This is a genomic window from Glaciibacter sp. 2TAF33 (assembly GCF_052114945.1).
GTDB lineage: Bacteria > Actinomycetota > Actinomycetes > Actinomycetales > Microbacteriaceae > Cryobacterium.
Map to the genome: position 1 here is coordinate 284,122 of NZ_JBFRFS010000005.1, position 57,084 is coordinate 341,205.

Consider the following 57,084-nt stretch of genomic DNA (forward strand, 5'->3'; position numbering starts at 1 on the left):
ACGTCAACCGGACGGAGCTTGGCTGAGTCCTGAATGGGGATCAACGCGCCGATACCGCGACCGAGGCCTGTTCTCTTCGCCATTATTGTTGTTCTCCTGTCTGTGGGGCACCGCGTTTGGCGATTTCTGCCGCTGCTTCGAGGTAGGACAGCGATCCTGCCGAGTTGAGGTCGTAACTGATCACGCTTTGACCGTAGCTGGGCGCCTCAGAAACGCGCACAGAACGCGGAATGAGCGTTTCGAGCACCTGATTGGGGAAGTGGTCGCGCACCTCCTGGGCCACCTGGTTGGCCAGATTGGTGCGGCCGTCATACATCGTGAGGAGGATTGTGGAAACCGAGAGGTCGGGGTTGAGGTGTTTCTCGATGAGCTCGATGTTCTTGAGAAGTTGGCTGAGGCCCTCGAGTGCGTAGTACTCGCACTGGATCGGAATCAAGACTTCCCGTGCAGCCACGAACGCGTTGATGGTCAATAAGCCCAACGAGGGCGGGCAATCAATGAAGACGTAGTCGTATGGATCTTCCATATCGCGCAGGTGCAGATCGAGGGCACGGCGCAGGCGTTGTTCGCGGGCGACGAGTGAGACGAGCTCAATCTCGGCGCCGGCCAGGTGAATCGTGGCCGGCACACAGTACAGCGCCCCGAATTCAGGGCTTTTCTGGACAACGTCGGCCAGGGGCATGTCGTTGATGATGACGTCGTACACGCTCACCGTCTCGGCACGATGCTCGACACCGAGCGCTGTCGATGCGTTTCCTTGAGGGTCGAGGTCGATGACCAGCACCCGAGCCCCACGTCGGGCAAGCGCCGCGGCCAGGTTCACCGCCGTCGTGGTCTTGCCGACCCCACCCTTCTGGTTGGAGATCGTGAGGACACGGGTGCGACCAGGCTTGGGCAACTCGTCCGAGGCGATCGCTTGGCGGCGGCGAGTGAGATCTGCAATCTCGCGCGCCAACGGGGTTGTTCCATCAAATCCTGGCGCTGTGTTGGCCAGTTGCTGGTCTTCGCCAGGACGTTTCACGTGAAACCTTCGCCTTACGGATCTCGATGTGCGGGTCGATGTGCCACCCGGAAGTGGACCTCGGTGTGACTCCAACCGGTGGTCGTCGCCTCGTTCCGTGGACTAATCCACTGTAGCCCGGATAACGCGTGTCACATCCTGCAGCACGCCAGTGCCGAGCTCGATTACTTCAACATTCGTGAGGTGGAACCTGCGAATGGCCTTGGCCGCCGCTTCCACCTCGGCCGGCGCCCCGGCTCCCTTCATCAGGACGAGCTCTCCGCCCGGTCGGAGCAGGGGAGCGGTCAACGGGATCAGCGACTTGAATGCACTGACTGCGCGCGCCGTGACCTGGTCGAGTTGTTCCTGGAGCTTGGCGTCCTCGGCTCGTGCCCGGAGGACAGTGACATTGGGCAGAGAGAGGGCAGACACCTGGTCATTCAGCCACGCCACCCTCCGTTCCATCGGCTCGATGAGGATGAATGAGACGTCAGGCCGGGCAATCGCCAGGACCAGGCCAGGCAGCCCGGCACCGGAACCGACATCACCGACCACCCCGGGTCGCATCAGCGGAGCCACAATTGCGCAGTTCAGAATGTGGCGGCTCCACAACCGGGGGAGTTCCAGCGGGCCGATCAGACCCAGTTCCTCGCCCTGTCGAGCCAGGTTGCGCGTGAACGCACGTGCGACGTCGATCTGCGCGCCGAAGAGGCCCGCGGCCGCCGCCGGTTCAGCTTCCAGGTTGTCGCTCAACGTTTCACGTGAAACTACGGGGCCGTGATGACGGTGTGGCGGTCGCGGCCTTCGCCCTCGGACTCGGAGACATACCCGCGTTCGGAGACAATGTCGTGCACGAGCTTGCGCTCGTAGGAGGACATCGCCGGCAGGGCCGCTTCCGCGGCTCCGGCTTCAATCCGTTCGATCGCGCGGGCAACCAGGGTGGTGAGCTCGACCTGGCGAGCATCCCGGGAACCGCCGATATCGAGGATGAGGCGCGAAAAGGACCCGGTCTGGTTCTGCACGGCCAGCCTGGTCAGTTCCTGCAGGGCCGTGACCGTTTCCGGTTTCGACAAGACGCGAAGGTTGGCTCCGTCGGAAGCGTTGACGGACAGGTAGGCTCGGCCGTTGCGCGCATCAATGTCGATGTCACCATCGAGATCGCAGATGTCGAGAAACTCCTCGATGTAGTCGGCGGCGATATCACCCTCCCGCTCCAGCTGGTCGAGCGTAGGGGAGTGGTCGCTCACGGCATCCGCTGCCGAGGGCAGCATCGACTCACCCGAGGCGGCCACGGGCACGGCGTGGACAACGGATGCTTCACGATCGCCGTCGAGGTTGTCAGTGAGGGTGTTGTCAGTCACGATGGTATATTCCGTCTCTACTTCTTCGGGCCGGATTGCTTCTTCGCGCGGTTCTTGCCGACCGGCTGCTGGCGTTGGGTGGGTGCCTTCTTCGGCTCATCCACCACGATGATGTCACCGTCACTGGCGATGAGTTTGCCCTTGCGCGCAAGTCGCTCCTCGCGGGCCTTGGCTGCCTCACTGCCGGGCGTCGGCATGTTGCGGATGACCAGGAACTGCTGGCCCATGGTCCAGATGTTCGAGGTGAGCCAGTAGAACATCACGCCGAGCGGGAAGGCAACGCCGGAGAAGGCGAACACCAGGGGGAGCAGATACAACATGATCCGCTGCTGCCGGAACATCGGGCTGGCCTTGGTCTCCGGTGACATGTTCTTCGAGACGATCTGGAGCTGGGTGATGAACTGGGAAGCGGTCATCAGCACCACCATGGTGGCAGCGATGATCATCACCGACGCACTGAATGGCAGGCCAGCGTTCATGTTCGTCCACTGCGAGGCGAATGAATCGTGCAGGGGAGCGCCGAACAGTTTGGCGCTGCCGAAGCTCTTGGCCAGTTCCACGTTGAGCGGGCCGACACCGGGCTTGTTGTGCTGGGCGTCGTTCAGTACCGAGAACAGGGAGAAGAAGATCGGCATCTGGAGCAGAAGCGGCAGACAGGAACTCAGCGGATTGGTGCCGGTGCGCTTGTAGAGCTCCATGGTCTCGCGTGACATCGCCTCGCGCGAGAACTGGTCTTTCTTGCCCTTGTACTTGTCCTGGATCTTCTTCAGGTGCGGGGCCACCTCCAGCATCTTGCGCTGGCTCCGGATCTGCCGGACGAAGATAGGGATGAGGGCCGCTCGCACAACCAGGACCAGGCCCACGATAGACAAAACCCAGGTCAGGCCGTCATTAGCGTCCATACCGATGTTGGTGAACAACCAGTGGAACGCTACGAGGAGCAGCTCCACAACCCATTTGAGTGGCCAGAGGATCGTACCTATGAGGTCCATACTTCTTCGGTCAGCCCTTTCCATGGCTTGGTGCGACAACAAAACCAAATCGCGTCACGGAATATCGACGCATGCGCTTCAACGGAACATCATCGACGCCGCCTTCGGCCCAGGGATGGCACCGGGCCAGTCGCCTCGCCGCCAACGCTGAGCCAATGACGAGGCCATGTTCCTGCACTGCTCCCAGCGCGTAGGCGGAACACGACGGGTAATACCGGCAAACGTCGCCGTATAAAGGAGAAACAAACGCACGATAGGCCCGAAGCAGGATTACGCCGATGTTCCGGGGCAGCAGGATGAGGTTGCTGATGACCGTCTTCATTTGCGTGTCCTGCCCGCACCCGACAAACCGCGGCTGAGTGATGCCGATATCTCTGCCTGCAGAGTAGACCACTCTGCCCGAGCGGATGCTGGTAGAGCCCGGATCACGACGTCCGTCCCGGGTTCTACCGACAAAACCAGCTCGTAGCTCGCCGCCTTCATTCGGCGCCGTATCCGGTTGCGCGTGACAGCGCCCCCGACATTCTTGGCAACGATGAAACCAAATCGCACAGGAGCAGCCGCCTGGCTGCTCCTGAGGTACATCACGGTGTGGGGTCCGACCACTCGGAATCCACGACGAACGACTGCTTTATAGTCGCTCCCGCTGGTGATGCGATTGGTTTTGGCGAGCACCGGGGTGCTTACGCGGAGAGTTCGGTGCGTCCCTTACGACGACGAGCACCGAGGATCGCGCGGCCGGCGCGAGTGCGCATGCGCAGTCGGAAACCGTGCACCTTGGCGCGACGGCGGTTGTTCGGCTGGAAGGTTCTCTTGCTCATTATTCAGTCTCCACGTGTTGGATCTCCGCAGGCCAAACAGAGCGGCCGGGAAAGAATTGAGTAGCCCATCGGGCTCAGGTCAACTGATTAAAACTACGGCCTTGCAGAGCCCCGGTCAAACTCGAACACCCAAAAGCGGCGATTCTCCACAATAATGTCACGCGAACCGGTATTGACACGCGGATACGGGGTAGACGAATTTGGACTGATTGGCTCTAATTGGCTACCGTGGGCAAGTTATCCACAGGCTGGCCGGCAGAAACCTGAGAGTTTGGCCTTATTTACACACAGGCGGTGGATAACTTTGTGAATAGTTTTCGCCGACCCGGCGTTCACCGCCGAGCGCATCATCGGGTCGGCATCGAAACCGACAGAGAGAATGTGGCGTATCAATGGCAGACGGGGAAACACCCATCGATCAGACCTGGCAATCGGTTCTCACCTCCCTGGAATCCGACGCCAGTATCACGCCGATGCTCTACGGCTTCCTGAACCTGGTGGAACCGAAGGGGATCGCCGCAGGAACCTTCTACCTGGAAGTTCCGAACGAATTCACCGCCAGCATGCTCAACCAGCGGATGCGCGTGCCGTTGCTCACCGCCATGGGGCGGTTGGACGAAGCGACTGCCGTATCCAGTTTCTATGTCGTCGTGAATCCCGAGCTGGAACAGGAATCCCTCCGTCCCATGCATGAACCGGTCCACCAGGACGTCGAGACACCGGCCGCACCGCAGTCGGTCTTCGAAAGCCCGGTGACCGAGAATCCCCACGACACCCGGCTCAACCCTAAATACAGTTTCGACAATTTCGTCATCGGCCAGTCCAACCGGTTCGCGCACGCCGCGGCGGTGGCTGTGGCGGAGGCTCCCGCCAAGGCATACAACCCGCTCTTCGTCTATGGGGAGTCCGGGCTGGGTAAGACCCACTTGCTCCACGCGATCGGGCACTACGCCATGAGCCTCTATCCGGGCATCCGCGTTCGTTACGTCAGCTCCGAAGAATTCACCAACGACTTCATCAACTCCATCGCCAACAACCGAGGTTCTCTGTTCCAGCAGCGCTACCGGAACGTCGACATCCTGATGATCGACGACATCCAGTTCCTGCAGGGCAAGGCGGAAACCCAGGAAGCCTTCTTCCACACGTTCAATACGCTGCACGACCACAACAAGCAAGTGGTCATCACCAGCGACCTGCCGCCCAAGCACCTCACGGGATTTGAAGACCGGATGCGTTCGCGCTTTGAGTGGGGACTGATCACGGATGTCCAGGCCCCCGACCTCGAGACCCGTATCGCCATTCTCCGCAAGAAGGCACAGAGCGAAAAATTGCAAGTCCCCGACGACATCCTTGAGTTCATGGCGTCCAAGGTCTCGTCGAACATCCGGGAACTTGAGGGGACCCTGATCCGGGTCACCGCATTCGCCAGCCTCAACCGCACCCCGGTGGATATGGCGTTGGTTCAAACGGTCCTCAAAGACCTGATCACCCTGGACGAAGACAACGTCATCGCACCGGTGGACATCATCACCAACACGGCTGACTACTTCAAACTCACCGTCGATGATCTCTACGGTTCCTCACGATCGCAGGCCGTGGCCACCGCGCGCCAGATTGCAATGTACCTCTGCCGCGAGCTCACAAATCTCTCGCTCCCTAAGATCGGCCAACTTTTCGGCAATCGTGACCACACGACGGTCATGTACGCGAACAAGAAGATCAGTGAGCTCATGAAGGAGCGTCGCTCCATCTACAACCAGGTGACTGAACTCACCAACCGGATCAAGCAGAACCATCGCTACAAATAGCAGAAAAAAGCTTGATATCCACACTGTGGATAACCCTGTGGAAACTCGACGCACAACTCGCTCGAAGCTGTAGAGAACTTCGCTCGGCCTGTGGGGGGCGCCCCGCAGGGCGCGTAGTCCCGCCACCCGGTGCGGGATTAACGCTCACAGCCCGCCAACAACTCACACCGATGTAGTTCCCAATGATTGACCGGGACGCAGAAAGTTATCCACAGATTCCACAGCGGTTAAGACCATTAACAAATACTTTCTTCTCTCTCCGTCCGACAACCTTTACTGCCGGACCGTGCCCCGCCAAGCGGGGCGATTCTTCACAAAAAAAGACGACTAGCATTGAGGCCAGCATCAATCGCCTCCCATCGACAGGAGTGACTTCGTGAGATTTCAGGCCAATCGGGATGTCTTCAGCGAAGCTGTTTCGTTCGCGGTGAAGCTCCTACCCCAGCGCACCACCTTGCCCATTTTGAGCGGTGTGCTGATCGAGGCGACCGACACCGGCCTGATTCTGTCGTCATTCGACTATGAAGTCTCGGCCCAAACCGAGATCGCGGCCGACGTCGAAGAAACCGGTACCGTCCTGGTGTCTGGCCGGCTGCTGGCCGAGATCGCCAGCCGGATGCCGAACGCACCGGTTCGTTTCGCCACCGACGACTCACGGATCACCGTCAGTTGCGGCTCGGCGAATTTCACCCTGCTGTCCATGCCGGTTGAGGAATATCCGAGCATTCCGCAGATCAGTTCCGAATCAGGCCTTGTGCCGGCCGAGGACTTCGCAGCTGCAGTGGCCCAGGTCGCTGTCGCCGCTTCCCGCGATGACGTCACCCCGGTGATCACCGGCGTGCAACTCGAGGTGACCGAGAACAGCCTCAGCCTCGTGGCCACCGACCGCTACCGGGTGGCCGTGCGCAACATCGACTGGGATCCAGGCTCCAACCCGGCGACGGAGACCATCACCGCGCTGGTGCCGGCACGCACCCTGCAGGAAGTCGGCAAGACATTCGGCCACAGCGGCACCATCTCCGTGGCCATCACGAACAAAGACGACCGCGAACTGATCGCCTTCACAGCGGATCGGAAGACCGTGACGTCTTTGCTGATCAAGGGTAATTTCCCGCCCGTGCGCCGACTCTTCCCCGAGACGGTCGACAACTACGCCGTGATGAACACGGCCGACCTGATCGAGGCCACCCGGCGTGTGCAGCTGGTGCTCGAGCGCGAAGCCGCATTGCGTTTCACGTTCACCGCAGACGGTCTCACCCTGGAAGCCGTCGGATCCGAGCAGGCACAGGCATCCGAGACCATCGATGCGATCCTCACCGGTTCGGACACGGTCGTGTCCCTGAAACCGCAGTTCCTACTCGACGGCCTGGGGGCTGTGCACTCGGAGTTCGTGCGGATTTCCTTCACCAAGACCGAGAACCCGAACAAGCCGGGACCGGTCCTGATCACCAGCCAGACCTCCCGGGAGACGGCCGGGGCCGACAGCTACAAGTACTTGCTGCAGCCCAACCTCCTGCTGCGATAGGCGAAGACCCAGGATCACGAAGGAGCGCGTCATGCACATCGGAATCATCGGCCTCGGAAAAATGGGCGCGAACATGCGGGGTCGCCTGCGTGAAGCCGGCCTCGAGGTCACCGGTTTCGACCGCAACCCCGACGTGACTGATGTCGCGTCGACCGACGCTCTGATCAAGGCCCTGCCGACCCCCCGCCTGGTCTGGGTCATGGTTCCGGCCGGGGAGATCACCGATGCAGTCATCCAGGAACTGGCCGACAAGCTCGAAGCGGGCGACCTGGTCATCGACGGCGGCAATTCGCGGTTCACCGAGGACTACAAGCACGGCGCATTGCTCGCCGAAAAAGGCGTGAACTACATCGATGCCGGTGTTTCCGGCGGGGTGTGGGGGCTGAAGAACGGCTACGGATTGATGGTCGGCGGCAAGGCGGACCAGGTGGAGCGGGCGATGCCGGTGTTCGACGCGCTTCGTCCGGCCGGACCCCGCGAGGAGGGCTTCGTGCATGCCGGCGAAATCGGCGCCGGTCACTACGCGAAGATGGTGCACAACGGAATCGAGTACGCGCTCATGCAGGCGTATGCCGAAGGCTATGAACTCCTCGAGAAGAAGGACGACCTGATCAAGGACGTCCCGGGAATCTTCAAGGCGTGGCAGCGCGGCACCGTCGTTCGGTCCTGGCTGCTGGAGTTGCTGGTGCGTGCGCTCGAGCATGATCCCGAGCTTGACGAGATCGAGGGATTCGTCGAGGACTCCGGGGAGGGCCGTTGGACGATCGAGGAAGCAATCGCCAACGCGGTGCCGGTCCCGACGATCAGCGCGTCGATCTTCGCGCGGTTCGTGTCGCGCCAGGACGACTCGCCGGCCATGAAGGCTGTCGCGGCACTCCGCAACCAGTTCGGTGGACACGAGCTCAAGAAAGCCGACTGAGCCCGATGCCGTCACTGAACCATCGTGCGGGTTAGCCACCTCTCCCTCGCCGACTTTCGTAATTATACGGATGCCGAGGTGCCATTTCTCGAGGGTCCGAACCTCATCGTCGGACCCAACGGCCAGGGCAAGACCAACCTGGTCGAGGCGCTGGGTTATCTGAGCACCCTGGGATCGCACCGGGTCTCCTCCGACAAGGCCATGATCCGGGCGGGCCGTGACGCCGCGATCATTCGTGCCCGGCTCGAATTCAATGGCCGTGAGATTCTCACCGAGGTGCAGATCAACCGCACCGGGTTGAACCGGGCGCAGGTCAACCGTTCGGTGATCAAGACACGCGAACTGCCACGGTATTTCTCCAGCGTCCTCTTCGCCCCGGAAGACCTGTCGCTGGTGCGTGGTGATCCGTCGGGCCGGAGACGATTCCTTGACCAGTTGCTGGTGTTGCGGTCACCGCGGATCTCCGGGGTCCTGGCGGACTACGATCGCGTGCTCAAGCAGCGCAATACACTCCTGAAGTCGGCGCGAGCGTCCCGGGTGCAGGCCTCTGCGCTTGGCACCCTGGACATCTGGGACGAGCGGCTGGTCGGGATCGGTTCCCAGATCATCGACGAGCGGGCCGAACTGGTCCGATCGTTGGGGGACCCGTTGCGGGAGGCGTACCAGGCCGTTGCCGGCGACGACCACGGTCCGCGATTGGTGAGCTCGCTCAGTATTCTCGGAGCCGACGAGGATGCGGACGGCGAGTCTGTCGCGCTCGAGGTGGGTGACGGGTCCAGGGCGACGGCCGACGTTTTCGCTGCGACCCTCGCGGCGTTGCGCCCGAAGGAGCTCGAGCGCGGGATGACTCTGGCAGGGCCACACCGCGACGACCTCGTCTTCATGCTCAACTCGTTGCCCGCGAAGGGATATGCCAGCCACGGGGAATCCTGGTCGTTCGCCCTCGCCTTGAAACTCGCATCCGCCCAATTGCTTCGACGTGATTCCTCCAGTGGTGACCCGGTGTTGATTCTTGACGATGTCTTCGCCGAACTCGACCAATCACGGCGGGCCCGACTTGCCACGGCGATCGCCGGGTTCGAACAGGTGCTGATCACCGCGGCTGTGCTCGAGGACGTTCCTGAGGCACTCGCGGCGCATGTGATCACCATCCGCGCGGGGCGAGTCGTCGATGAGTGACCCCGGCGGCGAAAAGAAGCTGAGCGAGGCGGCCAGGGTCTACCTCCGTTTCAAAGACGTGTTCGGCGATCCGCACGCCCGGCGCGCCGGTGCGCGGAAGCGCCCGGTCGAGCAGCGGGGGTCGAGCATGCCATTCGGTGCCGGCCGGGATCCCCGCGGCCTCGGCGACGCGATCAATTCACTCACCACCCAGCTGGGATGGAACTCCCCGCTGGCGCAGTCCGAGCTGCTGGCGTCGTGGGCCGAACTGGCCGGGCTCGAGACCGCCAAGCATTCGACGCCGGCCGGGATCGACGAGGGCGTCCTCACGGTGCACTGCGAGTCGACGGCATGGGCGACGCAATTGCGGATGATGCGGGTGGAGATCATGACGCACATCGCGAACCGCTACCCGGAGGCCGGCATCGAGTCGATCCGTTTCCAGGGCCCCAATGCCCCCTCCTGGAAAAAGGGTCCCAGATCAATTCCAGGGCGTGGCCCGCGCGATACCTACGGCTAACTACGCAAATCAGGTCACCCGCTTAAACAAAACGCCTCAGAAGGGCGATTGTGGCCGGACGGGGGTGCCCGGTTTGGTAGACTGAATAGTCGCTTTCAGCGGCAGAGGGAGCCGCAATTTCATATGACAGCAGACGCGCAGAAGCCCGAGCCGGGACACGAGTACGGCGCAGACGAAATCCAGGTTCTCGAAGGACTTGAAGCCGTTCGCAAACGACCGGGAATGTACATCGGATCCACCGGTCCGCGCGGCCTGCACCACCTGGTCTATGAAATCGTCGACAACTCCGTCGACGAGGCCCTCGCCGGTTACTGCGACACCATCGACATCCGCATCCTCTCCGACGGCGCAGTGCGCGTGGAGGACAATGGCCGCGGAATCCCCGTCGACATGAACAAGGCGCAGGGCCGGTCGACTGTCGAGGTGGTCCTCACCGTGCTGCACGCCGGCGGCAAGTTCGGCGGCGGCGGGTATGCCGTCTCCGGCGGCTTGCACGGCGTCGGCAGCTCCGTCGTGAACGCGCTGTCCAGCCGCCTCGAGGTCGAGGTGCGCCGACAGGATCATGTCTGGCGGCAGAGTTTCGCCGACGGAGTTCCCAACGCACCCCTGGAAAAGGGAGAGGCGTCGGCGGAGACCGGCACCACGATCACCTTCTGGCCCAGTGCCGAAACCTTCGAGACCATCGACTTCGACTATGAGACGCTGCGAGCGCGCTTCCAGCAGATGGCGTTCCTGAACAAGGGACTCCGGCTCACCCTGACCGACGAGCGCCCCGAGAACGCCGACGACGAAGGCAACCCGGTCAGTAACTCGTTCATGTACGAGCAGGGTCTGGTCGATTACGTGGAGTACCTCAACCGGGCGCGCAAGTCCGACCTGGTCAACGAGGAGATCATCTCGTTCGAGTTGGAAGACCATGAACGCAAGATTGCGCTCGAAGTGGCCATGCAGTGGACCACCTCGTACACCGAGAGTGTGCACACTTACGCGAACACCATCAACACGCACGAGGGAGGCACGCACGAGGAAGGTTTCCGTGCGGCGCTGACCACCCTGATCAACAAGTACGCCCGTGAGAAGGGAATCCTGAAAGAGAAGGACGACAACCTCACCGGCGACGACGTGCGCGAGGGCCTGACGGCCGTCATCTCGATCAAGCTTGCGGAGCCGCAGTTCGAGGGCCAGACCAAGACCAAGCTCGGCAACACCGAAGCCAAGTCGTTCGTGCAGAAGGTCACCAACGACCAGCTTGCCGATTGGTTCGACCGTAACCCGATCCAGGCCAAGGAGATCATCCGCAAGGCGTTGCAGGCATCCACCGCCCGGATGGCAGCCCGTAAGGCGCGCGAGACAGCACGGCGCAAGGGCCTGCTCGAGGGCGGCGGCATGCCGGGCAAGCTCAAGGACTGCCAGAGCAAAGACCCGTCCATCTCGGAAATCTTCATCGTGGAGGGCGACTCGGCCGGCGGTTCCGCCGTCCAGGGCCGCAATCCGGAGACCCAGGCCATCCTGCCGCTTCGCGGCAAGATCCTCAACGTCGAGAAGGCCCGGCTCGACCGTGCCCTCGGCAACAATGAGGTGCAGGCCATGATCACGGCGTTCGGCGCAGGGATCGGGGAGGACTTCAACCCGGACAAGGTGCGGTACCACAAGATCGTGCTGATGGCCGATGCCGACGTCGACGGGCAGCACATCACCACCCTGCTGTTGACCCTGTTGTTCCGTTACATGCGGCCGCTGATCGACCTCGGGTACGTCTACCTCGCCCAGCCGCCGTTGTACCGGCTCAAGTGGACCAACGCGCCGCACCAATATGTGTACTCAGACCGCGAACGCGACGTGCTGCTCGCCGACGGCGCGGCGGCCGGCAAACGGATTCCGAAGGACAACGGGATCCAGCGCTACAAGGGCCTGGGTGAAATGGACTACCAGGAGCTGTGGGAAACCACCATGGCTCCCGAGACCCGCACCCTGCTCCAGGTCACCCTCGACGATGCGGCAGCCGCCGACGAGATCTTCTCCGTGCTAATGGGCGAGGACGTCGAGTCCCGCCGTAACTTCATCCAAAAGAACGCGAAGGACGTGCGTTTCCTTGACATCTAATGACACGCCATCGACGGGCATCCCCGGCGACGGCACCGATAACACCGTCGAGGCAGCGGATGCCGCGGAGGCTGCCCGCTACCTGGCCCAGCACGGCAAGGTAGACCAGGTCGACCTTCAGCTCGAGATGCAGCGCTCCTATCTCGACTATGCGATGAGCGTCATCGTCGGGCGTGCCCTGCCCGACGTGCGTGACGGCATGAAGCCGGTGCACCGCCGGGTGATCTACGCCATGTACGACGGCGGCTACCGCCCAGACAAGGCATTCTCCAAGTGCGCCAGGGTCGTCGGCGACGTGATGGGCCAGTTCCACCCGCACGGTGATTCGTCCATCTACGACGCGCTGGTGCGCCTGGTGCAGCCGTGGAGCATGCGTTACCCACTGGCGCTCGGCCAGGGAAACTTCGGCTCGCCCGGCAACGACGGCGCGGCTGCGCCACGGTACACCGAAACCAAGATGGCCCCGCTCGCGCTTGAGATGGTTCGCGACATCACCGAGAACACCGTCGATTTCCAGGATAACTATGACGGCCGCACGCTCGAGCCGTCGGTGCTGCCGGCCAGGTTCCCGAACCTGCTGGTGAACGGCTCCGTCGGCATTGCCGTCGGCATGGCCACCAATATCCCGCCGCACAACCTCCGGGAGGTAGCGGCCGGCGCCCAGTGGTACCTGGAGAACCCGGACGCCACCCGCGAGGAGCTGCTCGATGCGCTGATCCAGCGGATCAAGGGCCCCGATTTCCCCACCGGCGCACAGATCCTCGGCATCAAGGGGATCCAGGACGCCTACCGCACCGGCCGGGGCTCGATCACGATGCGCGCCGTCGTGAACATCGAGGAACTCCAGGGCCGCACCTGCCTCGTCATCACCGAGCTTCCGTACCAGGTCAACCCGGACAACCTCGCCATCAAGATCGCCGACCTGGTCAAGGACGGCAAGATCACCGGTATCGCCGATATCCGTGACGAGACCTCCGGCCGCACCGGCCAGCGCCTGGTCGTCGTGTTGAAGCGCGATGCGGTGGCGAAGGTGGTGTTGAACAACCTGTACAAGCACACCCAGTTGCAGGAGAACTTCGGCGCCAACATGCTGGCCATCGTCGATGGCATCCCGCGCACGCTCCCGCTCGACGGCTTCATCAGCTACTGGGTGGCGCATCAGATCGAAGTGATCGTGCGGCGCACTCAGTTCCGTCTCGACGAGGCCGAAGCCAAGGCCCACATCCTGCGCGGGTACCTCAAGGCCCTCGACGCCCTCGACGAGGTGATCGCCCTCATCCGTCGATCACCGACCGCCGATGACGCGCGCGAAGGCCTGATCGAACTCCTCGACATCGACAAACTCCAGGCCGACGCGATCCTCACGATGCAGTTGCGGCGCCTGGCCGCCCTCGAGCGCCAGAAGATCATCGACGACGCCGCGGAGATCGAATTACAGATCATCGAGTTCAAGTCGATCCTGGCCAGCCCCGAGCGCCAGCGAACGATTGTCAGCGAGGAACTCGCAGAGATCACCGGCAAATTCGGCGATGACCGCCGCACCGAGATCATGTTCGGTTTCGACGGCGACATGTCGATCGAAGACCTCATCCCCGAAGAGGAGATGGTGGTCACGGTCACCCGTGGCGGCTACATCAAGCGCACCCGCAGCGACAACTACCGCAGCCAGCACCGCGGCGGCAAGGGCGTCAAGGGCGCCCAGCTTCGGGCGGACGACGTGGTGGAACACTTCTTCGTCACCACCACGCACCACTGGCTGCTGTTCTTCACCAACACGGGCCGGGTGTACCGGGCCAAGGCCTATGAGGTGCAGGAGGCCGGCCGTGACGCCAAGGGGCAGCACGTCGCCAACCTCCTCGCCATGCAACCCGGAGAGGAGATCGCGCAGATCCTCGACATCCGCGACTACCAGGTCGCGCAATACCTCACCCTGGCCACCCGCGACGGGTTGATCAAGAAGACCGCGCTGACCGAGTACGACACCAACCGCTCCGGCGGAATCATCGCGATCAAACTGCGCGAGGGCGACGAGCTGGTCTCAGCGCTGCTGGTCGACGAAGACTCCGACCTGCTGCTGGTCTCCCGCAAGGGCATGTCGATCCGCTTCACCGCGACGGACGAGGCGCTCCGGCCGATGGGACGCAGCACCTCGGGGGTCATCGGCATGCACTTCCGTGGCGAGGACCAGTTGCTTGACGCATCGGTCGTCTCCGACGACGGATACGTCTTCGTCGTCACCGAGGGCGGTTACGCCAAACGCACCGCGGCCGACCAATACCGCCTGCAGAACCGCGGTGGACTCGGCATCAAGGTGGCCAAGTTGAACGACGATCGGGGCGACCTGGTGGGCGCGCTGATTGTCGACACCGAGGACGAGGTCCTTGTGGTCCTTGCCAGCGGCAAGGTGGTACGCTCTGACGTTGCCGAAGTCCCAGCCAAGGGCCGGGACACAATGGGCGTGGTCTTCGCTAAGTTCGCGGATGACGACAGGATCATAGCCATAGCGAAGAACACCGAACGCAATCTGGTCGCGGAAGAAGCCGAAGCCGCGCCGGAGGGTGATTCGGGGAAAGAAGAGTCTGTAGATGAGTAGCGTTGCGGAGAAGCTCGCCAAGAAGTCGAACCGACGAACGTCGACCAAGCAGGTGCGCCTCAAGCTGGTGTACATCGACTTCTGGTCGAGCGTGAAGCTGTCGTTCCTGATTGCCATCTGCCTGGCGATCGTGACCGTCGTCGCGACCTTCCTGGTCTACACGGTCCTGGGTTCGACCCAGGTGCTGGAGAAGGCCAACGCGCTGTACACCGACATCGCCGGCAGCTCCTCCGACCTCCTCAGCATCCTTTCCATCGGCAATGTGATGGGATTCGCCGTCGTCATCGCGATTCTCAACACCGTCGTCATCACCGCGCTCGGAGCCATCTTCGCGTTGTTGTACAACCTCAGCGTCAAGCTGACCGGCGGCCTGCTGGTGGGCTTCACAAACAACTGACGAGCACCGCTCGATTAGAAGATCGTGGCAGATTCCGGTAGTCTTTCATCTGCCCAATCGGGGATATAGCTCAGGCGGTTAGAGCGCTTCGCTGATAACGAAGAGGTCCCAGGTTCAAGTCCTGGTATCCCCACGATTGGCCGAATGGTAGCGATACCAGGCGGCCATCCGGGGCCTTAGCTCAATTGGTAGAGCGCCTGCTTTGCAAGCAGGAGGTCAGGAGTTCGATTCTCCTAGGCTCCACAGTTTCATCCGGCCAGATCTGCCGGGACAACGAAGAACGCCCGCTCTGTGAGCGGGCGTTCTTCGTTAAGCCTGAGCGGCGCGCTCAATCCTCCTGGGTGGTGGAAGGCAGGGTTCCCTCGTCGTCGGCGACCCACAGCTCGTCATCCGCCCGGAAGGTCTGCCAGACGGCATAGGCGACGCCTGCGGCGGCAACCAGGGCCGCGCCGAGGGCGATGTAGGTACCAGCGCCCGGGCCCTTCTTTTCGACTACGACGGGCTTCTGGAGGTGCAAGCGGGTCATGGCGGCGCGCACCCGGGCATCGTTTGCGACGTCGCCCACCGACATCAGGGTGCCGAGGGCGGTTCCGACGCCAGGAAGCACGTTCCCGACGAAACGGCGACGCACGACATCAGCGGCTTCCTGCGTCGCGTGCACTCCAGGGCGCACATAGTGTTCGTACTTCTCCAGTACCCGCGGCATAACCTCTTCACGGGTCAGCACGCTGGCCTGGCGCCCGGCCTCGCGGGCCACGGCGTTGGCGCGGTCGAGCACCTCTTGCTGGTGGCTCCATAGTTCGTCTGCGCTCTTCCGCAGGCGTTCGAGCTCCTTGCGGCGCTTTCGTGACAGGCTCATGTGGACCCTCCATAGATGTCATGTTGCGAACACTGACCATAATGCCACCGAATCGACTGGGAGCGCTCTGGGAGATTCGGGCGGGGACCTCGCAATCAGAATCGGTAATCAACGCTGTGCAAGAATTGTCGCTATGTCCAAGCACACTGCCGTCGCCACGTTGAACACCACTCTCGGACCGATCAAGGTCAACCTCTTCGGGAACCACGCTCCGAAGACCGTCAAGAACTTCGTCGGTCTCGCGACCGGTGACATCGAATGGACCCACCCCGGCACGGGCGCCAAGTCGAACGCCCCGCTCTATGACGGCACCATCTTCCACCGCATCATCAAGGATTTCATGATCCAGGCCGGCGACCCGCTGGGCCAGGGCATCGGTGGCCCCGGCTACCAGTTCGACGACGAGATCAGCCCTGACCTCGACTTCACCCAGCCATATGTGCTGGCAATGGCGAACGCCGGCATCCAGGGCGGCCGCGGCACCAACGGCTCACAGTTCTTCATCACCGTTGTTCCGACCACCTGGCTGCAGGGCAAGCACACCATCTTCGGCGCCGTCGAAGACGAGGACTCGCGTGCGATCGTTGAGAAGCTGGCCACTGTTCCCACGGACGGCCGCGACCGTCCCCTCGAAGACGTCGTCATCGAGAGCGTCACCGTCGAGCCGGTTTAGGTCTCGGCTTCTCGATGACTGCTGGGCCGGACACGGCGGCGAATCACTGCTACCGGCATCCGGACCGGCAGAGCTTCGTGCTGTGCCAGCGCTGCGGGCGCACGATCTGCCCCGAGTGCCAGACCCAGGCCGCCGTGGGCGTCATCTGCCCCGAATGCATGCGTGAGCAGCGCCAGTCCGCCCCCCGCACCAGGCCGGCCGTGCTCACCCGCGCCCGGCGCCTGACCGGAAGCGACTCCCCCGTCGTCACCTACGCGCTCGTCGCCGTGACGGTGGTGATCTTCCTGCTGCAACTGATCCCCGGCCTCGGCGTCACCGACGAGCTGTTCTACGCGGGATTCTTCTCCTACCCGGGAAACTTCGAGCCCTGGCGCATGATCACGAGCGCCTTCGTGCACTCGACCGGCTTCATCTTCCATGTGCTGCTCAACATGTACACGCTCTGGATCTTCGGCCAGATCCTCGAACGCCTGCTCGGCCGGGGGCGTTTCCTGGCGCTGTACCTGCTCAGCGCCCTCGCCGGCTCGCTCGGCGTGTTGTTCCTGGCCAACCCCGCCCAGGGCGTTGTCGGCGCATCGGGCGCAATCTTCGGGCTGATGGGTGCCTTCCTGGTGGTGCAGCGCCGGTTGGGCGGCAACGCCACCCAGTTGCTGATCCTGGTCGGAATCAACCTCGTCATCGGTTTCATCCCCAGCCTCGGCATTGCCTGGCAGGCCCACGTCGGGGGACTGATCGGCGGGGCCCTGATGGGGCTCATCTTCGTCCAAACCCGCCGCCGGGCCCACCGCACACTGCAATTCGCGCTGATCGGTGCCCTGGCCGCGGTGATGGTGCTGCTGAGCTTCTCCAAGTTCCTGGCCTGAACGTTCCTGGCCTGAACGTTCCCGGCCTGAGCCCACGCCGAAGGCAGTGCGTCCGCGCCCGCACCTGACCGCATCCGTCGTTGTCGTGCTGTCGCGGTATTGCTGTCGCGCTGACTTTTCCTGCAGGCGCTGAGGGCCTGCCCGGCGCGCGTGGCGAAAACCGCAGCGCGAGCGGATGCCCGCGGGGTTGCGGGTCTGCCGGCCCAGTGGGAGTGAGGGTCAGCGCTGGGGATGAGCCAGTCGCGCCGCTGGCGGGCTGGTCGCGGGGAGTTGGTCGCTGCGGGGCTGGTTGCACAGGAAAAAGTTATCCACAGGAGTTTCCACATTGGGGATAATTACACTGGTGTAATTGCCCCGTTTATGAGGGCCGTTCAGCGCCAGCGCGTCGTCATCAGGAAGCCGATGAAGGCGATCCCGAAACCGACCAGGATGTTCCACGAACCGAGAGCCGGCACCGGAAGCGTGCCCTGGCTCACGTAGAAGACGATGATCCACACCAGCCCCAGCAGCATGAAGCCGAACATCACCGGCTTGAACCAAACCGGGTTCGGCGTGTCGTCGCCCGAGCGAACTACCTCATCGCGTGCGGGCCGTGTGCGGGGATTCGTTCGTGCCATGCCTCAGATTGTAGCGTCAATGGCTGCGCGGCCCGTTCGAGCGCCCGCTGGGGGCTCCACTTCGCCCGATAGAATCAAGGAATGACCCCGTCGCCGACCGCCGCAGACCAGTCCGGCGAGGCGGCCCCCGGAGGCGACGCGGATGAGCGCCGTCGGACCCGTCGCAGCCGTCGGCCCCGTCGCCCGCGGGTGACAGTGATCGGTGTCCTCGGCGAACTCCTGATCACGGCCGGTGTGCTGGTGTTCCTCTTCATCGGCTGGCAGCTCTGGTGGAACGACATGGTCATGGCGGGCCAGCAGTCCAGGGCGGCAACCCAGATCAGCCAGGGCTGGATCCAGAGCCACGCCAGCACGCCCCCGGCGCCGTCACCAACGGCCACCGATCCGGCTGCTGGGCCGGTCGGTTACGGCGACCCGGTGGTTGCTGCTCCTCCCGGGGAGGGCAACGCTTTCGCAGTCCTTTATATACCGCGCTACGGCGCCGACTATCACCGTGCCATCGCCGAGGGCACCGGGCACGACGTACTGAACAGCACCCGCCTGGGCGTCGGTCACTACGAGGGAACCCAGATGCCCGGCGAAGTGGGCAATTTCGCGGTGGCAGCCCACCGCAGCGCATACGGCGGCGGCATGCACCTGATCAACGAACTCCAGTTGGGCGACGCGATCTACGTGCAGACCGCTGACGGGTACTACACCTACCGGTTCCGCGATCTCCACTACGTCAAACCGACCTCGGTCGAGGTGCTGGCTCCGGTACCCAACCAGCCAGGGACACCCCCCACCGACCGCATCATCACCCTGACCAGTTGCAACCCGTTGTTGTCCACGGCCGAGCGCATCATCGCGTACGGGGTCTTCGAGTCATGGCGACCGACATCCGCCGGCCCGCCAGAGGGCCTCGCACCGATCATCGCCGCCCAGGCGCAGGGCTAAGGAGACAGAATGTACGCAGCCGTGTGGCGCATCCTCCCCGGACCGGTCTGGGTACGGATACTGCTCGTTCTGATCCTGGTTGCCGCGGTGCTTTTCACCCTCGCCACCTGGGTCTTCCCCTGGGTGGACTCGATCGTCAACAACCAGGAAGCGACGGTGGGCGGCCCATGACCCGCATCCTTGTCATCGACAACTACGACAGCTTTGTGTACACCCTGAACGGTTACCTGCAGGAGCTCGGCGCTGAAACCGAGGTCCTGCGCAACGACGCCTTCGACCCGGCCCAATCCGCCCAGCGGATCGCCGAGTTCGACGGGGTGCTGGTCTCCCCCGGACCCGGCAAGCCAGCGGATGCCGGTGTCTCCATCCCCGTCGTCGAGGCGGCGTTCGAGGCCGGAACGCCCCTGTTCGGAGTATGCCTCGGGCACCAGGCGATCGCCGAGGCGTTCGGCGCCACCGTGACCAACGCCGACGAACTGATGCACGGGAAGACCTCGGTGATCACGCACGACGGCAGCGACTTCTACGCCGGCGTGCCGCAACCGTTCACTGCCACCCGGTACCACTCCCTGGCAGTCGTCGACTCGACAGTGCCGAAAGAACTCGTGGTCACCTCGCGCACCCAGGGCGGCGTCATCATGGGGCTGCGGCACGAGTCCGCACCGATCCTGGGCGTGCAATTCCACCCGGAATCCGTGCTCACAGAGGGCGGCTACCTGATGCTCGGCAACTGGCTTGCGCTGGCCGGTCTTCCCGAGGCGCGGGAGACCGCGAAAGGGCTGAATCCGCTACTGAAGCAGGGTTAGCCGCTGCAGTATGTCAGTTCGACCGTCGACTTCTGCGGCACGTCACCCGGCGCGAGCGACTGATTCGTGACGGGGTTGCCGGGCTGCGACTTGCAGGAACTGTCGGGCTTCGGAACGGCGACGAGCTGGAGACTGGACGACTGCAGCAGTTCGCTGGCGGCGGTGAGGGACTGGCCCCGAAGGTCGATGAGCTCGACCGTGCCGCTGGAGACCACGAAGTTGACGGTGACCCCGGCATGCTCAGAACTCAGCGCCACCGGGTCGGTGGAGATCACCACGTCGGCCGGAACACTGGGCGACGCCTGCTTCGTGACGGAGCCGGGCGCCAGGCCGGCCGCCGTGATGGCCGCCTGCGCATCGGTGATCGGCTGGTTGGTGACGTCAGGAACCTCGACGGGGACGGCACCGGTCGACACGAAGACCTTGATCACCTCCGCGGGCTGCACGATCGTTCCCGCGGGAGGATCGGTACGGATCACCTGGTCCTTCGGAACGGTGGCACTCGCCTCCTCCGCCTTGGTGGCGGCGAGGTCCAGGTCGAGCAGGGAGTTCTGCGCGTCGTCGTAGCTCTGGCCGGCCAGGGAGGGGACCTTGCGGGAGTTGTCGGGGATGTCACTGGAGGGAGTGAGGCTGAACACCCAGAACATCACAGCCACCACGATGACCACGACACTGACGATGCCCGCCCACACCCAGACCACAGGGGGGCGGCGCTGGGTGCGCGTCATGGTCTGGTCTTCGGCGAGTTGCTTGAGGGCCAGTTCGGAACTCGAGACAACGGCAGGGGGGGCGCCGAACAGGCCGGCCGCGGAATCGTCGACCGTACGGTGCACCGGGATCTGGCCGGCGCCGGCGATTTCCACCTCGGTGCGGAACTCCGCTGCGCTCTGGTACCGGGCGAAACGATCCTTGGCCAGCGCGTGCAAGACCACAGCGTCGAGCGCCGGGGAAACCCGGGGGTTGATCGAGCTGGGCTTGACCGGGGTTTCGCTCACGTGCTGGTACGCGACGGCGACCGGGGTCTCGCCGCGGAACGGAGGCCGGCCCGCGAGCATCTCGAAGAGCACGACCCCGGTGGAGTACAGGTCGGTGCGGGCATCGACGGATTCGCCCTTGGCCTGCTCCGGCGAGAAATAGGAGGCGGTTCCCAGGATGGCGGTGGTCTGCGCGACCGTGGTCGACGAGTCGGAGATCGCGCGCGCGATACCGAAGTCCATGACCTTCACCTGGCCGTTGCGGGTGATCATGATATTGCCCGGCTTGATGTCGCGGTGCACGACGCCGGCGCGGTGGGAATACTCCAGCGCTGTCAGCACGCCGTCGATGATGCGCACGGCTTCGGTCGACTCGACCGGGCCCTCGCTGATGATGTCCTTGAGCAGTCGGCCGTCGACGTATTCCATGACGATGAACGGCAACTGCGCCTCATGGCCATTGGACTCTGTGACGGTCTCCTCACCGGCGTCGAAGACCCGCACAATCGTGGGGTGAGCCATCCGCGCCGCGGCCTGGGCCTCCTGGCGGAATCGGGTGCGGAATGCGGGGTCGGCCGCCAGGGTCGACTTCAGCAGCTTGATGGCGACGGTGCGCCCGAGGCGGGAGTCGGTGCCGATGTGCACGTCGGACATGCCACCCCGGCCGATGAGCGCGCCCACACGGTACCTGCCCGCGATCAGACGGCCATCTTCACTCACTGCGACTCCTGCCTCACTCGTCTGGACACAACCCCGGCTATATTACCCGCGGTTCGCTGGGGCTACGGTGTGGTGGCGGCGGTCACCACGACCGGTGCCGATGACGGGGAGTATTCCGACGGCTGGTCTCCGCAGAAGTAGCGGAATTTCACGGTGAACGTGCCCGGATTCGGGCCGGCCGTGACCGTCGCCGACGTGACATCGGGCCCGGTCGGCGCCGGGGAAACGGCATCCTGCCCTTCGGCGGCGACCTCGTATCCGGCGAGGGTCTGCCCGGGACAGGACTGGGCCGTCCAGGTGACGGTAACCGTCTTGCCTGTCGCAACGGTCGACGGGGTGACGGTGGGGGCAGTCGTCGGGGCGTCGGGGACGACCACCGGGCCGTAATACTTCGCGGTGATGGTCGTGCCCTTCTTCACCGGCCCGGTGGGGTTCACGCCGTACACCTTGTCCACCTGGTCGGCCGTCGTCGCGGCATTGCCCGGCTCCATGTTCGCGACCAGCTCGAGGGTCTCGAGCTTCGCGCGGGCATCCGCCGAGGAAAGCCCCACGAAGTCGGCTTCAGCCACCTGCACGGTGTCGGACGTCGGTGTGGGTGTCGGAGTGGGGGTGCTCGGCTTGGGGGTCGGTGTGTTGACCGTCGCGGCCGGGGTGCTCGCCGGAGGATTCTGACCGTTCTGCTGCGAGAACAACGCGATCAGGGTGCCGGTCAGCACGACCGCCAGCAACACGATCAGGATGATCACCGGCCAGAACCACGGGCTGCGCTTCTTCTTGCCTGCCGCGGCCGCAGCTGCGGCTTCGGCCCGGGTACCCGGCACGCCCGCTGCGGGCAGCACCGTGGTGGCCTGGGTGGCGCCTCCCGCGCCCGGCATGAGCATGGTGGCGGCGGTCGCGGTGTTGCCGCCGAGGATGGCGGGGACTGATGCGGCGGCAGCGGCGACATCGCCGCGCCGCAGCGCTGTCGCCGCTCGTGAGAGGTGCGCCGCCGAGGCAGGACGGTCAGCCGGGTTCTTCGCGATGCACGCGAAGACGAGGTTGCGCACGGGTTCTGAAACGGTGACCGGGAGGTCTGGCGCCTTTTCGTTGATCTGCGCCATCGCGATGGCCACCTGTGACTCGCCGGTGAACGGGCGTCGACCGGCCAGGGCCTCATACGCGACGATGCCGAGGGAATAGATGTCGGTGGTCGGTGACGCCGGGTGGCCGCTGGCCTGCTCGGGGGAAAGGTACTGCACCGTGCCCATCACCTGGCCGGTCGCGGTGAGCGGAACCTGGTCGGCGATGCGGGCGATGCCGAAGTCGGTGATCTTGACCCGGCCGTCGGGCGTGATGAGGAGGTTGCCCGGCTTGATGTCGCGGTGCACCAGACCCGCGGCGTGGGCGGCGTGCAGGGCGGCTGCGGTCTGCGCGACGATGTCCAGCACCTTGTCGGTGGAGAGCACGTGCTCGCGTTCGAGGATGGTGGAGAGCGCCTCGCCCGGCACCAGCTCCATCACCAGGAAGGCGCTGCCCTCCTCCTCGCCGTAGTCGAAGACGTTGGCGATGCCCTCGTGGTTGACCAGGGCGGCGTGGCGCGCCTCGGCCCGGAACCGCTCCAGGAAGCCCGGGTCTCCGAGGTACTCGTCCTTGAGGATCTTGATCGCGACGGTACGACCGATGACGAGGTCGGTGGCTTTCCACACCTCGCCCATGCCCCCGATGGCAATCCGGGACTGCAGCTCGTATCGTCCCCCGAAGGTGAGCCCTGTGGTGGGTCTCATTTATTCAGCACCGCCTCTAGTACCTGCTTTGCAATAGGTGCGGCAAGCAGATTGCCGTACCCCGTCTGGCCAAGTCCCCCACCGTTCTCAACGAGAACTGTGATCGCAAACTGTGGATCGTTCGCCGGCGCGAATCCGGTGAACCACAGCGTGTAGGGATCGTCAGCACCGTTCTCAGCGGTGCCCGTCTTACCCGCCACCGCAACCCCGTCTATTCTTGCATTGCTGGCAGCGCCGTCCTGGACTCCGTTGACCATCATCTGGTTCAGTGTCGCGGCGGTTTCGGGGCTCATCACGCGCTGGAATTCCTTCGGCTTGAAGGTCTGCAGCGGTGTCAGGTTGGGCGCCAGGATCTGGTCGACCAGGTTGGGGACCATCGCCACGCCGCCGTTGGCGATGGCACCGGAGACCATCGACATCTGCAGCGGCGTCGCGCGCACCTCGAACTGGCCGAATGCCGACAACGCGGTCTGCGCGTCGTCCATACCGCGGGGGTACGCGCTCTTGGCGACCTCGAGGGGAATGGTGTAGTCGGAATTGAAGCCGAATTTCTCCGCCGTCTCCCGAATCGCCTGGTCGCCGAGTTGCAGCCCGAGTTCGGCCATCGGGATGTTGCACGACAAACGCAGTGCCGTGGCGATCGTCACGGTGTCACCCGGGCCACAGGTGCCTCCGCCGGAGTTGATGACGATCGAGCTGGATCCCGGCAGCTGGAACGTCCCGGGGTTGGGGAACGTGCTGTCGGGGGTGAACTTGCCGGACTCGAGCGCCGCCGTCACAACGACGAGTTTGAAGACCGAACCGGGCGGGTTGAGGTCGCCGATCGCCCTGTTCATCAGCGGATTGCCCGGGTCGTCGACCAGGGCGTCGTAGGCCGTCGTCACGGCTTTGCCGTCGTGCACGGTGAGGGTGTTGGGGTCGTAACCGGGCTTGGAGACCATGGCCAGAACCCGTCCCGTCTTCGGTTCGGTCACCACCACGGATCCGGTGAAGTCCCCGAGCGCGTCCCACGCGGCCCGCTGGGCGACGGGGTCGATGGTGGTCTCCACCGCCGCGCCGGTGGGGTTCTTGCCGGTGAAGATCGCGCTCAGCTTGTCAAAGAACTGGGAATTCGAGGTGCCACTCAACTCGCCGTTCAGGGCATGCTCCAGTCCGGTCGGCGCGCCGTTGACCGGGATGAACCCGGTGATCGGCGCGTACAACGGGCCATTGCTGTATGTGCGCAGGAACTTGTAGTCGTCGCCGGCCGGCATCGACTGGGCGATCGGCTCCCCGGCGACCAGGATCGGACCGCGCTCGACCGAATAGCTGTCATAGAGGGTCCGGGTGTTGCGGGCATCCGCTGAGAGATTGTCGGCCTGGAAAACCTGCACGATCGTGGTCGACGAGAGCAGTGCGATGAACATGAGGAGCACGATGATGCTGACGCGCTTGAGTTCGCGGTTCATCACACCACCAGCCTGGGTTGGTTTCGAATGGTGTCGGACAGTCGAAGCAGGAGTGCGGCGATGATCCAGTTGGCGACCAGGGATGACCCTCCCGCCGCGAGGAACGGCGTGGTGAGGCCGGTCAGGGGGATGATACGGGTCACGCCGCCGATCACGATGAAGCACTGCAGTGCCACGACGAAGGAGAGGCCGACGCCGAGCAGCTTGCCGAAATCGTCCTGTCCGGCGAAGCCGATCCGGAAGCCCCGGGCGACGATCAAGAGGTAGAGGGCGAGGATGGCGAAGATCCCGGCCAGGCCCAGCTCCTCGCCGAGGCTCGCGATGATGTAGTCGCTCTGCGGGACCGGGGTGATGTCCGGCCGGCCCTGGCCGAGACCGGTTCCGACCAGGCCGCCCTTGGCCAGGCCGAAGAGTCCCTGGACCAGTTGGAAGCTGCCGCCGTCCGCGTTGTAGACGTCCGGGTTGAACGCGTCGAGCCAGTTGGTGATACGCCCGTTGACGTAGCTGAGCACCTGGCTGGCAACGAGGGCGCCGCCGGCGAACAGGCCGAGGCCGATCAGGACCCAGCTCAGTCGGCCGGTGGCCAGGTAGAGCATCACCAGGAACAGGCCGAAGTAGAGCAGCGCCGTCCCGAGGTCGCGCTGGAAGATGATCACCGACATCGACAACGCCCAGATCACGAGGATCGGACCGAGGTCCCGCAGGCGCGGGAAGCGGATGCCGAGCACCTTCCTGCCCACCATGGAGAGGGAGTCCCGGTTTCGCACCAGATAGCCGGCGAAGAACACCGCCAGGGCGATCTTGGCGATCTCACCGGGCTGGAAAGTGGCGAACTCGCCGAACCCGATCCACACCCTGGCGCCGCTGACCTCCCGTCCGAGCCCCGGAACCAGGGGCAGCAAGAGCAGGACCACGGCGACGAAACCCGCGATGTAGGTATAGCGGAACAGCACGCGGTGGTTCCGGATGACGAGGATGACCGCGAGAGCGCACGCGATCGCGATGGCACTCCAGGCGATCTGGCGCACCGAGGCGCTCTGCCAGCCGGATTCCTTGTTCGCGATGTCGATGCGGTAGATCATGGCGACCCCGATGCCATTGAGCAGCGTCACCATCGGCAGGATGAACGGGTCGGCGTCGCGGGCGACGAATCGCATCGCCACGTGCAGGCAGAGCACCAGCAGTGACAGGCCGGCGCCGAGCAGGACGAGCTGGGTGTCGATGTGCCCGAGCGCACCGAGCTGCACCAGCACCACCGCGCCGGCGTTGATCCCGCACGCCACCAGGAGCAGGAACAGCTCGAGGTTGCGGAGCTTCTGTGGAAGGTGGATGCGACGCACCCGGCCCTGCCCCGGGGACCGGCGAGGGGCATCCGTCATAGCCTGCTCACTCGATGGCATCGTGCAACCGTTCAACAATGAGCCTGGCCTCTTCGAGGGAAGAGGCGCTGATCGTTTGCTCGACCTGCTGCCGGTCGTAGACGCGCAGGTCATCGACGCTGACGCCGGTGTCTTCGTACACGCTGGAGAGCTTGATCGGGCCAAGGTCCTGCTGCACGCCCTGGTAGATGGCGACCGAGTTGCCGCTCACGCCGACGAAGTACCTGGTCTGGGTGTACTGGTAGCCGAGGACGGCGCCGCCGACGATGGCGACGACCACAAGGATGATCCCGACCAGCCAGGTGACCTTCCGGCGGCGGGCACGACGCTCGTCTTCTTCGATGAGCTCGGAGAGGTAGTCCTGGGAATCCGGCTCGAAGTGGGTCTCCCGCACCGGGTGGAGCCGCAGCGTGGGGATCCGCAGTGAACGGGCGCGCAAGGGTTCTTCGCCGAACGCGAGCGGGGCGGCAGCCGAGCCGACGACAACCGGAGAGGCCGCCTGCCCGGGGCCGGATCCGATGTCGACGACGACCACCGTCACATTGTCGGGGGCACCGCCGTCCAGGCTTTCCTTGACCAGTCGATCCGCGACGTCCTGCGCGCTCCCGTCGGCCGCCATGGCGGCGGCGATCGCCGCGTGCGACACGACGCCGCTCAGGCCGTCCGAGCAGATCAGCCACCGGTCGCCCGGCAGGGTGGCGAGGATGGAGGTGTCGATCTCGGGCGCCGATTCGACGTCACCGAGCACCCGCATCAGCACCGAGCGCCGCGGGTGCACCATCGCTTCCTGCTCCGTGATTCGCCCGCTGTCCACGAGCCGCTGCACGAAGGTGTGGTCGGTGGTGATCTGGGCCAGCTCGCCGTCACGGCACAGGTAGATGCGGGAATCGCCGATGTGGGCGATCGCGACCTGGTCCTCGAGCACGACCAGGGCGCTGACCGTGGTTCCCATGCCGGTGAGTTCGGCATGCTCGAACACCGTCTCGGCCAGCTGCGAGTTCGCGCCGATCAGCGCGGCCTGGAGTGCGAATTCCGCGTCCTGTGCCGTGAGGTACGGCTTATCCGCTTCGATGACCCGCTTGGTCGTGATGGCGGACGCGACATCGCCACCGGCGTGCCCGCCCATGCCGTCGGCGACCACGAACAACGTGTGCCCGGCGTAACCGGAATCCTGGTTGTTGGAACGAATCTTGCCAACGTGGGAGGCGGCCGCGCTCTGACTGACTGTCGCCATGCACCTACCGCCGAAGCTCGAAGCTGGTCGCGCCAATCTTGACGGTGACGTCCAGCGGCACGGGCGTGGGCACCGCAACGCGGATTCCGTCGAGGAAGGTGCCGTTGGTGGAGTCCAGGTCCTGGATCATCCACTCGTCGTTCCAGAGCATCAGCCTGGCGTGGTGGGTGGAGGTGTAATCGTCGCGGATGACGAGGCTCGAGTCGCTCGAGCGGCCGATGGTGACTGATTCCGCGGTGAGCGGGAACTCAGTGCCCGCTTTCGGCCCGGACGTGATCACCAGGCGGCTCGCGTTCTGCGCCGTGGCCTTGCCCGAGTCACCGAAACCCGGCCCTCCGGTGAACGGTGCTGCCGCCACAGGCTCGGTGAGCGCCGCCGGCGACGCCACGGGTGTCGCGACCGGGACCGGTGCCGCTGCGGGGAACGCGGCGGCCGGGGCCGGCGACGCGGCATCCGTTGGCAGCTTGCGGACCCGCTGGCCGAACAGGTCGCTGCGCAGCGCATAGACGATGCCGAATATGAACAGCCAGAGCAGCAAGAGGAAGCCGAGGCGAAGGGCCAGAAGGGTGAGTTCGCTCACGCTCATGCCGAGGGCCCCCAGAATCCGCCCATGTCGTGGCGTTGGGTGGCGTCGTCGATGTGCCGGTCGACGGGCTGGCCACCGGATGCCGCCTGCGCAAGCACCCGGAAGACGATCCGGGTTCGGCCGATGGTGACGACCGAATCCGGTTCGAGCACCGCCTCCTTGACCGGTGAGCCGTTCAGCTGCGAGCCGTTGGTCGAGCCGAGGTCGCGCACCTTCGCGCGAGAGCCGTCCCAGAGGATCTCGACGTGGCGCCGTGAGGTACCGGTGTCATCGACGGTGATGTCGGCGTCACTGCCACGGCCGATCACGGTGCGTGACTTGCCGAGGGGGTAGCGCTTGCCGTTGATGTCGAGCACCGGGGTCCACGCGACGCTGCCCTGGACGGTGGTGGAATCGATCTGCACCATGCCCACCGAGAGGCCCCGGTCCTCGGTGAGTGCGATGGAGATGCCGCCCGCGAACTGGTACCGCTGGGTGGCGGCGTGCTGCTGCACCAGCTGGGTCAGTTCGTCGACCAGGGTGGGGCCAAGGCCGCTCATCCGCTGGAAGTCGGCCGGCGCCATGCGCACGCTGAACTTATTGGGCGCGAGGATACGGTCGCGGGAAACGACCGCGGCTTTGGTGTCGAGCTCGCGTCGCAGCGCCGCAGTGATCTCCACCGGCTGCAAGCCCGACTTAAAGGTCTTGGCGAAAGCGCCGTTGACGGCGCGTTCCAAGCCCTTTTCAAAGTTGTCCAGTATGCCCACAGGTCTCCCGATCCGGTCCGTTTGGCTATCAGCATGTTACTTGGCTGGAGTGTTAACTCGCCTCCACACCGGATCAGGGCACGCAATGTCCGCGCCAGTGCGCCCACTCCGCTCACCGCTCGGCCCGGCGCCGACGGCGTGCGGGAGGTGCGCCGCCCAGCGCCAGGCGTGCCACCCGCATACCGGCGTCTCCGCCCCACGACGCCCTCGTGGCCGGACCGGCGCGCCCGTTCCGTCACCTCGAATGGCGAAGGGCCAGCTGAAAGTGCTAGCATTCCTAAGTTCGCGCGAGTGGCGGAATTGGCAGACGCGCTGGCTTCAGGTGCCAGTGCTCGAAAGGGCGTGGGGGTTCAAGTCCCCCCTCGCGCACAGTGGGTTTTTTCGCATAGAGCGTTTCGAATGTGCGAATCCCAGGCGAACACGAGAAAGCCCCCGAGAGATCGGGGGCTTTCGTCGTTCCAGCTGCTATTTCCCGTCGATGGGTGGCGCATTGCGCGGGTAGGCGATCAGCAGCAGGGCTGACGCGATCCAGGCGATCCCGACGCCCATGATCAGGACGCCGGCGCTGAGGCCCGCGGCGGCTGCCGCGCCGGCCAGGGCTGCGCCGGCCGCCGAGGCAGTGGCACGCAGCCCGGCGCCGACCGTGAATACCTGGGAACGGTAAGCGAGGGGACTTTGCTGTTTGCGCAGCAACAGCATCGCCGCCGAACTCGACGCGGTGAACAAGCCCGAGAGCCCGATCGCCACGATGCTCCAGACGAGGCCGAAGTTGATCGCGGCGGCAACCGTGAACAGCCCGGTCGCGGCGAAACCCAGACCCATGACGCGCTCCGGCGGCATCCTTCCCTGCCGTGCCGCGATCGCCAGCGCGCCCAGGAGGCCGCCGATGGCGGCGGCCGACACGATGACGGCACCGGCGTCAGGAGACCCGGCCCGCTCGAGTGACAGCGCGACGGCCGAGATGGCGAGTCCGCCATTGCCCAACTGGCTGAGCGTTCCGGACGCAGTGACCAGCGCGAGTGGCCGATGGGTCGCGATGTGGGTCAACCCCGCCCGCATCGCCGTCCAGATGGAACCGGTCGTCACCGCCAGTGCGCTCAGCCGGATCGAGACAGTGGCAATGGCCCCCAACAGTGCTCCGCCAGCAAGCAGGAGCATGGCGAGCTGCGCGGACCCCACGGTGGCGGCGGTGGCGACGATCGCCGGACCGGCAACCGCCCCGAGGTTGTAGGAGAGGGCGTCATTGGCATACGCCCGGCGCTCGTCAGGGATCGCCTCGGTGGCGAAGCTCGACAGCCCGCCCATGAAGAAGGGCGTCACTGTTCCGGCGGCAATCAGTGCCCCGAAGACCAACGGCAGTGGCACCGCGCCCAGGAAGGCGGCAGTCACAAACGCCGCGGCGGTGACGACGCCGGCCCCGGCGATGAGCCACCGCGGATGGGACGTGCGGTCGAGGGCCACCCCGGCCAGTGGGGCGGCGAGGATGCTGGGCGCCAGCGACGCCGCGACCAGGGCGCCGCCGAGGGCGACATCACCGAAACGCTCGACCGCAAGAATCGGGATCGCCACGATCGATCCGCCACTGGCCATTCGCAGCGGGGTGGCCGTGGCGAGGTAGGCGATCGCGCTCATCGGCGCGGTCGATCGGCGGCGGACGTCATCCGTTGGATGCCACGGACGTTGAGGAGACTCCGCCCCGGCCTATTCGGCACCGATGACCTCGTGCCGGATGCGGGACGGCAGGCCGGAGAGCTCTGCCCAACGCTGCTCAGGGACCAGGGCGGGAAGCAGGAACTGCCACAGCTGGGTGACCCGGTCGTAGATGTCCGCACGGCCGGTGAGCGCCTCGGAGACCAGCTGCACGCCGGTGAACGCGGGAATGATGAAATGGGCGACGGCGCCCACGTCGATGTCCTCACGCACATCGCCCCCGGCGATGGCGCTCCGAAGGTATCCCTCGAATGCGGTCATCCATTCGAGGTAGGGCTCACGTACCGGCGCCGAAAAGCTCGATGCCTCCATGGTCAGGCGGATGCCGGCGCGCACCACGGTGTCGTCTCGCAACTGGCGGGCGAGTTGGAACGACATCACCAGCGCGGCTCGCAGCCCCGATTCGTTTTGTTCGACCAGCGCTCGGCCGAGCGAGATGGAACGGTGGTGCTGGGCCTCGATCACGGCCAGCGCGAGGGCTTCCTTGGAGTCGAAGTGGAAGTAGAGTGCGCCCTTGGTGACGCCGGATGCCGCGCTGACGTCCGCGAGCGATGTGGCGCCGTACCCCTTGCCCTGGAAGACGGCGGCAGCGTTTTCGAGGATCCCCGCCCGGGTCTGGACTGCTCGAGCCTGACGTGCCATCCCGCTCCCTGGAACTAGTACCCGGGATAGAGAAACCCGGCGCCCAGTTTAACCGCCGCACAGCGCGGGTGGTGCGTCCCCCCGGGCGCACCACCCGATTCCTGCTGTCCACCCCATGTTCCCCAGGTCAAAACATACCAGACAGTATGTTTCAACGGTGATCCTGTTCGACCGCGCTACCCCGGACGCCCGAGCACCACGTGCGAGCGGGTGTGGCTGAGGTAGTCGTCCGCCCATGACAGAAGAGCGGATGCCTTCTGCCGGGTCCCGGAGAGCAGGGCCATGTGCACGGCGAGCCAGGCGATGAACGCCAGCGGGCCCTGCAGCTGCATCCGCTTACGGCCGAGCTCCGCGACCGCAGCGCCCCGGCCCACCATGGCCATATACCCCTTGTCGAGGTATTTGAACGGTTCCCTTCCCCCTCCGGTGAGACCGGCGTGGATGTTCTTCGCCGCCCACGCCCCGGACTGCTGGGCGACAGACCCGAGTTGCGGAAGGTGCGACCCCCTGGCATCCGTGATGTTCGCCGCGTCACCCAACACGTAGACGCCGTCGAAGCCGGGGACTGTGAGGTCGGGATTCACATCGATGCGGCCGCCCCGCCCCTGTGGCAGCCCGGAGTCGGCGAGGATCGCACCGGCCTTCAGCCCGCCCGCCCAGACGACGATGCGGCTGGGGATCGTGGTCCCGTCGGCAAGGACGACGGCGTCCGCGCGGATCTCGGTCACGCCCGAACCGAATTTGAGGCGAACACCGTTCTTGACCAGCCGGGCAGCCGTGTACTTCTGCGATTTCGCCGAGAACGCACCGAGGAGGGTCGGCGCCATGTCGACAAGGTGCACCCGGCAGCGAGCGGCCAGGCCCGGGGAGAAGTAGCCAGGGACGACGTACTTGATGTTCTCCGCGATGGCTCCGGCGGTCTCAACGCCGGTGGGGCCGGCGCCGACAATGACGAAGTTCAGCGGATTGCCCGCTCCCGGGTCGCGGTCGGCGCGGTCGAGCAGGTCGACGAGGGCGCCACCCAGACGTGTGGCGTCGGTCAATGAGTACAAGGGGTAGGAGTACTCCTCGGCACCGGGCGTGTTGAAGAAGTTGGCTTCCGCGCCCGTGGCGACCACCAGTGCGTCGGCCGTGAAAGTCGAGCCGTCCGAGGTGGTGACGCTGCGTGCGGCCGCGTCGATGGACGTCACCTCGTCGGTGAACACCCGAACGTTCTTGTTCCGGTGGAACATCGCCCGGAACGGCCTCGAGACCTCGGACACCCCGATCTGTGACGTCGCGACCTGGTACAGCAGGGGCTGGAACTGGTGGTAATTGTTCTTGTCGATGAGCAGCACACCGACTCCGCGCCGACCGAGTTTCTTGGCCGCCGAAACGCCGGCAAAACCGCCGCCGACGATGACGACCTGAGATGTCGCATCCATAGCGGCACACTACTCCCGATGTTGGTTTCGCAGAACGGGCGCAGGGCCCCCGGTTCGGCGGGGGCCCTGCAGGGGGCGGGACAGGTCGACTAGAGGCGGTTCCGACCGGTTCCGCTCGCATCCGAGGAGTCGTCGATCTCGACTTCTTCGCGGCGCACTTCCTCATTGACGGGTACCTCTTCGGTGACGGTGTCCTTGTCGAGCCGCACCTTTTCCACGGGCACGGTTTCCTTCTCCACCACGGGTCGCTCCGCGTGCAGGGTGACCTCGTGCTCGCTCTCGGTGAGCTCTGGCCCCGAGAGGGCGTCGCCGACGTTGGACTCGGTGATCGGTTCGCGCTCCAGCCGCACTTCCTCGTGGCTCACCGGAACCGTGCGGGTGACGTTCTCGGTGACGATGTACTTGCGCAGGCGAACCCGTCCGGTCTCGGTGCTTTCGGTGCCCACGTGCAGGCGTTCCTCCGACCGCGTCATCGAATCGTCGGTGTCGGTCACCGGGGCCTGGCGGGTGTCGCCGACCGGCGCATCCGTTTGCCCGTAGCTGCCTCCCGCGGTGAGGCCGTAATAACGGTAGAGCTCGTTTTCCTGGCTGCGGCTGATGCGGCCGTCCTCATCGTCGATGCGGGGGGCGTCTTTCACGGTGGCCTTGTCGCTGCTGACCCGGATGTCGTTGCCCTGGACTGTCGCGTCGGCGAGTGGAACGAACGACTCCGACATGCCGAAGAGGCCGGTCTTGACCGTCACCCAGGCCGGCTGGCCGGACTCTTCGTCGAGGAATATCTGTCCGACGCTACCGATCTTGTCGCCTGACGGGTCGATGACGGCAGCGTTCCCGCTCAAGAGGGTGTCGAGGTTTTCGGTGGTGATCATTGGTGCTCCAAACGTGCGGGCGGATCGCACAGATTCGCCCAATCGGTGTAGTGCCGTCGCTGCACGGGTGCCCGGCGGCGGTTTGACTGTCAACGGATAACCAAGTCCGGTCTGTCTGTTGCGGCAAGGGGGTTGCGCTCAGGGAGACGGAATGAGAAAAGCACCGCTTTTTCCCTCCTCCCCCCGCCGAGAACGCAGTTGTTGGGTCTTAGAGCGCGTCATAAACCCAACGACTGCGTTCTCGGCGGAGGGGGGTGCGCGACTGGAGATGGCGGAAGAAAAGGGATGGCGCGTGGATCGGGCGCGGCGCTACCATGAGGGGCATGTCGGCTCAGCCGGACGCCTATGCAGAGGCGCTGGAGCGGGCGAGAACCCACGCCATGGCGTGGCTCGCGTCCATTCCGTCACGTCCGGTCGGACCCCGGAAGCGGGCGGAGGAATTGCTGGCGGGTTTCGGTGCGCCGCTGCCGGACGGTCCGACCGACCCTGCCGACGTCGTCGACGAGTTGGCCGCGCTCGCCGACCCCGGCCTGATGGCGATGCCGTCCGGGCGCTTCTTCGGCTGGGTGATCGGGGGGACCCTGCCCGCTGCCCTGGCCGCAGACTGGCTGGTCAGCGCCTGGGACCAGAATGCCGGCATGAGGTACGCCACCCCGGCGATGGCCGCCGCCGAGGAGGCGGCGGGTGCGTGGCTGCTGGACCTCCTCGGCCTGCCGGCCGGGTCGGACGTCGGCTTCACGACCGGGGCCACGATGGCCAATTTCGTCGGCCTCGCGGCGGGGCGGCAGCAGGTGCTGGGAAGGATCGGCTGGGACCTGGCAGCGGTCGGACTGAGCGGGGCGCCGCGCATCCGTGTCTTCGTGGGAGCAGAGCGTCACGACGTGATCGACCTCACGCTGCGGTATCTGGGTTTGGGCGGGCCGATCGTCGTGGACGTCGACGACCAGGGACGACTGCGGCCCGACGCGCTGGCAGCGGCCATGGATGAGCCCGGCATCTCGGGTTCGCCGGCCATCGTGTGCCTCCAGCTCGGCAACCTGCATTCCGGGGCCTTCGACCCGATGGCCGAGTCGATCCGGGTTGCGCACGATCGCGGCGCGTGGGTGCACGTGGACGGCGCCTTCGGGCTCTGGGCCGCCGCGAGCCCGGAGTACCGGGAGGCACTGGCCGGCGTGGAACTCGCCGATTCCTGGGCGACGGACGCCCACAAGACCCTCAACGTCCCCTACGACTGCGGCATGGCGATCGTTGCCGATCCGGACGCCGTGCGACCCGCGTTCGGCGTGCATACCAGCTACCTGTTCCAGGACGACCCCGGGCCCGGTGACGCGTTCGAGAAGGTGCCTGAGCTGTCGCGGCGGGCCCGCGGGGTGACCGTGTGGGCCGCGCTTCGCTCGCTCGGGCGTTCGGGAACGGTGCAACTGGTCGAGCGGCTCGCCGCCAACGCCCGAGCGCTCGCCGACGGCATCGCCCTCATCGCCGGTGCCGAGGTGCTGAACGAAGTCGTGTTCACCCAGGTGAGCGTGAGTTTCGGTGACGACGAGACGACCCGCCGCGTCACCGCGGCACTCATCGCCGACGGCGCGGCGTGGATGTCCGGATCGCGGTGGCACGATCGGGAGATCCTGCGCATCTTGGTGAGCAACTGGTCGACGGATGCCGACGACGTGAGCCAGTCGCTGGCGGCCATCGAGCGCGCGGTCACGACCGCGACTTGACACATTCCCGCGCAGGCATATCTTGCGGAGCGGGTGTAACCGCGACGGCATGTACCGTGCGGGGAGTTCGCCGGCGCTCAGCGTCGCTCGCCGGGGACACGCCGGCGCCCGGCGGTCGAGTGGTCAGCCGAGCAGCAGCCGGGCCAACTGGTCGGACGAGTGCACGACCGCGGTCGCCGCGGTCGCCTCGGCCGGAGAGCCGTAGCCCCACTCGACCAGGATCGCCGGCACGCCATTGGCTGCCGCGCCCTCGGCGTCGTAGCCGCGGTCGCCGACCATGACCGGCGAGCTCACGTCGGCACCGGCGGCCCGCAGGCGCACCAGCGCCTCGGCGACGATGTCGGCCTTGGCGCTGCGGGTCTCGTCCTCCGAGGCACCGACCATCACTGTGAAGTACTGGGCCAGTTCGAAGTGCTCGAGGATCTTGATCGCGTTGGTCTCCGGCTTGCTCGTGGCCAGTGCCAGCGGGATGCCGGCCTGGTGGATCCGCTCCAGCAGACCGGCCACTCCCGGGTACACCGCGGTGTCGAGGGAGGCGGGGCCCTGGTAGTCGGTGCGGTACACCTTCAGCGCTTCGTCCGCCTCAGCGGGGGTCATGCCGGCGTACTCGCGGAACGCGGCCAGAAGCGGCGGCCCGACATAGGCGAGGAGCTCCGCCGCAGGCGGAACGGGACGGCCCAGGGTGGCGAAGGTACGGGCGAGGGAACTGGTGATGGCCGGGGCGGAATCAGTGATGGTTCCGTCGAGGTCGAAGAGGATGGCGCTCCAGGTGCGCGTCAAGGTGGGATTCACTCGCAATATCCTAGGCGGCGAATGTGTGAACCCGTTCAGGTTGACCCGTTCGGGGGGGGCCAGGGCCCGCGCCGGCGGCCCGCCGGAGCGCCTAGAACAGCCGCGAATGGGTGTCGTCGAGGCCGCGCATCGCGTCGTAATCGAGCACGAGGCAGCGGATGCCACGGTCCTCGGCGAGCGTACGAGCCTGTGGCTTGATCTCCTGTGCGGCGAAGACCCCGGAGACCGGCGCCAGGTGCGGGTCGCGGTTCATCAATTCCAGGTAGCGGGTGAGCTGCTCCACCCCGTCGATGTCACCGCGGCGCTTCAGCTCGACCGCGACGGAGGCGCCGCCGGAATCGCGGGCCAGGATGTCAACCGGACCGATCGCCGTCATGTACTCGCGGCGTACCAGCGTGTGGCCGTCGCCGAGCAGGTGGATGTTCTCGGCCAGCAGTTTCTGCAGGTGCGCTTCCACCCCGTCCTTGATCAGGCCGGGATCGATCCCTAGATCGTGGGCGGAGTCGTGCAGCACGTCGTACACGCTCACGATGAGCTGGTCGGCGGTCTTGCCGTGGGTGACCTTCCAGACGGTCGTGATGCCGGCATCCGCCTGGTCGTCGTCCGGCTCATGCACCGACAGGACGCAGGGCGGGCTCATCCAGTTGAGCGGCTTGTATGAGCCACCGTCGGAGTGCACCAGGACGCTGCCGTCTGACTTGATCATCAGGAGGCGCGTGGCCAGGGGGAGGTGGGCGCTGAGTCGCCCGGCATAGTCGACTGAGCATTTGGCAATTACGAGGCGCACCGGTCGAGTTTAACCGGTCAGGGCGACCGGGGTTCGCGCTCGGCGGGAATGCGCCGACCCGTGCGTGCGCGGCTGCGCTCCCGGGCGGCGGGCGCGGCGAGGCCGGCGAGCACCATCAGGCCCAGGATCACGTAGAGGGCGTTCAGGATGCCGATGTGCTGGCCGAGCACGCCGAGCACCGGCGGGCCGACCAGGAACGCGAAGTAGCCGATGATGGCGACGACGCTCACCCGCGCCGCGGCGCGCTTCGGGTCGTCGGCAGCGGCGGACATGCCCACCGGGAAGCCGAGCGATGCGCCCAACCCCCAGAGCACGATGCCGATCGTCAGCAGCCAGATGGTCGGAGCCAGGATGAACAGCAGCAGGCCGACGACACCGAGCACCGAGCAGGCGCGGAGCACCAGGACACGGCCGAACCGGTCGATGATCGGGCCGCCGACCACGCGGCCGACCGTCATCGCGGCGACGAAGACACCGAATACCACGGCGCCCTCGGTGTTGCTCAGGCCGTGTCCGTCGACAGCGGCCAGTGCGAGCCAGTCGTTGGCCGAACCTTCCGCGAAGGTCATGCCGAGCACGATCAGCCCGATCAGCAGCACGTTCAGGTCAGCCCAGACGGCGAGGTTCTCGCGCAGCCTGCTGCGCCAGGTCGAGCCCGTGCGCGCTTCGGTGGCCGTTTCGGTCGGGATTCCGCTCACGTCGATGGACCCGGAGTCGTCGCCGAGCTCCGGTCGGTGCGGGATGAACCGGACGGCGATGATCACACTGGCCAGCGAGAGCACCGCGATCGCGGCGAGGTGCCAGGCCACTGGCACCTGCAGGGCGGAAGCGCCGGCGCCGAGGAGCGCGCCGACCACGGTCCCCAGGCTGAAGCAGGCATGCATCAGTGGCATCAGGGTCTTGCCGATCTCCCGTTCCGCGGTGGCGCCCTCGACGTTCATCATCACGTCGACGGAACCCATCCCGAATCCGAGCAGGGCCAGCCCGGCGAAGACAGCGGCAGTCGAGCCGAGGACGTTCGTGCCGATGCCCACACCGGTCAGGCCCACCGCCGAGATGGAGAGGCTCACGACCATGGCGTGGCGGGCGCCAAAGCGGGCAAGCATACCCGTTGCGGCGATCAGTCCGAGCACCGATCCGGCGGAGAGGCCGAAGATCACGATGCCAACCTCGTCGAGCCGGAGGTCCAGCCCGTCACGCACCGCCGGCACCCGGGCCACCCAGCTGGCGGTTTCGAGGCCGCTGACGAAGAAGACGGCGAAGACCGCGTTCCGCCAGGCGATCAGTGGGCGGGCGGTGGCTTGCGTCACGAGCGGTCCTGACAGGGGTGAGAGAGCGGTGTGAGCGACCCGGGGCATCCGTTTCGCTGCTGCAACGCTAGTCGAATGACGCACCAATCACGGGCCGCAACGGCTAGCGGATGCCCGTGACCATCCACCTGGTGGAGCGGGCCCGGAGGCCGAGGGTCACGGCCCTGGCACCGAGGAACCCGAACGTGAAGGCGGCCATCAGCAGGGCGAGCCCCGGTGCGCCGGGCGGCGCCCAGACCAGCACGGCGACGGCCAATGGCGCGAAGGCGAGGAAGTTCAGCAGCCCGGTGAGCGCGAGGTAGCGGGCGTCGCCGGCGCCGATCAGTACCCCGTCGAGCACGAAGACCACGCCGCCGAGCGGCACCGAGAGCCCGAGCACGACCAGGGTGGGCGGGAGGATCGACGTCACCGCCTCCGAACCGGTGAAGAGGGCGCCCAGCACGCCGCTGACCGCGATGACGACGATGCCGAGCACACCGCCGCCCAGGACTCCCCATTCCAGGCAGCGCGCCAGCACCGCGCGCACCTGGGCGACGTTGCTCGCGCCCAGGCCCCGGCCGACCAGGGCCTGGGCCGCGATGGCGAGGGCGTCGAGAGCGAAGGCCAGGGTGGAGAACAGTGTCATCGCGATCTGGAAGGCGGCAAGCTCCGGGGAACCGAGCCGGGTGGCCACGAACACCGCGAGCAGGATTGCCGCACGAAGGCTCACCGTGCGCACGAACAACCAGCCACCGGATGCCGCACCGAGCAGTATTCCCGCCCGGTGCGGACGGAGGCCCGCGCCTTCCCGCCGCGCCTGGCGCACGACCACGACCAGGTACACGGCAACCATTCCCCACTGGGCCACGACGGTGCCGAGGGCCGAGCCGGCGATGCCGAGTCCGAACCCGTAGATGAACCACAGGTTCAGCACGATGTTCGCGGCGAAGCCGAACCCAGCGACGACAAGCGGGGTGCGGGTGTCTTGCAGGCCGCGGAGGAGACCGGTGGCGGCGAAGACGAGCAGCATAGCCGGCAGGCCGGCCATCGAGATGCCGAGGTAGGTCGCGGCGGCCTCGGCCACATCAGCTTCGGCTCCGAAGGCGCCGACCAGTGCCGGCGTCGCGAGGGCCCCGGCCGCTGCCAGGGCGATCCCGAGCGCCAACGCGAGCCACAGTCCGTCGACGCCCACCGACACCGCCGCGCGGCGGTCGCCGACCCCCAGCCACCGGGCCACCGCCGGGGTCGTGCTGTAGGCGAGGAACACCATCAGCCCGATCATCGTCTGCAGGACCGCACTGGCCAGCCCGAGGCCGGCCAGGGGCGTTTCGCCCAGGTGGCCGACCAGCGCCGAGTCGGCCAGGAGGAAGAGCGGTTCGGCAATCAGTGCCCCCAAAGCGGGGACTGCGAGCCGCAGGATCTCGCGGTCGATGGGTTTTCGACTGAATGTTCTGATGGTCTCGACTCTACTTTCCAACCAGACTGTCCCCCATGCGCCTGCGGACCCTGAGCCTGAGCGTCGTGGCCTGCATCGCGACCTGCGCCCTTGCGGCGCTCGCCGGGTGCGCGCCCGAAGCCTCGTCCCATTCGTCGGACACCTCGGTGACCACCCCGCGAGCCGACCAGCGCGGCCGGTTCCAGGCTGTGATCGACGAGGCGCTCGAGAAGTCCCGGGTGCCGGGGGCGGCCGTCATCGTCGACGCCGGCGGTGAGCCCTGGGTGTCGCTGACCGGCGTCAGCGACACCACGACCGGCGCTCCGATCGCCTCGCGGGACCGATTCTCGTACCGCGGCATCACCACGTCGATGGTGGTCACGGTCATTCTGCAGCTCGCCGGCGCCGACCTCCTCAAACTGGACGACCCGGTGGCGAAATGGGTTCCCGCTGTGCCCGGCGGCGACCGCATCACGCTGCGCGAGCTGGCCGGCATGCGCTCCGGGCTGCCGAACTATTCAGCGACCCCGGCCTACCGGGCCGCGGTCAAGGCCGACCCCGCCCATACCTTCACCGATGGCGAACTGCTCGGCTTCGCCTTCGCGGAGGAGTCGCACTTCATCCCTGGGGCACGGTACGAGTACTCGAGCACCAACACCGTGGTGCTCGGCCAGGTCATCCAGGTGATCACCGGCACGGACTGGGCCGCGGCTGTGGCGGAGCGCATCACCGGGCCGCTGCACCTGACATCGGTGTCGTACCCAGGGGCTGGCCGCATTCCGTCACCCTCGGCATCCGGTTATCGGATCGTCGACGGCGTTCCCACCGCGGTGCAGAACCCGGTGGCGAGCCGGTACGGAGCGGCCGGCGGCCTGGCCGGGTCACTGACCGACCTCGACCGCTGGGGGCAGGCGCTCGGCTCCGGTGAGCTGCTCACGCCGGAACTGCAGAAAGCGCGAACGGATGCCGCGTCGGCGACCGCGGACGACCCCGGCTCCCCGGACTACGACAGTTACGGTCTGGGTATCGGCGAGATCGACGGCTGGTGGGGGCACACCGGCTATGGCCTCGGCTACTCGACGCTGGTGATGAACGACAGGGCGCGGCAGCGAACGATCGCGATCCTGCTGAACGGGTCGCCGAAGGACCGCGATCTGCCGGCGGCGATGTTCCGGAAGCTCGCCGCGATCCTGGACGACACCGCCCGCTGACACCCGCGGGACTGCCCGTTATTGCCGCACGCGCTGAGGATTCTTCCACGCGCGGATGGCCTGCCCTCAGCGTGTGCACAAAACCGCAGCGCGAGGGAGAAAAAGGGAGGGCGGCCTGCCGAATTAGAAAGTTTCACAAAACCGTGAAATTCGGCGTAATGTGTCGCGCATGAGTACAGATCCAACGGCTGACCGCCGTGTGGGCGAGCATCTGGGGGCCCACGCCGCGCCCGCCACGCCGACCGCATCATCCCCGGCGATCGTCATCGAGACCCGGTCATTGCAGAAGCGTTTCGGCGCCGTCCAGGCCCTCGACGGCCTGGACCTTTCGGTGCGCTCGGGTGAAGTGCACGGGTTCCTGGGGCCGAACGGCTCCGGCAAGTCCACCACAATCCGCATCCTCCTCGGACTGGCCCGCTCCAGCGGCGGCAGCGCCACCGTGTTCGGGCGTGACCCGTGGAACGACGCCGTCGCCCTGCACGGGCGCATCGCCTACGTGCCGGGGGACGTCAGCCTCTGGCCGAACCTCTCCGGCGGCGAGGCCATCGACCTGATCGCGCGCCTCCGCGGCGCCGACCCCACGAGCACCGACTACCGCACTCGCCGCGCCGAGTTGGCCGAGGCATTCCAATTCGAGCCGGCCAATAAGGCCCGCACCTATTCCAAGGGCAACCGGCAGAAAGTCGCCCTGATCGCGGCGTTCGCCACGCCCGCCGAGTTGTACATCCTCGACGAACCCACCAGCGGCCTGGACCCGGTGATGGAGGCCGTGTTCAGCCACGAGATCACCCGGCTCGCGGCATCCGGTGCCACCGTGTTGCTCTCCAGCCACATCCTGTCGGAGGTGGAGCGGCTCTGCGACCGGGTCACGATCATCCGCTCGGGTAAGACCGTCGAGACCGGCACGCTGTCCGAGCTCCGGCACCTCACCCGCACCGCCTTCTCCGTGACGGAGGGCGGGACCACCGGACTGCGCGCCGCCCTGGCCGCGATTCCCGAGGCCCACGACGTGGCGGCCGACGCCGGCCGGCTCACCTTCACCGTCGACAGCGACGACATCAATGCCGTGCTTCCGCAACTGGGCGCGCTCGGCGTCGCGGGCCTGACCGTGGCGCCGCCCTCACTGGAGGAACTCTTCCTGCGGCACTATGGCGACGAGATCGCAGACAGCGAGCGACGCGTGGAGGAGGCGACGGCACGGTGAGCGCCCTCCCCGTCCTGCTGCGGATCCGGATGCGCCGGGACCGTTGGCAGCTTGTCTCCTGGGTGGTCGCGTTCGGGCTGCTGCTGTTGTTCACGGCCGCAGCCATGCATTCCACCTACGGCACGGTGTCGAGCCGGGAGGCGGTGATGCGGTTCGCCGCCACCAACCCGGCGATCCTCGTCGTGCGCGGCACCCCGCACGGAACCAGCATCGGCGCACTCTTCACCTTCGAGATCATGGCCTTCATGGGGCTGTTGATCGGCCTGATGAGCACCTTCCTGGTGGTGCGGCACACCCGCGCCGACGAGGAGAACGGCCGCGCCGAAATGGTCGCCGCCACCAGTGCCGGTCGCACGCTGCCCACGATCGCCACCGCCATCTGGGGCGTGATCGTGAACGTCGTGATCACCGTCGTCTCCGTCCTCGCCTGCCTCATCGGTGGGCTCCCGGCCGGCGGCTCCCTGGTGTTCGCGCTCGCCCTCGGCACCACCGGCATCGCCTTCCTCGGTGTCGGCTTCGTGTGCGCGCAGGCGTTCTCCACGTCGCGGGCGGCCAACGGCTGGGCCGCGATGTTCGTCGCACTGGCCTATTTCGTCCGCGGAATCGGGGACGCCACCGCCACGTCCAGCAGCGAATTCACTATGACCAGCGGATGGCCCAGCTGGCTCTCCCCGATCGGCTGGGCCCAGCGCACCAGCCCGTTCGAGGAGAACCTCTGGTGGCCGATGATTCTCGGTCCGGTCCTCGGAGCGGTGCTGTTCGGGGTGACACTGGCGCTGCAGTCGGTACGCGACAACGGCGAGGGTCTCGTCGCCGCCCGGGCGGGGCGCCGGAGTGCGTCCATTGCGCTCCGCGGACCGCTCGGACTGGCCTGGCGCTTGCAGCGGGCATCCGTTCTGGGCTGGGGAGTGGGAGCCCTGGCTACCGCCCTGCTGGCCGGTTCCCTGGGGCCCAGTGCGCTCGGCGCGGTGGCGAAGGACCCGCAGGTCGGCAACGCGGTGCGCTCGATCGTGCCCGGCGGCACCGGCAACCTGACATCGGTGTTCATCGTCGCGATGATGGGCATCGTGGGCCTCATCGTCGCCGGCTGCGCCATGCAATGCGTCATGCGGTTGCGGCAGGAGGAGGCCCTCGGAACGGCCGAGGCGGTCCTGGCGACCCGGGTGGGGCGTCTCCGCTGGTTCTCCGGCTACCTGGTCGTGGGCGGGCTCGCCTCAGTCGTTATCCTGCTCGCCTCCGGGCTCCTCACCGGCGCCATGCTCGCGCAGTCCGACCCGGCCTTGTTCGGCCAGAGTGTCGGCGCCGCGCTGGTGCAGCTGCCGGCCGTGCTCGCTTACCTGGGCGTGCTCGGCCTGGTGTTCGCGCTGGCACCGCGGGCCACCATCGGGGTGGGCTGGGCGTTCCTGGCCCTCGGTGCCGTGTTCGGTGAGTTCGGCGGCCTGATGAAACTGCCGGACTGGCTGCGGAACCTGTCGCCCTCCACCCACACCCCCACCGTTCCACTACCGAACGCGGAGTGGTCCGGGGCCTGGTGGATGATCGCGATCTCCATCCTGGCCGTGGTGCTCGCCGCAGCGATGGTGCGCCGCCGAGACGTCGCCACCGGCTGACTCGATGGCCGCGGTTCGCGGATGGGAGACTGAGGCAATGGCAGACCAGCGGCTGGAACTGGGTGACTTCGCAGAGCGGATGGCGTCGCTCCTGATCGCCGCGGGGCTGCAACGCATGCCCGCCCGCGTGTTGATGGCGCTGATGACGTCGGAGGACGGCGGCCTCACCTCCCAGGAATTGCAGGACCGGCTGGGCGTGAGCGCCGCCGCGATCTCCGGCGCGGCCCAGTACCTGCGCGGGCTCTCGATGGTGCGGCGGGTCGCACAGTCCGGCAGCCGGCGCGACCGCTATGAACTGCCGGACGACGTCTGGTACACCGCCTCGGTGCAGGCCGACACCTTCTACCTGCCGATGGCCCAGCTGGCTGAGGCGGCCGCGGAGTCCATCGACGACACCGACTCCCCGTCGGCGGCACGCATCCGTGAGATGGCTGACTTCTTCCGCTTCATGCAGCGGCGGCTGCCCGAACTCCTCGACGAGTGGGAGGGCCAGCGGAACGCCTGACCGCGATGATCCCCGCAACACCGAATAGGGTTGGGGCATGACTGACCTCGCTCTGGCATCTGGAATCGACACCGATGAACTGGACCCGGCGGTGCGCCCGCAGGACGACCTGTTCCGGCATGTGAACGGCCAGTGGATCGCCCGAACCGAGATCCCCGCCGACAAGGCGCGGTGGGGCTCGTTCTACCTGCTCGCCGAGGAGGCGGAGAGGGCCGTGCGCGAGATCATCATCGACGCGCAATCGGCCGAGCCAGGAACCGAGCAGCGCAAGATCGGCGACCTCTACGCGAGCTTCATGGACGAAGCCCGGGCCGAGGAGCTGGAGGCGACGCCGATCGAGGCCGACCTCGCATCCGTCGACCAGATCACATCGGTCCCGGCGCTCCTGGGCGCCCTCGGCCGGCTGGAGCGCGCGGGCGTCTCCGGCACATTCCAGCTCTATGTCGACAACGACCCGGGCAACCCCGAGCGTTACCTCGTCTTCGTCGAACAGGGTGGGCTGGGCCTCCCCGACGAGTCGTATTACCGCGACGACACGTTCCCCTCGGTACGTGAGGCGTACGCAGCGTTCATTGAGCGGATGTTCCGGCTCGCCGGCTACGCGGACGCCGCGCAACGGGCAAAGCGCGTGTTCACCCTCGAAACCGACCTGGCGTCACACCACTGGGACAACGTCGCCACCCGCGACAGCCAGAAGACCTACAACCTGAAGACCTGGGGCCAGGTCTCGGCGCTCGCCGCCGGTGCCGACCTCGACCTCTGGCTGTCCGGCCTCGGCGCCCCGGTCGGCGCGTTCGAGGAGGTCGTGGTGCGGGAGCCGAGCTTCCTCACCGGCCTGGCCGCGATGCTGACCGCACCACGCCTGGACGCCTGGCGGGACTGGCTGCGCTGGCAGATCATCCGCTCGAGTGCCGCCTACCTCTCCAGCGACTTCGTCGAGGCCAACTTCGATTTCTACGGCCGCACCCTCACCGGCACCCCGCAACTGCGCGATCGCTGGAAGCGCGCCGTCTCGCTGGTCGAGGGTTCACTCGGCGAGGCTGTCGGCAAGGTCTATGTAGAGCGGCACTTCAAGCCGAGCGCCAAGGAGAGCATGGATGTGCTCGTCGGCCACCTGGTGGAGGCGTATCGGGAGTCGATCAGGGCGCTCGACTGGATGACTGCGGAGACGAGGGCGCGGGCCCTCGAGAAACTCGACAAGTTCACTCCCAAGATCGGCTACCCGGTGAAGTGGCGTGACTACGGGACCCTGTCGATCGACCCGGGCAACCTGGTCGGCAACGTGCGGGCGACCAGCGAATTCGAGTTCCAGCGGGAGCTGGGCAAGATCGGCAAGCCGCTCGACCGGGACGAGTGGTTCATGACGCCGCAGACCATCAACGCCTATTACAACCCCGGCTTCAACGAGATCGTGTTCCCGGCCGCGATCCTGCAGGCGCCGTTCTTCGACGAGAACCGCGACGCCGCGGCCAATTACGGCGCGATCGGTGCCGTGATCGGGCACGAGATCGGGCACGGGTTCGACGACCAGGGCTCGAAGTACGACGGCGACGGCCGCCTCACCGACTGGTGGACCGAGGCCGACCGGGCCGCGTTCGAAGAACGCACGAAGTCGCTGATCGAGCAATACGACGCCCTTGCGCCCAAACAGGTCCCCGATCACCACGTCAACGGTGCGCTCACGATCGGCGAGAACATCGGCGACCTCGGCGGCCTGTCGATCGCGTGGAAGGCGTACCTGCTCTCCCTCGATGGCGCGGAGCCGCCGGTGATCGATGGGTTCACCGGCGCTCGGCGGTTCTTCCTCTCCTGGGCGCAGGCCTGGCAGATGAAGCTTCGCGACGAAGAGGCGATCCGCCTGCTGGCGATCGACCCGCACTCGCCGAACGAGTTCCGGTGCAACCAGATCGTGAGCAACATCGACGCCTTCTATGACTCGTTCACGGTGACACCGTCGGATGCGTTGTGGCTGGAGCCGGGCAAGCGCGTCACCATCTGGTAGCCGGGTGACGGCATCCGTTCGTTCGTACCAGGCCAGCGGTCGCCGTGAGTTAGGGTGAGCGGTACGCCACCCGACCCGATCGAAGGACCTCCAGCAGCGGTCATGCCAACACAGGAATCATCACGACGCGCCCGGCATTCCTCCGCCCAACGTGGCAGGCACACCGGCGCCGAGTCGAGCGAGAACTTCGGTCGCGGATTCCGGGCCCTCGGCGACCTTGCGATGGACGGGGTGCAGGTTTCCGCGCGGGCGACGGACCTGGCCAGCGGGCGGGTGCTGTTCTCCGTCGACGACCACGTCGTGATGCCAACGGCGAGCATCGGCAAGGTGCTGCTCCTGGTCGAGGTGGCGGCCAAGCTGCGCGCGGCGGACCTCGGCGCTCTGACCATCCTGGACCGCACCGTCTCGGATTCGGTGGGCGAATCCGGCATCTGGCAGCACCTGCAGGCGCCCTCGCTCCCGGTCGCGGACCTCGCCGCCCTGGTCGGTGGGACCAGCGACAACCTGGCCACCAATGTCCTGATCCGTGCGGTGGGCCTCGACTCCGTCCGCGCCCGCACCGAACAGCTCGGACTCACCCGCACCGCGCTCCTCGACCTGGTGCGCGACCACCGCGGTCCAGACGACGCCCCGCAGCTGTCCGTCGGCAGTGCCAAGGAGCTGACCTGGCTGTTCACCGCGCTGGCCCGCGGGGAGGTCGTCGATGCCGAGACCAGCGAGCGTGTCCTCGCCTGGCTTTCGCTCAACGCCGACCTGTCCATGGTTGCCGGCGCGTTCGGCCTCGATCCGCTGGCCCACCGCCAAAGCGACCACGGACTGCTCCTGGTGAACAAGACCGGCACGGATGCCGGCGTGCGGAGCGAAGTCGGCGTGTTGCGCGGGCCGCGGGCCGGCGTCGTCTACGCGGTCTCGATGCACTTCGCCGACACCCTGCTCTCGTCGCGCCTCGCCGTGCTCGACGGCATGCGCGCGGTGGGCCTCGACCTGCTCGAATACGTGCACTGACCTCCACTCCTCTTCGCCGAAAACGCAGTTGTTGGGCTTATGAGGCGCTCTTAGACCCAACAAGTGCGTTCTCGGCGCGGGAAGGCGGGGGAAGGCGGGGGGAACGCAGGCGTGGGAGCATTGAGGCATGGCTGCGATGGCGATCGACCGCATCCGGAGTGACCCGGCGGCGCTTGCGGTGTACACGGCACTCCTCGCCGCCGTCGGCGCGCTCGGTGAATTCGAGGTCGAGGAGAAGCAGACATCGCTGCACGTGACGCACGGACGCGCCTTCCTCGGCGTCCACCCCCGGAGTAGTGGGCTACTGTTGAACATCGTGACCAGCGCGCCGATCGCGAGTGAGCGCATCCGCTCGTCCGAGCAGATTTCCCGAGCGAGATGCCATAACGAACTGCTGGTGACGGATGCCGCGGAGGTCGACGCCGAACTGCTCGGCTGGTTGTCGGAGGCGTACGCCCTCACCGTCTGAGAGCGGCCTCGACCTGCTCGAATACGCGCACTGACCCCCACTCCTCTTCGCCGAAAACGCAGTTGTTGGGCTTATGAGGCGCTCTTAAACCCAACAACTGCGTTCTCGGCGTTCCGGGGCGGGACGCCCGGATTCGGGTCCCTCCCGGCTAGCGCCTAAAATGGCAAGACCGCCATCCGGGCATTTCGCCTATCCCTCGACCATTGGAGCCACCGTGGCCGCACCCAGCCGTCTCGACTCAGTCATCGCCCTCGCCCGCCACCGCGGGTTCGTCTTCCAGGCGGGTGAAATCTACGGCGGGTCTCGTTCGGCCTGGGACTACGGGCCCCTCGGCACCGAGCTCAAGGAGAACATCAAGCGCCAGTGGTGGCGTTTCATGGTCACCAGCCGCGACGACGTCGTCGGCCTCGACTCCTCGGTGATCCTGCCGCGCCAGGTATGGGAAGCCTCGGGCCACGTCGAGGTCTTCAGCGACCCGCTGGTGGAGTGCACGAACTGTCACCACCGCTTCCGCGCCGACCACCTCGAGGAGGAGTTCGAGGAGAAGAAGGGCCGCGCCCCCGAGAACGGCCTGGACGACATCGCCTGCCCGAACTGCGGCAACCGGCACACCTGGACCGAGCCGCGCGCCTTTTCCGGCCTGCTGAAGACCTACCTCGGCCCGGTCGAGGAGGAGTCCGGCCTGCACTACCTGCGCCCGGAGACCGCGCAGGGCATCTTCGTGAATTTCGCCAACGTGCTGCAGGCGGCGCGCATGAAGCCGCCTTTCGGCATCGGCCAGATCGGTAAGAGCTTCCGCAACGAGATCACGCCGGGCAACTTCATCTTCCGCACCCGCGAATTCGAGCAGATGGAGATGGAATTCTTCGTCGAGCCCGGCACCGACGAGACCTGGCACGAGTACTGGCTCGAGCAGCGGATGAACTGGTACACCGGCCTCGGCATCAAGCCGGAGAACCTGCGGTTCTTCGAGCACCCCGCCGAGAAGCTCTCGCACTACTCCAAGCGCACCGTCGACATCGAGTACCGCTTCGGTTTCACCGGCAGCGAGTTCGGCGAGCTGGAGGGTGTTGCGAACCGCACCGACTTCGACCTCAGAACGCACTCCGAGGCATCCGGTAAGGACCTCTCCTACTTCGACCAGACCAAGAACGAGCGCTGGATCCCGTACGTGATCGAGCCGGCCGCCGGCCTCACCCGTTCACTGATGGCGTTCCTGGTCGACGCGTACGACGAAGAGGAAGTGCCCAACGCCAAGGGCGGCGTCGACAAGCGCACCGTGCTCAGGCTCGACCCGCGGCTGGCCCCGGTCAAGGTCGCGATCCTGCCGCTGTCGCGCAACGAGGCCCTCTCGCCGATGGCACGCGAACTCGCGGCGAAGCTCCGCGAGTCGTGGAACGTCGACTTCGACGACGCCGGCGCGATCGGCCGCCGGTACCGCCGGCAGGACGAGATCGGCACCCCATACTGCGTCACCGTCGACTTCGACTCACTGGACGACCAGGCAGTGACCGTGCGCGACCGCGACACCATGGCGCAGGAGCGGATCCCCCTCGACGCCCTGTACCCCTACCTGGCCGAACGCCTGCGCGGCGCGTGACGCACCGCCCGGTTCGGCGACGGATGCCGCGGTGACAGCCCCGGCATCCGTCCGGTTCGCGGGCCTCCGCGACAAGCCCACTCGCACCTACATCGGGTTCGGGATGCTCGGGATGATGGGCGACAACATCGAGCACGTCATCACCTACTGGGTGATGTGGCAGATGTTCCACTCGCCGCTGCTGGCCGGGTTCGCCGTGGTCAGCCACTGGCTGCCGCACCTCTTTCTCTCGGTCTGGTTCGGCAGCCTGGCCGACCGTTACGACTGTCGGCGGATCATCCAGGCCGCGCAGGCGACATTCATGGCGGTCTCCGTCGGCTGGGGCGTATTGTTCGTCACCGGCACGCTCCAGCCCTGGCACTGCTGCGTGCTGCTGGTGCTGCACGGGCTGGCCAGCGCCACCTGGCACCCGGCCGAGCAGATGCTGCTGCACGACTTCGCGTCGCCGGATAACCTGCCGAGCGCGGTGCGGTTGAACTCCACCGGGCGGAGCCTCGGCATGCTGCTCGGTCCGCTGGTCGGCGCGGTGCTGCTGGTGACGGCGGGCCCGGACATCGGCATCTTCATCAACGTGCTGGCATTCGTGCCGATGTTCCTGTTCATGTTCGTCACCCGGTTCACCGGGCACACGCGCGACGGTGCGGCGCCACGGGTCCGGGTGGCGATGCGGGACGCCTTCTCCGCGGTGCGGGAGGTGCGCTCCATTCCGAACCTGGTCATGATGATCGCACTCGCCGGCGCCACCTCGCTGTTGATCGGCGTGGCCCTGGCGCCGCTGATGCCGGAGTTCGCGGCCCGCCTCGGCGAGGGCAACGCCGGGTTCGCCTACGCCGCCTTGATGGGCGCGAGCGCGGTGGGGGCGGTGATCGGCGGTGTGCTGCTGGAGTCCGCCCGCTGGTTCCGGCCGACAGTCCGGGTGGCCATCGTCGCCACCATCGTCTTCGCCGTGGCGACCCTGGCCTTCGCGTTGTCGGGCAACTACCTGTTCTCGTTGCTGATGCTCTTCATCGGGGGCATCGCCAGCCTGGTCTCCACCTCGACCGAGCAGACGATCGTGCAACTCGACGCGCCGGCAGCAATCCGCGGCCGGGTGCTCGGCCTTTACGGCATGTCGAGCATGGGCCTCCGCGCCGGGAGCGGCCTGACCATCGGTGTCCTCGGCACCCTGATCGGCGTGCAGTGGGCGGTCGGGCTCAGCGCCCTGCTCCTCGCCGTACTCGCCGTCGCCATGCTGGTTTACGCGCGCACGCGACGCCTCGCCGCCGCGGGCTGACGCAGGGCACCGGCGTCGGGCTGGACCTCGATGAGGGTGACACCGGCGGGCGCGACCGCCGTCCCGTTGGCGGACATCGCGACCAGGGCCGCCGGCGCCTCGTCCAGCGTGATGCGTCGGCTGACCAGGTCCTGTGGGCGCAGTCGCCCGTCGAGCACCATCGCGAGCAGCTCCGGGTAGTCGGCGGCGGCCATCCCGTGGCTGCCGAACACGGTCAGCTCCTTCGCGATCACGGCGCCGAGCGGCAGCCGCGGGTCGGCAGCCAGCAGGCCGACCTGTACATGGCGACCGCGCGTGGCCAGCGAGCGGATGCCGATGGCCACCGTCTGCTCCCGGCCGAGCGCGTCCATGCTGACCTGGGCCCCGCCGTCGGTCAGCTCGACCAGGCGTCGAACCACCTCGTCGTCGGCCAGGCCGGCCGAGTTGAGCGTGTGCGAGGCCCCGGCCCGCCGCGCGGCGTCGAGCGCGTCGGCGCTGATATCGACAGCGACCACCGTTGCAGCGAGCGCCCGGCCGATCATGACCGCGCTGAGGCCCACCCCGCCGCAGCCGACCACGACCAGCGTCTCGCCGGGCTGCACCGCGGCCTGGTGCACCAGACCGCGGTATGAGGTGGCGAAACGGCAGCCGAGGAGCGCGGCGGCGCCGGCGTCGAGGTCGTCCGGCACGGCGATGAGGTTGACATCGGCGTGGTGCAGTGCGACCCGTTCGGCGTACGACCCCCAGTGAGTGAAGCCGGGCTGGGTCTGGTTGCGGCAGACCTGCGCGTTGCCGCTCGCGCACTCCGGGCAGTCCCCGCAGGCGCAGACGAACGGCACCGTGACCCGCTGGCCCACCCGGAACCGGCGAACGTCGGGCCCGACCGCGTCGATGACGCCGACGAGTTCGTGGCCCGGCACGTGCGGCAGCGGGATGCCTGAGTCGTGGCCCTGCCATCCATGCCAGTCACTCCGGCAGAGACCGGTGGCCTCGACGGCCACTACCACGCCGCCGGCGCTCGGCACCGGGTCGTCGACCTCGCGCACATCGGGGAGCGCACCGAACTCGTCGAAGTAGACGGCTCGCATCCGCTTTACCAGCCCGGCCAGGGGCCCGGTGTCCACTCGCGCCTCAGGAGCGCGTAGATCGCCAGGTCGCTCCACTCGCCCTTGAAGATCTCGCACTCCTCGAAATGCGCCTCGAGGCGCATCCCGAGACGGCTGCACAGGGCGACGGACGGCACGTTCTCCGGGCTCACGCGGGCGGTCACCCGGTGCGCGCCGATCTCCTCGAACACGAGGTCGAGCAGGGCCCGCGCCGCTTCGCTCGCGTAGCCCTGTTTCTGGTAATCCGGATGCAGGACCCAGCCGATTTCGACCTGGGCGTTCTCGGCGCTGGAGAGGATCACGGTGAGGTCGCCGATCACCGGGCCTCGTCCGTCAGTTTCGTCGGCCGTGCTACCCACGAGTTCCATCGCGAAGATCAGGGCGTCGTCGTCCTTTTCGAGCCGGGTGAGGCCGGCCCGCTTGACGGTGTGCTCCCTCGACTCCTCCAGCGTGCGCAGCGGCCAGGGCAGGAATCCCACCACGTCGGGGCGGGACTGGTAGGCGAACACGTCATTGGTGTCCGCTTCGGTCAGCGGGCGGAGCAGCAGCCGGTCAGTTCGGAACGGATGCGCGGTGAACGGCAGTGTGGTGAGGCCGGTGGGCGGCAAGGTCTCTTCCATGCCGCCACCCTATCCGGCGGCGCTGGAACACAGCTGCCGGAACGGCGTGGCCGGCACCGGGTCTGTGGACTAGGAGGCAGTGGGACCGGAGCCGCCGGCATCCGTTGCCCGGGCGGCGATCGCAACGTTCGACGCGGGCAGTTCCACCTTGAGGCCGAAGAGGGCGTCGAGCCCGCGGAGGTAGGCCTCGTGTTCGCCGTCCCGCGCGAGTTCGCGGGAGCGCACCATCGGGGTGTGCAGCAACACGCCGACCAGGTGCCGCAGGGCGGATTCGGTCTGGCCGTCATCGTCGCCGCGCTTGCGGGCGCGCTCGATCTCGGAGTCGAGCAGCCCGAAGACGTGGGTGCGGAGGGCGACGACCGCCGGCGCAAGGCTCTGCTCCTCGGCGACGGCGCTGAACTTGCGGGCCGCCTTGCCCACGAGCTGGCGGGCGTCGCTGGTGGCGTTCAACTCTTCGAGCGGGGCGTGCAGTCGCACCGTCTCCAGGTCGAGCAGTTCCACGCCGGCAACGGATGCCACCTCGGGGTCGACGTTGCGGGGCAGGCCGAGGTCGATGACGAGCTGGCGCGAGGCGGCGGCCGGTTCATTCGGGGTCGGGCGGACCGGGCACAGCGGATGCGCCGCACCAGTCTGGTCGGTGTGCGCCTGGCCGGCGTGTGCCGCAGCGATCCCGGACCCGGTCGCGAGGTTGGCGCGCCCGGCCTCCAGCAGGCTCGCGTCGATCACGTGGCCCTCGACGGTGGTGCAGGTCACGATGAGGTCGGCCAGGGCGGCCTCACGGGCGAAATCGGTGTCGCCGACGGCGGTGATGCCGTGGGAGGCGGCGAACTTCAGGCCACGCCCGCTCGGCGAGTACACGCGCACGTCTTCCGCGCCGCGATCCCGGAGGGCGGCGAGCGATGCGCCGGCGTAGCGGCCCGTTCCCACCAGCAGCACCCGGGTCTGGGCCCAGTCGGTCACCCGGCTCTCGGCGAGTTCGAGCGCGAGGCGTACGAGCGAGCGGCCGGCGGAGCCGATGCCGGTACGGTTCTTGACGCCGCGGGAGGTCTGGGAGGCGCGTTGGAACAGTCGCTCGAGTTCAGGGCTCGTGGTTCCGGCTGCCCGGGCCGCTTCCAGCGCGCGGCGCACCTGGCCGGCGATCTCGCCTTCGCCGACCACCACGGACTCGAGCCCGCTGGTGACGGCGAACAGGTGCTCGGCAACGCCGTTGCCGTGCACCAGGTCGAGGGTGTCGCGCAGGGTGTCCGCCGTGACGCCGGTGCTCGCACTGACGGCGTCGATGACGGCGTTCACTGCGGGGATCGGGGACACGCCGAAGGGCTCATCGAGGTCGAGATAGGCCTCGAAGCGGTTGCAGGTGGCGACGACGACCGCACCGCTCAGGGCGCCGTGACGCTCGAGCATCCCGGTTGCCGTGCTGTGTGCGCCGACAGACAACTTCTCCAGTACGTCGAAACTGGAGTTCTTGTGACTCGCGGACAAACAAATCAGCACCGGTTGATTCTACGGCCTGTAGTGGCAGGACCCGAATCGGCGCCCTGCGCGATCGCTATCGTGAGATCTTTGGCAGAATCAGGGGGTGAACCTTGACGCGCAGCATCCGCTCTCCTCCGGCCTGACCGCCGACTCCTCCCTGATCAGGGCCTACCAGGGAGTGCGCCCCGCCCAGACCCCGGTCTGGTTCATGCGCCAGGCCGGCCGGTCGCTGCCGGAATACCGGGACCTGCGCGTGGGCACCGACATGCTCGACGCCTGCCTCGACCCGGCGATGGCCAGCGAGATCACCCTGCAGCCGGTGCGCCGGCACCGGGTGGACGCCGGAATCTTCTTCAGCGACATCGTGGTTCCCCTGCGACTGGTCGGCGTCGACGTCGAGATCGTGCCCGGCCGCGGCCCGGTCCTCGGCACGGCGGTGCGCACCAGAGCGGATGTCGCGACCCTGGTCTCCCTCGACCCCTCGGTCCTCGACGCGGGCCTCGCCCCCATTCGCGAGGCCGTCACCCGCACCACCGACGAACTCGGGGCGACCCCGCTGATCGGCTTCGCCGGCGCCCCGTTCACGCTTGCCGCCTACCTCGTCGAGGGTGGGCCGTCGAAGGACCACATCCACGCCCGCACGCTGATGCACGCCGACCCGGCGGCCTGGGCCGACCTGATGGCCTGGACCGCGGCGGTGACGGGGCGCTTCCTCCGAGCCCAGGTGCTCGCCGGCGCCAGCGCCGCCCAGCTGTTCGACTCCTGGGCCGGCGCTCTCTCGCAGGCCGACTATGTGCGGTACGTCGCACCGGCCTCTGCGCAGGCGATCAGCCACGTGCGTGACCTCACCTACCTGGAGCGGCCCGCCGACGAAGCGGCCGACCCGCAGGAGGTGCGGCGCAACGTGCCGGTCGTGCACTTTGGCGTCGGCACCGGTGAACTTCTCGCCGACATGCACGCCATCGGCGCGGACGTGGTCGGCGTCGACTACCGGATTCCCCTGGACGAGGCCAATCGCCGTCTCGGCGGCACCGTTCCGCTGCAGGGCAACGTCGACCCGGCGTTGCTCGCCGCCCCGTGGCCGGTGCTCGAGGCGCACGTGCTCGACGTGCTCGAACGCGGCCGTTCCGCGCCGTCGCACGTGCTCAACCTCGGACACGGGGTGCCCCCGGAGACCGATCCCGGCGTGCTGACCCGACTGGTCGGGCTGGTGCACGAGGCCGGCCGCGCATCCGCCTCGGCCTGAGCCCAGGCGTTCACCGTGCGCAACTGCGGGGATAATTCGCCGGCACACACTCAGGGAGACAAAGTGAAGGCTTCAGGCTTAATTTCGGCGCATGCTGGCGTGAGCGGGCAAGAATCCCCGCAGTTGCGTACAGCCAGCCGGCACGGGCGCCTCGCATGACCGACGTCATCGTGGTCGGCGGCGGCATCTCCGGGCTGGTCGCCGCCCGCGACTGCGCCCGCATCGGCTTGGCGGTCACGGTGTACGAAGCAGCGGATGCCGTCGGCGGCGCCGTCGCCCGCCACGACGTCGCCGGGCTGACACTGGACAGCGGCGCGGAGAGTTTCGCCGTCCGGCGCGGTGCGGTCGCCGACTTCATCGCCGAACTCGGGCTGACCGACGCTGTGATCGCGCCGAATCCGGCCGGCGCCTGGCTGCACCTGCCGAAGAACGACAACCCGAACCAGAGCGTCACCGTCCCCGCCCCGAAGGCCGGGGTGCTCGGAATCCCGGGGTCACCGCTCGCCGACGATGTGCGCCGCGCGATCGGCTGGCGCGGTGCCTGGCGCGCCTACGCCGACAGGCTGATCCCGGTGCTGAAAATCGGTCGTGAACACAGCCTGGGCGACCTGGTGGGGAAGCGGATGGGCCGGCGGGTGCTCGAGCGGCTGGTGGAGCCGGTCGCCTCCGGCGTGTACTCGGCGCCGGCCGCCGACCTCGACGTGGACGTCGTCGCCCCCGGCCTCAACACGGCGCTCACCACGGCGGGTTCGCTCTCCGGGGCGGTGCTGTCACTGCGCGCCCAGGCGCCGGCGGGCTCGGCCGTCGGCGGCCTGCGCGGCGGGATGACGACACTGGTCGACGCCCTCGTCGCGGACCTGGACCGCTTGGGGGCGGAGATCGTGACCGGGACCCGGATCGAGGCGCTCACGGCTGGTGGCACGGCTGGCGCACGGGGATGGACGGTGACCCTGGCGCCCACCTCGACCCCCGGTGACCCAGGTGACACCGCGACCCCCGCCGGTCAGGGGTCCGCCACCGCACGCTTCGTCATCATCGCCACGCCCGGTGCCGGCGCCCTCGGACTCGTCGGCGGGCTCGGGGAGGAGACGGCGGCGCTCGCCGAGCTGGGCTGGCCGGAGCCGACCGTCGTCGAACTGGCCACCCTGGTGCTGGACGCCCCACAGCTGGACTCCCACCCGCGTGGTACCGGGGTCCTGGTCGCCGCCACCACGCCGGGGGTCAGCGCGAAGGCCCTCACCCACGTCAGTGCGAAATGGGAGTGGGTGGCCGAAGCGGCGGGGGCAGGCCGGCACGTCATCCGTCTCTCCTACGGCCGTGCCAGAACGCCGAATCCCGCCGAGGGCCTCGGCGACGCCGAACTCCAGGCCCTCGCCCTGCGCGACGCGTCGGCCCTGCTCGGCGTGGACCTGCCCGCCGAGGCGGTGCGGGGTTTCGCGCGCACCGTGTGGCGCGACGCGCTCTCGCCGGCGACCATCGGCGCCGGGGCGCGTGTGCAGGCGGTGCGCGACGTAGTCGCCGAGATCGACGGGCTCGAGGTGACCGGCGCCTGGCTTGCGGGCACCGGTCTGGCGTCGGTGATCCCCGACGCGCGCGGCGCCGCCTCCCGCACCCGCCGGACGTCCCTCGGCCTCTAGCCCAAATCTCCGCGAGCCTGCACTTGTTGGGCCTAAAACGTGGTTATAACCCCAACAAGTGCAGGCTCGCGGGAGCAGGGTGGGAGCAGGGACTGCGCGTAACGCCCGTGTGCGGGCGCACACAACAGGGTTACGCTGGGGGCTACGTGAACCTCACCGAATGGAGCCACAATGCGGGGAAAGCTTCTGTTCATCACCGGCGGACTGGTCGGCTACGTGCTCGGCGCGCGCGCCGGCCGCAAGCGCTACGACCAGATCGCGGCGGCCGCGAACGACTTCTGGAACGCCAAGCCGGTTCAGCGCCGGGTGAGCGAGGTGCGCGACTTCGCCCTGGACGCGGTCGGCGACGCGCCGGTCGCCCTGTTCAATGCGGGCAAGAAGGCCGTCAGCGCCATGCAGGCCAAGAAAGCGGATGCTGCGGCCCCGGCCAAGAAGACCGGCTCCACCTCGCCGACGTCCTCCTCCGCGAACGGCACGCCCGCGTCGACGAAGCCCGCGTCCAAGCCCGGGAAGCCGGCGGCCGCATCGGGCCCGGCCGACGACGCCAAGTAACCGCGGCACGAGACCGGGAGGCAGACAGTGACCAACACCGGATTCAACCCGAAGACCCGGCGATCCCTGGCAGAGCTGATCACCGAGCTGCCGGCGCAGGTCGGCGCCCTGGTCAGCGCCGA

55 protein-coding genes and 3 tRNA genes (2 of these 58 cut by a window edge) are annotated in these 57,084 nt (G+C 66.8%); 30 read left to right on the top strand and 28 right to left on the bottom strand.

Features of this window, described 5'->3' with window-relative positions:
- The 8 genes from AB4Y94_RS06755 to rpmH form a co-directional block, all read right to left on the bottom strand.
- A protein-coding gene (locus AB4Y94_RS06755; protein ID WP_441726508.1) for a ParB/RepB/Spo0J family partition protein crosses the window boundary here: on the bottom strand, nt 1-83 show its 5' portion. Its footprint begins 865 nt before the window's first position; 83 of the gene's 948 nt are visible here — the first part of the coding sequence; the start codon lies at nt 81-83; the stop codon falls past the left edge of the window.
- Nucleotides 83-1,021, bottom strand: a complete 939-nt coding sequence (locus AB4Y94_RS06760; protein ID WP_441726510.1) for a ParA family protein — start codon at nt 1,019-1,021, stop codon at nt 83-85. Before AB4Y94_RS06760 ends, AB4Y94_RS06755 begins: the two co-directional genes overlap by 1 nt.
- Nucleotides 1,022-1,123: 102 nt before the next feature.
- Complete coding sequence (gene rsmG, locus AB4Y94_RS06765) at nt 1,124-1,753, bottom strand: 16S rRNA (guanine(527)-N(7))-methyltransferase RsmG (protein ID WP_441726513.1); 630 nt, start codon at nt 1,751-1,753, stop codon at nt 1,124-1,126.
- A 14-nt stretch (nt 1,754-1,767) separates the two neighbouring features.
- Nucleotides 1,768-2,271, bottom strand: coding sequence for a Jag family protein (locus AB4Y94_RS06770; protein ID WP_441726693.1), 504 nt, complete (start codon nt 2,269-2,271; stop codon nt 1,768-1,770).
- A gap of 107 nt (nt 2,272-2,378) precedes the next feature.
- On the bottom strand, nt 2,379-3,353 hold the full coding sequence (gene yidC, locus AB4Y94_RS06775) for a membrane protein insertase YidC (RefSeq protein WP_441726516.1): 975 nt from the start codon (nt 3,351-3,353) through the stop codon (nt 2,379-2,381).
- Nucleotides 3,354-3,363: 10 nt separating this feature from the next.
- On the bottom strand, nt 3,364-3,675 hold the full coding sequence (gene yidD, locus AB4Y94_RS06780) for a membrane protein insertion efficiency factor YidD (RefSeq protein ID WP_441726519.1): 312 nt from the start codon (nt 3,673-3,675) through the stop codon (nt 3,364-3,366).
- Complete coding sequence (gene rnpA, locus AB4Y94_RS06785; RefSeq protein WP_441726522.1) at nt 3,672-4,028, bottom strand: ribonuclease P protein component; 357 nt, start codon at nt 4,026-4,028, stop codon at nt 3,672-3,674. The genes yidD and rnpA overlap by 4 nt, the downstream gene beginning before the upstream one ends.
- Before the next feature lie 8 nt (nt 4,029-4,036).
- Entirely contained in the window at nt 4,037-4,174 is a 138-nt protein-coding gene (rpmH, locus tag AB4Y94_RS06790; RefSeq protein WP_010204566.1) for a 50S ribosomal protein L34, read from the bottom strand.
- A 392-nt stretch (nt 4,175-4,566) separates the two neighbouring features.
- Here rpmH and dnaA point away from each other — a divergent pair, with 392 nt between their 5' ends.
- The 10 genes from dnaA to AB4Y94_RS06840 all read left to right on the top strand — a co-directional run bounded on the left by dnaA (nt 4,567) and on the right by AB4Y94_RS06840 (nt 15,440).
- A complete protein-coding gene (gene dnaA / locus AB4Y94_RS06795) occupies nt 4,567-5,982 on the top strand; it encodes a chromosomal replication initiator protein DnaA (protein WP_441726525.1) in 1,416 nt (471 codons plus the stop codon).
- 376 nt (nt 5,983-6,358) lie between these two features.
- Complete coding sequence (gene dnaN / locus AB4Y94_RS06800; RefSeq protein ID WP_441726528.1) at nt 6,359-7,507, top strand: DNA polymerase III subunit beta; 1,149 nt, start codon at nt 6,359-6,361, stop codon at nt 7,505-7,507.
- Nucleotides 7,508-7,520: 13 nt separating this feature from the next.
- Nucleotides 7,521-8,426: a phosphogluconate dehydrogenase (NAD(+)-dependent, decarboxylating) gene (gene gnd / locus AB4Y94_RS06805; RefSeq protein WP_441726696.1), complete on the top strand. Its 906-nt coding sequence runs from the start codon at nt 7,521-7,523 to the stop codon at nt 8,424-8,426.
- Nucleotides 8,427-8,450: 24 nt separating this feature from the next.
- The gene (recF, locus tag AB4Y94_RS06810) at nt 8,451-9,605 is read left to right on the top strand and encodes a DNA replication/repair protein RecF (protein WP_441726530.1); all 1,155 of its coding nucleotides are present in this window, start codon (nt 8,451-8,453) and stop codon (nt 9,603-9,605) included.
- Nucleotides 9,598-10,104, top strand: coding sequence for a DUF721 domain-containing protein (locus tag AB4Y94_RS06815; RefSeq protein ID WP_441726533.1), 507 nt, complete (start codon nt 9,598-9,600; stop codon nt 10,102-10,104). Before recF ends, AB4Y94_RS06815 begins: the two co-directional genes overlap by 8 nt.
- 123 nt (nt 10,105-10,227) lie before the next feature.
- On the top strand, nt 10,228-12,207 hold the full coding sequence (gene gyrB / locus AB4Y94_RS06820) for a DNA topoisomerase (ATP-hydrolyzing) subunit B (protein ID WP_441726536.1): 1,980 nt from the start codon (nt 10,228-10,230) through the stop codon (nt 12,205-12,207).
- Nucleotides 12,208-12,289: 82 nt separating this feature from the next.
- Entirely contained in the window at nt 12,290-14,800 is a 2,511-nt protein-coding gene (gyrA, locus tag AB4Y94_RS06825; RefSeq protein WP_441726699.1) for a DNA gyrase subunit A, read from the top strand.
- Complete coding sequence (locus tag AB4Y94_RS06830; protein WP_441726539.1) at nt 14,793-15,197, top strand: DUF3566 domain-containing protein; 405 nt, start codon at nt 14,793-14,795, stop codon at nt 15,195-15,197. The genes gyrA and AB4Y94_RS06830 overlap by 8 nt, the downstream gene beginning before the upstream one ends.
- Nucleotides 15,198-15,256: 59 nt before the next feature.
- A tRNA-Ile gene (locus AB4Y94_RS06835) sits at nt 15,257-15,330 on the top strand.
- Nucleotides 15,331-15,367: 37 nt separating this feature from the next.
- Nucleotides 15,368-15,440, top strand: a tRNA-Ala gene (locus AB4Y94_RS06840).
- 85 nt (nt 15,441-15,525) lie between these two features.
- Here AB4Y94_RS06840 and AB4Y94_RS06845 read toward each other — a convergent pair.
- The gene (locus AB4Y94_RS06845; RefSeq protein ID WP_441726541.1) at nt 15,526-16,056 is read right to left on the bottom strand and encodes a hypothetical protein; all 531 of its coding nucleotides are present in this window, start codon (nt 16,054-16,056) and stop codon (nt 15,526-15,528) included.
- 133 nt (nt 16,057-16,189) lie between these two features.
- On the opposite strand from AB4Y94_RS06845, the gene AB4Y94_RS06850 reads away from it, so the two are divergent.
- A complete protein-coding gene (locus tag AB4Y94_RS06850) occupies nt 16,190-16,729 on the top strand; it encodes a peptidylprolyl isomerase (protein ID WP_441726542.1) in 540 nt (179 codons plus the stop codon).
- 14 nt (nt 16,730-16,743) lie between these two features.
- Nucleotides 16,744-17,592, top strand: coding sequence for a rhomboid family intramembrane serine protease (locus AB4Y94_RS06855; RefSeq protein WP_441726545.1), 849 nt, complete (start codon nt 16,744-16,746; stop codon nt 17,590-17,592).
- 371 nt (nt 17,593-17,963) lie between these two features.
- Here AB4Y94_RS06855 and AB4Y94_RS06860 read toward each other — a convergent pair whose 3' ends face one another.
- Entirely contained in the window at nt 17,964-18,209 is a 246-nt protein-coding gene (locus AB4Y94_RS06860) for a cell division protein CrgA (protein WP_441726548.1), read from the bottom strand.
- A gap of 81 nt (nt 18,210-18,290) precedes the next feature.
- Between AB4Y94_RS06860 and AB4Y94_RS06865 the strand changes: the two genes are divergently transcribed.
- The 3 genes from AB4Y94_RS06865 to AB4Y94_RS06875 are packed head-to-tail and all read left to right on the top strand — an operon-like array spanning nt 18,291 to nt 19,951.
- A complete protein-coding gene (locus tag AB4Y94_RS06865; protein WP_441726549.1) occupies nt 18,291-19,145 on the top strand; it encodes a class E sortase in 855 nt (284 codons plus the stop codon).
- A 9-nt stretch (nt 19,146-19,154) separates the two neighbouring features.
- The gene (locus AB4Y94_RS06870) at nt 19,155-19,316 is read left to right on the top strand and encodes a hypothetical protein (protein WP_441726551.1); all 162 of its coding nucleotides are present in this window, start codon (nt 19,155-19,157) and stop codon (nt 19,314-19,316) included.
- The gene (locus tag AB4Y94_RS06875; RefSeq protein ID WP_441726554.1) at nt 19,313-19,951 is read left to right on the top strand and encodes an anthranilate synthase component II; all 639 of its coding nucleotides are present in this window, start codon (nt 19,313-19,315) and stop codon (nt 19,949-19,951) included. The genes AB4Y94_RS06870 and AB4Y94_RS06875 overlap by 4 nt, the downstream gene beginning before the upstream one ends.
- Here the strand turns inward: AB4Y94_RS06875 and pknB are convergent.
- The 7 genes from pknB to AB4Y94_RS06910 all read right to left on the bottom strand — a co-directional run bounded on the left by pknB (nt 19,948) and on the right by AB4Y94_RS06910 (nt 28,801).
- Nucleotides 19,948-21,645 carry a Stk1 family PASTA domain-containing Ser/Thr kinase gene (gene pknB / locus AB4Y94_RS06880; RefSeq protein WP_441726557.1) on the bottom strand — a complete coding sequence of 566 codons (1,698 nt, stop codon included), beginning with the start codon at nt 21,643-21,645 and terminating at the stop codon, nt 19,948-19,950. The two genes, AB4Y94_RS06875 and pknB, sit on opposite strands and share 4 nt — an antisense overlap.
- 62 nt (nt 21,646-21,707) lie before the next feature.
- A complete protein-coding gene (locus tag AB4Y94_RS06885; RefSeq protein ID WP_441726560.1) occupies nt 21,708-23,408 on the bottom strand; it encodes a protein kinase domain-containing protein in 1,701 nt (566 codons plus the stop codon).
- Nucleotides 23,405-24,856 (bottom strand): peptidoglycan D,D-transpeptidase FtsI family protein, encoded by a 1,452-nt coding sequence (locus AB4Y94_RS06890; RefSeq protein WP_441726702.1) that lies wholly within the window; start codon nt 24,854-24,856, stop codon nt 23,405-23,407. Before AB4Y94_RS06890 ends, AB4Y94_RS06885 begins: the two co-directional genes overlap by 4 nt.
- Entirely contained in the window at nt 24,856-26,235 is a 1,380-nt protein-coding gene (locus tag AB4Y94_RS06895) for an FtsW/RodA/SpoVE family cell cycle protein (RefSeq protein WP_441726563.1), read from the bottom strand. Before AB4Y94_RS06895 ends, AB4Y94_RS06890 begins: the two co-directional genes overlap by 1 nt.
- A 7-nt stretch (nt 26,236-26,242) precedes the next feature.
- Nucleotides 26,243-27,469, bottom strand: a complete 1,227-nt coding sequence (locus tag AB4Y94_RS06900) for a PP2C family protein-serine/threonine phosphatase (RefSeq protein ID WP_441726565.1) — start codon at nt 27,467-27,469, stop codon at nt 26,243-26,245.
- A gap of 4 nt (nt 27,470-27,473) precedes the next feature.
- On the bottom strand, nt 27,474-28,049 hold the full coding sequence (locus AB4Y94_RS06905) for an FHA domain-containing protein FhaB/FipA (protein ID WP_441726704.1): 576 nt from the start codon (nt 28,047-28,049) through the stop codon (nt 27,474-27,476).
- Between the two features lie 2 nt (nt 28,050-28,051).
- Nucleotides 28,052-28,801, bottom strand: a complete 750-nt coding sequence (locus AB4Y94_RS06910; protein WP_441726568.1) for an FhaA domain-containing protein — start codon at nt 28,799-28,801, stop codon at nt 28,052-28,054.
- A 285-nt stretch (nt 28,802-29,086) separates the two neighbouring features.
- Between AB4Y94_RS06910 and AB4Y94_RS06915 the strand changes: the two genes are divergently transcribed.
- A tRNA-Leu gene (locus AB4Y94_RS06915) sits at nt 29,087-29,170 on the top strand.
- Nucleotides 29,171-29,266: 96 nt separating this feature from the next.
- On the opposite strand, the gene AB4Y94_RS06920 is transcribed toward AB4Y94_RS06915, so the two are convergent.
- The 4 genes from AB4Y94_RS06920 to AB4Y94_RS06935 form a co-directional block, all read right to left on the bottom strand.
- Nucleotides 29,267-30,433 carry an MFS transporter gene (locus tag AB4Y94_RS06920; RefSeq protein WP_441726570.1) on the bottom strand — a complete coding sequence of 389 codons (1,167 nt, stop codon included), beginning with the start codon at nt 30,431-30,433 and terminating at the stop codon, nt 29,267-29,269.
- A 69-nt stretch (nt 30,434-30,502) separates the two neighbouring features.
- Nucleotides 30,503-31,153 (bottom strand): ScbR family autoregulator-binding transcription factor, encoded by a 651-nt coding sequence (locus AB4Y94_RS06925; RefSeq protein ID WP_441726573.1) that lies wholly within the window; start codon nt 31,151-31,153, stop codon nt 30,503-30,505.
- 176 nt (nt 31,154-31,329) lie between these two features.
- Nucleotides 31,330-32,577, bottom strand: coding sequence for an NAD(P)/FAD-dependent oxidoreductase (locus AB4Y94_RS06930; RefSeq protein WP_441726575.1), 1,248 nt, complete (start codon nt 32,575-32,577; stop codon nt 31,330-31,332).
- Nucleotides 32,578-32,666: 89 nt separating this feature from the next.
- Nucleotides 32,667-33,446 (bottom strand): DUF2382 domain-containing protein, encoded by a 780-nt coding sequence (locus AB4Y94_RS06935; protein WP_441726577.1) that lies wholly within the window; start codon nt 33,444-33,446, stop codon nt 32,667-32,669.
- A 323-nt stretch (nt 33,447-33,769) separates the two neighbouring features.
- On the opposite strand from AB4Y94_RS06935, the gene AB4Y94_RS06940 reads away from it, so the two are divergent.
- Nucleotides 33,770-35,164, top strand: a complete 1,395-nt coding sequence (locus AB4Y94_RS06940) for a pyridoxal phosphate-dependent decarboxylase family protein (RefSeq protein ID WP_441726580.1) — start codon at nt 33,770-33,772, stop codon at nt 35,162-35,164.
- Nucleotides 35,165-35,287: 123 nt separating this feature from the next.
- Here the strand turns inward: AB4Y94_RS06940 and AB4Y94_RS06945 are convergent, their stop codons facing one another.
- From AB4Y94_RS06945 to AB4Y94_RS06960, 4 genes are all read right to left on the bottom strand, one after another.
- Nucleotides 35,288-35,956, bottom strand: coding sequence for an HAD hydrolase-like protein (locus AB4Y94_RS06945; RefSeq protein ID WP_441726582.1), 669 nt, complete (start codon nt 35,954-35,956; stop codon nt 35,288-35,290).
- 91 nt (nt 35,957-36,047) lie between these two features.
- The gene (nucS, locus tag AB4Y94_RS06950) at nt 36,048-36,743 is read right to left on the bottom strand and encodes an endonuclease NucS (protein ID WP_441726585.1); all 696 of its coding nucleotides are present in this window, start codon (nt 36,741-36,743) and stop codon (nt 36,048-36,050) included.
- A 17-nt stretch (nt 36,744-36,760) separates the two neighbouring features.
- Nucleotides 36,761-38,053, bottom strand: a complete 1,293-nt coding sequence (locus AB4Y94_RS06955) for an MFS transporter (RefSeq protein WP_441726588.1) — start codon at nt 38,051-38,053, stop codon at nt 36,761-36,763.
- A gap of 103 nt (nt 38,054-38,156) precedes the next feature.
- Entirely contained in the window at nt 38,157-39,509 is a 1,353-nt protein-coding gene (locus AB4Y94_RS06960; RefSeq protein WP_441726591.1) for an MATE family efflux transporter, read from the bottom strand.
- A 14-nt stretch (nt 39,510-39,523) separates the two neighbouring features.
- Between AB4Y94_RS06960 and AB4Y94_RS06965 the strand changes: the two genes are divergently transcribed.
- The 9 genes from AB4Y94_RS06965 (at nt 39,524) to AB4Y94_RS07005 (ending at nt 50,346) form a co-directional block, all read left to right on the top strand.
- A complete protein-coding gene (locus AB4Y94_RS06965) occupies nt 39,524-40,678 on the top strand; it encodes a serine hydrolase domain-containing protein (protein ID WP_441726593.1) in 1,155 nt (384 codons plus the stop codon).
- 169 nt (nt 40,679-40,847) lie between these two features.
- On the top strand, nt 40,848-41,882 hold the full coding sequence (locus tag AB4Y94_RS06970) for an ATP-binding cassette domain-containing protein (protein WP_441726595.1): 1,035 nt from the start codon (nt 40,848-40,850) through the stop codon (nt 41,880-41,882).
- Nucleotides 41,879-43,492, top strand: coding sequence for an ABC transporter permease (locus AB4Y94_RS06975; protein ID WP_441726598.1), 1,614 nt, complete (start codon nt 41,879-41,881; stop codon nt 43,490-43,492). The genes AB4Y94_RS06970 and AB4Y94_RS06975 overlap by 4 nt, the downstream gene beginning before the upstream one ends.
- A gap of 37 nt (nt 43,493-43,529) precedes the next feature.
- On the top strand, nt 43,530-43,997 hold the full coding sequence (locus tag AB4Y94_RS06980) for a GbsR/MarR family transcriptional regulator (protein ID WP_441726601.1): 468 nt from the start codon (nt 43,530-43,532) through the stop codon (nt 43,995-43,997).
- 37 nt (nt 43,998-44,034) lie between these two features.
- A complete protein-coding gene (locus AB4Y94_RS06985; protein WP_441726604.1) occupies nt 44,035-45,999 on the top strand; it encodes a M13 family metallopeptidase in 1,965 nt (654 codons plus the stop codon).
- A gap of 102 nt (nt 46,000-46,101) precedes the next feature.
- Entirely contained in the window at nt 46,102-47,004 is a 903-nt protein-coding gene (locus AB4Y94_RS06990; protein WP_441726607.1) for a serine hydrolase, read from the top strand.
- A gap of 127 nt (nt 47,005-47,131) precedes the next feature.
- Nucleotides 47,132-47,473: a DUF5655 domain-containing protein gene (locus AB4Y94_RS06995; protein ID WP_441726610.1), complete on the top strand. Its 342-nt coding sequence runs from the start codon at nt 47,132-47,134 to the stop codon at nt 47,471-47,473.
- Nucleotides 47,474-47,687: 214 nt separating this feature from the next.
- Nucleotides 47,688-49,073, top strand: coding sequence for a glycine--tRNA ligase (locus tag AB4Y94_RS07000; protein ID WP_441726612.1), 1,386 nt, complete (start codon nt 47,688-47,690; stop codon nt 49,071-49,073).
- A 31-nt stretch (nt 49,074-49,104) separates the two neighbouring features.
- Nucleotides 49,105-50,346 carry an MFS transporter gene (locus AB4Y94_RS07005; RefSeq protein WP_441726615.1) on the top strand — a complete coding sequence of 414 codons (1,242 nt, stop codon included), beginning with the start codon at nt 49,105-49,107 and terminating at the stop codon, nt 50,344-50,346.
- Here the strand turns inward: AB4Y94_RS07005 and AB4Y94_RS07010 are convergent.
- From AB4Y94_RS07010 to AB4Y94_RS07020, 3 genes are all read right to left on the bottom strand, one after another.
- Nucleotides 50,310-51,413: an alcohol dehydrogenase catalytic domain-containing protein gene (locus AB4Y94_RS07010; protein WP_441726707.1), complete on the bottom strand. Its 1,104-nt coding sequence runs from the start codon at nt 51,411-51,413 to the stop codon at nt 50,310-50,312. The two genes, AB4Y94_RS07005 and AB4Y94_RS07010, sit on opposite strands and share 37 nt — an antisense overlap.
- Before the next feature lie 5 nt (nt 51,414-51,418).
- Nucleotides 51,419-52,051, bottom strand: coding sequence for a GNAT family N-acetyltransferase (locus AB4Y94_RS07015; protein ID WP_441726618.1), 633 nt, complete (start codon nt 52,049-52,051; stop codon nt 51,419-51,421).
- Between the two features lie 69 nt (nt 52,052-52,120).
- Nucleotides 52,121-53,545 (bottom strand): glutamyl-tRNA reductase, encoded by a 1,425-nt coding sequence (locus AB4Y94_RS07020; protein WP_441726621.1) that lies wholly within the window; start codon nt 53,543-53,545, stop codon nt 52,121-52,123.
- A gap of 85 nt (nt 53,546-53,630) precedes the next feature.
- Between AB4Y94_RS07020 and hemE the strand changes: the two genes are divergently transcribed.
- The 4 genes from hemE to AB4Y94_RS07040 form a co-directional block, all read left to right on the top strand.
- Nucleotides 53,631-54,773 carry a uroporphyrinogen decarboxylase gene (gene hemE, locus AB4Y94_RS07025; protein WP_441726624.1) on the top strand — a complete coding sequence of 381 codons (1,143 nt, stop codon included), beginning with the start codon at nt 53,631-53,633 and terminating at the stop codon, nt 54,771-54,773.
- A 155-nt stretch (nt 54,774-54,928) separates the two neighbouring features.
- Nucleotides 54,929-56,410, top strand: a complete 1,482-nt coding sequence (locus AB4Y94_RS07030; protein ID WP_441726626.1) for a protoporphyrinogen/coproporphyrinogen oxidase — start codon at nt 54,929-54,931, stop codon at nt 56,408-56,410.
- Between the two features lie 171 nt (nt 56,411-56,581).
- Entirely contained in the window at nt 56,582-56,962 is a 381-nt protein-coding gene (locus AB4Y94_RS07035; protein WP_441726627.1) for a YtxH domain-containing protein, read from the top strand.
- Nucleotides 56,963-56,989: 27 nt separating this feature from the next.
- On the top strand, nt 56,990-57,084 hold the 5' portion of the coding sequence (locus tag AB4Y94_RS07040) for a phage holin family protein (RefSeq protein ID WP_441726629.1). 322 nt of this gene lie beyond the right edge of the window; the window shows 95 of its 417 coding nt (coding positions 1-95); the start codon lies at nt 56,990-56,992; its stop codon lies off the right edge, out of view.

Coding starts and splice junctions, on each gene's coding strand:
- AB4Y94_RS06770 (WP_441726693.1), bottom strand. CDS start 2,271: ATGCTGCCCTCGGCAGCGGATGCCGTGAGCGACCACTCCCCTACGCTC.
- yidC (WP_441726516.1), bottom strand. CDS start 3,353: ATGGACCTCATAGGTACGATCCTCTGGCCACTCAAATGGGTTGTGGAG.
- yidD (WP_441726519.1), bottom strand. CDS start 3,675: ATGAAGACGGTCATCAGCAACCTCATCCTGCTGCCCCGGAACATCGGC.
- rpmH (WP_010204566.1), bottom strand. CDS start 4,174: ATGAGCAAGAGAACCTTCCAGCCGAACAACCGCCGTCGCGCCAAGGTG.
- dnaA (WP_441726525.1), top strand. CDS start 4,567: ATGGCAGACGGGGAAACACCCATCGATCAGACCTGGCAATCGGTTCTC.
- AB4Y94_RS06815 (WP_441726533.1), top strand. CDS start 9,598: ATGAGTGACCCCGGCGGCGAAAAGAAGCTGAGCGAGGCGGCCAGGGTC.
- gyrB (WP_441726536.1), top strand. CDS start 10,228: ATGACAGCAGACGCGCAGAAGCCCGAGCCGGGACACGAGTACGGCGCA.
- AB4Y94_RS06830 (WP_441726539.1), top strand. CDS start 14,793: ATGAGTAGCGTTGCGGAGAAGCTCGCCAAGAAGTCGAACCGACGAACG.
- AB4Y94_RS06845 (WP_441726541.1), bottom strand. CDS start 16,056: ATGAGCCTGTCACGAAAGCGCCGCAAGGAGCTCGAACGCCTGCGGAAG.
- AB4Y94_RS06850 (WP_441726542.1), top strand. CDS start 16,190: ATGTCCAAGCACACTGCCGTCGCCACGTTGAACACCACTCTCGGACCG.
- AB4Y94_RS06855 (WP_441726545.1), top strand. CDS start 16,744: ATGACTGCTGGGCCGGACACGGCGGCGAATCACTGCTACCGGCATCCG.
- AB4Y94_RS06860 (WP_441726548.1), bottom strand. CDS start 18,209: ATGGCACGAACGAATCCCCGCACACGGCCCGCACGCGATGAGGTAGTT.
- AB4Y94_RS06865 (WP_441726549.1), top strand. CDS start 18,291: ATGACCCCGTCGCCGACCGCCGCAGACCAGTCCGGCGAGGCGGCCCCC.
- AB4Y94_RS06870 (WP_441726551.1), top strand. CDS start 19,155: ATGTACGCAGCCGTGTGGCGCATCCTCCCCGGACCGGTCTGGGTACGG.
- AB4Y94_RS06875 (WP_441726554.1), top strand. CDS start 19,313: ATGACCCGCATCCTTGTCATCGACAACTACGACAGCTTTGTGTACACC.
- AB4Y94_RS06885 (WP_441726560.1), bottom strand. CDS start 23,408: ATGAGACCCACCACAGGGCTCACCTTCGGGGGACGATACGAGCTGCAG.
- AB4Y94_RS06890 (WP_441726702.1), bottom strand. CDS start 24,856: ATGAACCGCGAACTCAAGCGCGTCAGCATCATCGTGCTCCTCATGTTC.
- AB4Y94_RS06895 (WP_441726563.1), bottom strand. CDS start 26,235: ATGACGGATGCCCCTCGCCGGTCCCCGGGGCAGGGCCGGGTGCGTCGC.
- AB4Y94_RS06900 (WP_441726565.1), bottom strand. CDS start 27,469: ATGGCGACAGTCAGTCAGAGCGCGGCCGCCTCCCACGTTGGCAAGATT.
- AB4Y94_RS06920 (WP_441726570.1), bottom strand. CDS start 30,433: ATGAGCGCGATCGCCTACCTCGCCACGGCCACCCCGCTGCGAATGGCC.
- AB4Y94_RS06925 (WP_441726573.1), bottom strand. CDS start 31,153: ATGGCACGTCAGGCTCGAGCAGTCCAGACCCGGGCGGGGATCCTCGAA.
- AB4Y94_RS06930 (WP_441726575.1), bottom strand. CDS start 32,577: ATGGATGCGACATCTCAGGTCGTCATCGTCGGCGGCGGTTTTGCCGGC.
- AB4Y94_RS06935 (WP_441726577.1), bottom strand. CDS start 33,446: ATGATCACCACCGAAAACCTCGACACCCTCTTGAGCGGGAACGCTGCC.
- AB4Y94_RS06940 (WP_441726580.1), top strand. CDS start 33,770: ATGTCGGCTCAGCCGGACGCCTATGCAGAGGCGCTGGAGCGGGCGAGA.
- AB4Y94_RS06965 (WP_441726593.1), top strand. CDS start 39,524: ATGCGCCTGCGGACCCTGAGCCTGAGCGTCGTGGCCTGCATCGCGACC.
- AB4Y94_RS06970 (WP_441726595.1), top strand. CDS start 40,848: ATGAGTACAGATCCAACGGCTGACCGCCGTGTGGGCGAGCATCTGGGG.
- AB4Y94_RS06980 (WP_441726601.1), top strand. CDS start 43,530: ATGGCAGACCAGCGGCTGGAACTGGGTGACTTCGCAGAGCGGATGGCG.
- AB4Y94_RS06985 (WP_441726604.1), top strand. CDS start 44,035: ATGACTGACCTCGCTCTGGCATCTGGAATCGACACCGATGAACTGGAC.
- AB4Y94_RS06990 (WP_441726607.1), top strand. CDS start 46,102: ATGCCAACACAGGAATCATCACGACGCGCCCGGCATTCCTCCGCCCAA.
- AB4Y94_RS06995 (WP_441726610.1), top strand. CDS start 47,132: ATGGCTGCGATGGCGATCGACCGCATCCGGAGTGACCCGGCGGCGCTT.
- AB4Y94_RS07010 (WP_441726707.1), bottom strand. CDS start 51,413: ATGCGAGCCGTCTACTTCGACGAGTTCGGTGCGCTCCCCGATGTGCGC.
- AB4Y94_RS07015 (WP_441726618.1), bottom strand. CDS start 52,051: ATGGAAGAGACCTTGCCGCCCACCGGCCTCACCACACTGCCGTTCACC.
- AB4Y94_RS07030 (WP_441726626.1), top strand. CDS start 54,929: ATGACCGACGTCATCGTGGTCGGCGGCGGCATCTCCGGGCTGGTCGCC.
- AB4Y94_RS07035 (WP_441726627.1), top strand. CDS start 56,582: ATGCGGGGAAAGCTTCTGTTCATCACCGGCGGACTGGTCGGCTACGTG.